Consider the following 57671-nt stretch of genomic DNA (forward strand, 5'->3'; position numbering starts at 1 on the left):
GGATTTTTAACGTTATCTTCAGGCAGCAACAAGGCTGCCAGCCGCTTTATCATGAAAATATCAGTCAGATTAGATAAATCCAATCCTTGGGAAAAATTCCAGTTTTAATGTATTTTCCTGAAAAATTGGCAGGTGCCCGCTTTTTGTGTATCATGCCAAAAAACATTACATCTGAGGACGTTATGAAACGTGACTATGGCGATGTGCTGGAGACAGCCAAGCGAGCGCACAGTTTATTGCAGGGACTGAGCAATCACATTGAACAGCAACGGGCTGAATTCAACCAAACCGGGTATTACCAGACCTGGTCACGTAACGCGGTGGCGAACTTCCCATTATTAAGTAAACATGCGGTGGTAGCCGCCATCGGTGATATGGAAGAGGCAGGATACGAGTTCGGTAAAAAGCAGACCGGCAGCACCGCGCAATATGCGTTGACGCTGCAAAACGTCATTGATATCTACCAGCACCGCAACGTCCCAAAATACCGCGACAAACATAAAGGCCCGTTTGTGGTGTTTGTGGTTAACCTCAAAGGCGGTGTATCTAAAACCGTCAGCACCGTGACGCTGGCGCACGGCATGCGTGCTCATCCAGCCATGCTGCATAATGATTTACGCATTCTTGTGATCGATCTTGACCCGCAGGCATCCAGCACCATGTTTTTAAGCCATAAAGACAGCATCGGTTCGAAGGCAGAAACCGCTGCTCAGGCGATGCTCAATGACCTCGGACGTGACCAGTTACGCAGTGAATTTATTCAGCCGACGGTAATGCCAGGTGTGGATGTGATGCCCGCATCGATCGATGACGGTTTCGTTGCCAGTGACTGGGATGCGCTGGTTCAGCAATATCTGCCGGGTGTTGCGCCCTCGGAGGTGCTGCGCCGCAATGTGATTGACCGTCTGGCTGACGACTATGATTTTATCTTTGTAGATACCGGGCCACATCTGGACTCCTTCATGTTGAACGCCATCGCTGCCAGCGACATTCTGCTGACACCGACGCCACCGGCGCAGGTCGATTTCCACTCCACGATGAAGTATCTCACTCGTCTGCCGGAAATGCTGGAGCGGATTGAGAAAGAGGGCGTTGAGCCTCGTCTGAAAGCAAATATTGGTTTTATGTCGAAGATGACCACCAAGCATGACCATCTCACGTCGCAAAGTTATGCGCGCGAGGTATTTACCAAATCGATGCTCGATGCATCACTGCCGCGTCTTGACGGTTTCGAGCGTTGTGGCGAGTCGTTTGACACGGTAATCAGCGCCAACCCGCTCTCCTATCCGGGCAGTGCCGATGCGCTGAGAAAGGCCAAGTATGAAGCAGAACAGTTCTCCCGTGCTGTTTTCGATCGCATTGAATACATCAGGAGTACGCTGTGAGTATGCATAAACCCGTTCAACGTATTGGTCGTACCATGGGCCAGACGGCTATCGCTAACTTTATCGACAGCAACAATGCCTCACGCACCTTCACCCTGAAATCAGGCAAGAGCGCCACCTTTACCCGACAGCTGATCCCACATGGCGACATTACATCTCGCACCTATGTCGATACCCAGATTAACGGGCGCGATCAGGCAACGCTGACTGAGGAGTCGGTGCGGGACATCACGCGTACCATTGGTCTGCAACAATTCTTCCCGGCAATTGGTCGGCAGAAAGATAATCGTATCGAGATCATGGATGGCTCGCGCCGCCGTGCAGCCTGTCTGTTCGCCGGAGCCAGCCTTGAAGTGTTGGTTACCAACGACGAGCTGGATATCAGCGATGCCCGCCAGTTGGCGGCCGACATTCAGACCGCGAAAGAGCATAACCTGCGTGAACTGGGCTTGCGCTTTGCCCTGATGAATCAGAACGGCATGAGCAAAAGCGACATCGCTAAAGTGGAAGGGATCTCTAACGCCAAAGTGACGCGCGCCTTTCAGGCCGCTTCAGTTCCGGCAGAGCTGATCGCGTTGTTCCCGGTGGTGTCGGAACTGACGTTACCAGACTATCAGTTACTGCTGGATGTGACCGACAATGCCAGAGCAGAAAGCGTGGCGATCGGTGACGTGGCGGAACAGGTACGCAAGCTTATCGGTGAGCATCCGCAGCAGATTAACAGCGCGGATGAACAAAAAAATCAGATCCTTGGCCATTTCCGTGCGGCTAAGCGCAGCCTGATACCGCCTAAAGCAAAAGCATTGGTAACGGAAAAGCTGGCAGATTTTGACGATCGTAATATGCAGGCCCGTCGTAAGGTGAATGCGGAAAAGCGCGCGATCAGTTATGAATTTGTACGCTTACCTAAAGACGCTGTGGAGCAGATTGAAGCCGCTATCAAGCAGGTATTGGCGGGAGTAAAAGGAGTAAAGATAAAAGAGTAAGTCTCCCGATGCGGGGTCACTCCAGATAAGCAGCAGGCGGTGCCACCAAATGGATAAAAGCATTCGCGGTTGATCCATTGTCCGGCTTCATTCACCACGCCGGTTATGCTGCCAAGACTAAAATGGGAAAAAGTCTGATTTGTACGGTAAAGGTGGCTGTGCCCCGCGGCAATGACATGTAATCGCGAAGATTGCGGAGTAGGGGAGGTGCAGATGCGTATTTCCAGACCCGGTAAATAACGCACCTGCTGCCTCCGCTGCGCAGAGGGGGCGTATTTCTCGCTGCGCTGACCGGGAGCGCAATAACGATAAAGTTCATGGTGTTGTGCCATAGTGGTTTTCCTCAATTTACGGAAAACGACTATCGCTTATCAGTTATCCATTAAAAATATTCAGAGAGTGTTATCGACCAACCCTCTTACTCTACCGTTACCGTAATATCGCTGTAATGCGTTTCACCCTGCTTATTTTTCACCTCCAGACGATAAGTGACCTTACCGGTCTTCCCGCCCGGAATCAGCGCTCGCGCGGTGGGTTGGTAAACGTTACTCACCCAAACTGCACGGTCCTGCACCTGTAACCAAAAGTCGTCTTTGCCTGAGACGATACTCCAGCGATATTCATCGGCATTTTGGCTTGCCAGGCCATTGAGGTCATAACCTCTGCTTTCTGGGTTAGATTTCACCGTGAAGTCTTTTCCGGCGATCGCCACCGGGGCGGTATTCTCCTCCTCCGCTTTCACTTCGTAGCGGTAAAGTCCACGTCCGACGCCAAAGTAAAGCGCATGCTCCGTGACCAGCGATGAAGTTACGCCAAATTCTCCTTTCGGTACCGGCAGGGTGAAAAGGGGATTAAATGCTGAGTTGTCTGCCGTGGTGGTAATGGCGCCCACTTCTTTGTTATTGGAGATAAACATTTGATAAAGGTGCTGGCCGCGCGGATCACTCACCATTTTTTTGCATACTGCGCGTTGTTTTCTGTCGGGATACTAATTTCAGACAGCAACTGACCGGTTTGGGCATTCAGGGCATACAGTTGCGTCGCGTTACCGGCATAAACCACCGGTGCGTTATCGCTCTCATTCAATAAGGTGTCATCGGAATATAAGAGCGGGCATGACCACTCTTATGTGCTGGCCAGTGTCGGCTTTGCTTTCTGATTCGGGGTCATGTCTGGCCTGGTGCACGATTGGTTGTGCACCGGGACGGTGACGCAATACACGCATTTATTTTGCCATGCGCTTCCGCTGTCATTACCCCGTGTAAGTCAGCTAAGCGGCATAGGTGGCGGCGGTTTTTAACCCGCCATCAGGATTAGTCAGAACATCCTCATCTATTCCTCTGATATTCTCTGCCAGCTGTAGGGTTTTCGCATCGTGGTTGCTTGAATAATAACGTATTTTTCCCGGTCGAAATTTATGTTTAATTATTGAGGCCCGCTACTTTGAAAAGAAAGCTTAATGTACTGACTCTGGCATTGCTGCTGTGTGGTGCAGGAAACCTGGCACACGCTGCCACGCAGGACGCGGCATCACAGATGCCAGATATCAGTAATAAAAAAGTGTTGCTGGGGTATTGGCACAACTGGCCCGGCACCCGCGATAATCTGGGCTATCTCGGCGGTCTGCCATCCAGCATATCGCTGCGCGAAGTGCCTGCGGAATTTAACGTTGTCAGCGTCGCCTTTATGAAAGTTTTCGACGGACAAGACGGCAATATTCCCACCTTTAAACCTTATAACGCCACTGATGAAGAGTTTCGCGCGCAGGTAGCTGAACTCAATGCGCAAGGCCGTCCTGTACTTATCTCTCTTGGCGGCGCTGAAGCGCATATTCTGCTGCATAAAGGGCAGGAGCAGGCACTGGCGGATGAGATCATTCGTCTGGTTGAGGTTTACGGTTTTGACGGGCTGGATATTGATCTTGAGCAGAGTGCCATTACGGCTGGCGATAACAGCTCGGTAATCCCGGCAGCGCTGAAAATGGTGCGTGCGCATTATCAGCAGCAGGGTAAACATTTTATTATCAGCATGGCACCGGAATTCCCCTATCTGACCACCGAAGGTGCCTATAAACCTTATCTCCAGAACCTGGAAGGGGTTTACGACTTTATCGCGCCGCAATATTACAACCAGAATGGTGCGGGTGTGGATATGAATACTGAAGAACATGCGCAAGTGGGTGTCTGGTATTTGACACAGAACGACGATGCCCGCAAGGAGCACTTCCTGTTTTATCTGACCGATAGCCTGGCTAACGGTACTCGCGGCTTTACCAAAATCCCCGCCAATAAGCTGGTTATTGGTCTGCCGACCAATAACGATGCGGCTGCTAACGGTTATGTGAAAGATCCGCAGGCGGTATATAACGCGCTGGCCCGTCTGACGACGGCTGGAGAACCGATCAAGGGTCTGATGACCTGGTCCGTTAACTGGGACAACGGGAAAAACAAAGCAGGGCAGAGTTACGGTTACGAATTCGCTAATCGCTACAGAAACACCCTCGACACGTTGCCGGATGTGGAAGCGCCGTCCATTGTGACTGGCATCACCCACAATCAGCAGAATAACAGCGTCATTCTTAACTGGCAGCCTTCCAGCGACAACGTGGGTGTAGTGGGTTACACCATCTGGCGTGATGGCATGCAGGTGGGGACTTCAATGACAACTGCCTGGGTTGATAACAATATTCAACATCATCAGCCGAACGATGTGGTGTATCAGTATTGGATTACGGCGAAAGACGCGGCGGGTAATGAGTCCCCTGCCAGTCAGAGTGTTGCGGTGGTGGTGAAACCTAACGGTCCGGCAAACCAGGCACCAATCGCCCACGCGGGTGTGGATCAGACCGTGCAGAGCAACGCCAGCGTAACGCTGGACGCGTCCGGTTCTACCGACCCGGATAACGATGTGCTGAGCTATGAGTGGAAACAAACCTCTGGACCGACAGTAAACTTTGTTGTTAATCGCGTGACGACCACCTTTGTGGCACCACAGGTGAATAGCGACACCACCCTGACGTTCTCAGTTACGGTGAAGGACAAGGAATTTAGCGCCACAGCGAGTACCCGTGTGCTGGTGAAAGCCAAAGTCGAAGAGCCGGGCAATGGTGGTGACACTGGCGCTACAACCGCGTTTAAAGCCGGTACAGCTTACGGTAAAGGCGATAAAGTCAGCTATAATGGAAAAGTGTATCGCTGTTTGCAGTCGCATGTGGGTGCCAATCATTGGGCCCCTGATGCTGCTGTCAGCTTATGGGTAGCTGAGTAACGCATACCCCGGTGATACTTAATGTAAAGCGGCTTCGTTTTTACCGAAGCCGCTTTTTCATTTCTGCGCGTTTATTTTTTATTGCCACCAAAAAACCGTAAAAATATCTTTTCCACCGTAAAATCCTTCACCCGATGCAGGAATTTCTTTTTTGACAGCGGAAAAATAACGAATGCGGTGACGAAGGCGAAAATTTCAGGCTCGTCGATATCCGCCAGACGAGCAAAGGCCGGGGAAATCGCCAGGCAATTTTTTGAAATGCGGTGAACGGAAATATGAAGGTGTGCTGCATTTACATTGCGTGGGATGATCTCCACGCTGTCGTCCCTGATTCAGTGCCATTACATCTTCCCTGTGGCGTTATCTCGCAGGGAGAGTAACGCATCTTATCAACGTCTGGAAAGGGCGATGTGAATTGCTGCGATCGACCTCTGTTTTATTTGTGAGAGATGACGCACAAGCGGTAAATCAGGGCGACAGATCACAGCAAAACGTTTCTTCTTCTGCTTCTGCCTATATTGTTGCAGGAGCGTTAAGATCGAAAAGAATACTCAGTTTCCTGTCAAGACCTGTTATTAATGCTTCCGCTTCCTGACTGAAGCCAGCGATAGCGAATGCGGAAGAAAATTGAGCTTTACTTTGCGGTGTCATTTGAGGAACGCGAAGTGTTTTTTTTATGCCTTGCCATTCTGTAACCTCGACATGCGTGACGAAATCAGAATAGTTATACGCGATAAATTTATGGTCAGGGACAACGGTGATGAGGCCTTTTTCATTTTTATTATCACCGGTGTTTGTGAAGCTAATTATTTTTTTGTAAAGGGTGCTTACGGTGGCTAACAGGGTTGCCATCATGTTTGCATTTCTTGTCATAAAATGTCCAGAACGTGTTTTGTCTTTCATTAATGACGCTGCGACGATGCCAAAATAAATATTTGATATGACCAGAGAAAGGATTTCAATGGCCGGGGTGACGAATTTTCCAGAGTTATTTAATGAGAAGTCAATCTGTAAAATATCCATTTCTAATTGATTGCATAAATATTCAGTTCGTTGTAAATCAGCAATGGGTGATGTGTCTTGTGTGACAGCGGGAACGTGGTCTGTTTGACAGCGCCTGCCTTGTTGGATTAAGCCTGTTAGTTGATGAAAATTATCTTTATACACCGCCAGATTATGTAGGAATTCAACAGTTTTCCAATCTTCTGTCGTTGTGTTCGTTAATGATCTGAATAACAAAAAAAGCTCATGTTGAAACCAGGTTGAAGCACAACGTGATTTCTCGTCCTGCAATGCATAGAGGGGATTGAGAATAGTATTAAATAGCGTGATGACGTGTTCTCGAGGCGTAAAGATGTAGAGCATCTTTTTGCCAATGTTCTGAATTAATGCCTTTAGTATTTCAGTGTCGATCTTCTTCAGGTTCAGGATTTTATCAAGTGGTAACTCGCTAGTTAACAGGTAATTCAGTAGCGCCTCTGCTTTTTCAACGGGAGATGATTTTTCCTTTAGCAACGTTTCAATAGTTTTCTGTGCGCTGCGTACGTTTTTTTCTGGCGTACCTGGAATGATGCGATTGAACAACCTCCCGAGGTTATTTCTTCGCCTTGCAGGGGGCTGAGTTAGTGTCTGTTGAGCATTTTCAATGCATTCAATGTGAGCTGACATTTCATATTGGCTGTGGGTTACATCTTGATCAACAACAACCCAACCTTCCAGATTCGTGATGTTATCATGAATTCTATTCATATTATCCTCTTGCGAAATATTGAAAACTTTCGTTAATGATATCTGGAGTCATATTCAATCACTGAGATAAGTAATCAAGAACGCCTGAATGTTAATGTAAACTCAGGATTTTCAGTCTGATTATTATCCTGAAAATCAGGTGTGCTGTCTGATTTCCCCCCTACACTCTGCGCTCAATATCACTTTCGTGAGTGTATTTGCATGAATAAGCTTTTACTCGCTACGTTGCTATTTATTATTGCTTTTTCCACCTCTGCCATTCGCTTACAGCATGGGGCGGAGAGTTTTATGATTGATCCAGCCACGCTTCAAATTCAGGTGGGTGATACGCAGGTCAACGGCCCGCAGTCTGTTCAGACCGTAACCGCGTTGCAAACCACCGCTACTGCGGCCAGTTGGTACTGGCCTGCAAAGCGCCTGCATATCAACGCCGATGTGGAGGGGGCCGATCTGCGGATGACATTTCGCAGTGATCAACCTCAGGTACTGAACTGGTTTGATTTGCCGAATGACACCCGCGTGTTGCTGTTGCCTTTGGGGGAGGGGAGCCGCATTCCACTTGATAACCCGGAATGGCAGACCTACCTGGCACATGAACAGGAATCGATTGATACCAATTACGATCTGAAACTGCCGCTCTGGAGCCAACAACAGGATAAAACGTACAGTTGGCTACTGCTGACGCCATTTCACAATCGCATCACCTTTCGCCAGCACGGCAACCAGTTAGCGATGCACAGCCAACACGAATTTAACCAATTTAATCAACAGCAACCGTTTGAAGTGTTGTTGCATGTTGGGGATTCTCTCTTATCGGGTGCATTGCGTTATCGCACATGGCTGAAACAAACCGGGCAGTTCAGCACCTTGCGTGAAAAGCTGGCAGCAGAGCCGGAAGGGCGGAAACTGATTGGCGCAACCTTTCTGTACCTGTGGGGCAGCCAGTTGCTGGCACCGGAAGATATCAGAAACTGGTCTGGGTTGTTCTCCTCCCTGAAATCGCCTGCGGGGGCGACAGTGAAACGCAACATGGGTGCCGAAGCGCAGAAGATCCTGCAACAATCGCGACCGCAGGACTGGCAGAAAAGCGCACTTATTACCGCACTCAACCGCGCGTTGGTGGCGCAGGTGCCTCTTAACGCCACACCCGACGATCCAGATTATCTCAGGGCGCAACAACACCAGGCGGCCAGGGTTCGTCAACTGGCGCAACAGCAATTAGGGGGCTACCTGACGGCCCCTCATCTGTGGGGGCAGGGGTTGTCTGAAGCGGTGATCGACAGTTTACATCGTGCGGGTCTGGCACGGTTATGGTTGGGGACCGATACCTGGACCGCCGCGTTTCTTCACCCCAATGCGGTGGCTCGCGCCAAAGCTGCGGGTTATCTGGTCGCGAGTTACGATTCTTACGACACCGCCTTAGCGCCGGGTCGCAACGATAGCTGGGTTACTGCACAGCTACCTGCTGAAATACGTGAACGTTGCGCCATCGTTCGTGCTGATGGCAGCAAAAAGCCCGGCTTTGGCGGTGAAGGGTATTATATGAATCCGGGTTGTGTACTGCCTTACTCACAACAAAGAATACGCGCGTTAATGCAACTGGCCGGCTTAAACAGCCTGTTTCTTGATGTAGATGGCACTGGTATGGTGGATGATGATTACCAGCCTGCACATTTGACCAGCGCGACACAGATGGCCGCAGCGCGTAATACGCGTATGGCGTGGTTCAGTGAGCAGATCGGGCTGCCTTTAGGCTCTGAAGATGGAAACGCCGTGGCGGCGCGTTACCTGATGTTTGCCCACGGCGCGGAAAGCTGGGGTTTTGGCTGGCGAGATAAAGAGATGCGGCATGACAAAACGTCACCTTATTACCTTGGCGCGTGGTGGCCGGATGCCGAGCCAGCGACCTTTTTCCGTGCGGCTCAGCTCAAGCCTCTCTATCGTACTGTCGTGTTCGATCCGCGCTACCGCGTTCCCTTGTATCAGGCGGTCTTTCACGACGCGGTGATCAATACCCATCACTGGACGCTGGATAACCTGAAATTCCCTGAAGTCACCCGGACGCGTGACTTGCTAAGCCAGCTGTATAATACGCCGCCACTCTTTAATGTCAGCCGTGCCACGCTGCGGGAGCGTCTTCCGGAGATCATCAAGGCTGATGCGCAGTTTCGCCCGCTGCATCAGGTGCTGTGGGACAAAGCGTTGATTGATTTCCGCTGGCTCGATAAGGAAGGATGGGTGCAGCAGACAACCTTTAGCGATGGTTCAGTGCTGATAGCGAATTTTTCCAACGAGAAACTTGAGGGCATAGCACCACAGAGTCTCAATGCGCGGCTGGCAAGCAGACCCGTCCCTTCTCTTAACTGACAGGCATTTTCAGGTTTCGTGATGGGTATTATGTGGTTATTTCCAAATTTTCCAGAGAAAATTCTTAATTTTTACCCGATAACATCTGATATCAGCGTTTCATTACTTCGCATTAAATGTTTCTGAAATTATCTGAAACATTTTGAGAGAGTTATGAAACAATTCAAATTTGGATGTCTGGCTTTAGCCATCAGCAGTTTGTGGGTGCCAGTGCATCTCAGTGCATCACCTGTATCTGACGCAGCGAGCAGTATGTTCACGCTGCATCAGGTGAATGACGGCATTATTCCGGCACGTCAGTTTACCCTTGCGCAACCCGGCACACCGCATGAATTACGTATCAGTCAGCAACGCGGCTATGACCAGACACCGTTGCAATCAACCGGATTTTGGGTAAAACAAGGCGATGTACTGAACATCAACATCACTTATCCGGCGAATGTGGCAGCACCTGCGCTGGAATCTTTTGTTAGCGTTCCGCACGATCGCACCTGGAAATACACCCACGCGATGCGTCAGAGCCTGAAACGGGGCAACAACACCCTACAAGTTGACCGGGATGGCATCTTGTATATCGCCAATCACAGTAACCCGATTGCGGGTGATATTCAGGTCGATATTCAGGGTGGGCAACCTTTTCCACGTTTTATTCTGAAGCAAAATACAGCAGATGACTGGCAACGCATGCTGGCCGACCCGGAAATGCAGGCGTCACCTTATGTTGAACTGCTGAGTGACCGCATGATGATCACGCTGCGTCGCAGCATTGCCGAGAAGTCAATCGCGCCGGCAGATGTCAATGACATGCTGGCCACCTGGGACAACATCGTCACCTGGACAGAGGACCAGTACGGACTGATCGAAAGCGCTGCGGACAGCAAGCATCGCCGAATCCCGCATCGCTTCCACTTTGTGGACGGCATACCGCCGCAAGGCGTGGCGAATAATGATACCTGTTATGGCGAGTTAAACTCCTGGACATGGCGCTTGCAAGCCTGCTCCGACGCTGCGATGCGCACGGTGGTTCACGGACCCGGTATGGTGCAAAACGGCTGGGGTCCATGGCATGAACTTGGCCACCAATTTCAGATGGAGGGGCAAAAATGGAATGACATGGGTGAGGTCAGCGTCAACCTTACGTCTTTATATGTTCAGCGCGAACTCGGTGCGCGCTCACGTCTGGAAACCGCCGGTGATTGGGCTAAAGCGTTTACCTATTTTCAACAACCACAACGCAATTACCATACGCAGGATTTGTTTGTGAAGGTGGCGATGTTGTGGCAACTCGACCTGACCTTTGGCAAGGATTTTTACGCGAAGCTGGGACGTATTTATCGTGATATGACCGACGTGCCCGTTACCCACGACAGTAAAATCCAGCGCTTCATTCTGGAGACCAGCCGCCTGGCGGGCTACAACCTGGTGCCTTTCTACGATCAATGGGGATTACAGGCTTCCGATGCGACACGGCAGAAATTGACACAGCTGGCGCTGCCGATGATGAGCGATCCTATCTGGGAGAACCGCGACGAGAATATCAAATATGACTATTCTCAGCCTCAGGATGTGCTACCGGTGGCCGTGGCTGGGGCAAATTTTACCGTCACAGGTACCAGCGATGCCTCACGCGCTTATGCTCTCGATGGCAGTGCCAGTAAAAATGCCGTCAAGTACAAATGGGATATGGTGAAAGGCGGTGGCGACTTCTATCTGCAAAATGCGGAGGGTGGACAATGGCAATGGGTGGTCAATACCGCTAAAGCGCGAGCCCTGATCCCGATGAATAAGAGCGGTGAAGTGACATACCGGCTGACGGTATGGGACAAAAATGAGCGGGAAGCCTCGAGTCTGATCACCGTAACGGTAGAAAAACCGCAGCAGGTGAACCAGGATGCGGCCTTTGTGAGTGGCGCAGCGTTACGCGTTACGACGCAAGACAACGGCAATACTATGACGTTTAACGGAGAGGTGACAGCCACCACTGCGCCGACCAACTCAGCATCTTATGACTGGACGATCCCGCAGGGTAACAGCAACGGCAGGGCACAGCAGAGTTTTACCGTCAGTAAACAGGCGCAGATACAGAATCTGAACGTGTCGGTGGTGGTGAAGGCCGGGACACATTCACGCACCCTCAGTCAAAAAATTGTGGTGCCCGCGAAAGAACAGCCAGCCAGCGGGGCAGCGGCATGGGATGCGGGCAAAGTCTACACCTTATGCGATAAGGTCAGTTATAACGGGAAGGTGTGGGTCAGTGGCTGGTGGACGCGCGGTGATAACCCCGAGAACAGCGGGCGATGGGGTGTGTGGCGCCCATTGGGAGGGGATAATATGCATGCAGGTTGTCAATAAGTGAGGCGCGCCAGGCCGGTGATTAACCGGTCTGGCTTGATATCAGTTGGCATTTTTGCCGGTCACAGTCTTCATAATTTCCCCTGCAAAAAAGTGAGCGACCAGAGGTTCTCCTTTTAACATTACCAGTACGTCATAATTATTTTTGTATTCTCCGAGATGAGTGATATTGGGCGAATTGACGGATTCTGTCGCACCCAGGATATATCTATGATGCGTATCAGCCGGGTCTAAGTCCTGAATAAGTTTATCACCTTCCGGATCGTAACCTGTCAGAAAATTATTATCTGTATCTTTAATAATCCAGTAACTGTTGGTGATTTTTGCCAGTGCCTGTAAAAACTCAGGTTGAGTCAATTGGTTGACCGAGCGATTAATGAGCGGTGGGGTGTTTACCGCGGGAGCATCATTCTCACTTTGCTCGATCGATATACGAACCTCATTACAAAAGTCATTAACTATTTTAGCAGGCACTCCGGCATTGTCGGTCTTTTCTCTGGCGATTTTATGAATCTCAGCCCATTTTTGGCAACATTCATAAGCGTTGCCTAAAAGTTCAGTGAGTAACTTGATGTTGCCTGAAAAAGAGATTTTGCCATCAATATACATAACTGTGAAATTAAAGCGTAAGTAATTGTTGGTTTGCACGGAAATACTAACGCTCTGGCACAGATGCCAGGTTATTGCCGCATTGATATCAACAGGGCCGTTGCCAAAATTTAACCAAAATACTTTGTTAGTATCGTTACTTTTAATTCCGTTGATGAACATATTGGCGATGGCTTCAGCCAAAAATACAGTAATATTCTGGTTTGCTTCAGTCGTTCGGAGGGGGGCAATCGTCGTGTTGTTGGCAGGCACAGGCGATGGTTCAGACTCGTCTGCGTCGCTGCCATAACAATAGTCAGACAATCGGTCCAGTCCAAACTCACATATCGCCGTTGGCAGGCGACACAAGGTGTCATACAGCATGTTTTTAGTTGGGTTTTCGGGGTAAATGGTGGTCATTCCGCTCTCAACAAAGAAATTACACTGTACTGAACCCTGATATGCGCCAGAGCCAAATTTGGCGTAGGGGATGGCTTTATCGAGGTGTTCGAGTTTTTCATAGGTGAATTCACATTTCCATTTTTTAGGATTGAAACTGCCATTATAGGTAAACTTCATTCCCCATTGATGGACAGAAAGTAAATAGAAACCTGCCTGTTCCTTACCCACTTCTAAATGCAAAGGATAAACCGACAAAGCATCTCTTGTTATGACCGCCGTCGCTGTACCTTTGAGGTCAATATTAAATACACGAATTTGCGGTCCAAATTGCATTATGTTCATGGTGCTGGTTTTGGCGAGTTCAGTAGAGATTTTCCTTGCTGATGATATCGTGTGACAGACCTTGTTGCTTATTTCTTTGATGTGTTGAGCGAATGAGGAAGCAAAGTTGCCAGATGTTCCAGGGGCAACGCTGTTTTGCCACGGTGATATCGCAATAGAGTGTGCAGTTATCATAGATGATACTTCTCTCTTATTTTTGGTAATGATAATTTACCGGATTGCAGGCATGGTTTAGCAACTGATATCAGTTAAACATCAGCATATTTGTTTTTTGTAATCATCATTATCCGGCACGTTCATAATTCTTTGCCTGATTAAGATGGCGTGAAGTCTAATATAAGAACCTTCATGTGTTGTCTTTGGCGTCTTCATTTTTTGCGCTGGATCAAAATTTATTATTCGTTCTCGTGAAACCATTGCAAAAAGTTATCATCACTCACGTTATACTTAAATATCCAGGAAATTTCTATATGAGAAAAATTCAACTTTCTTTGGCCGCGTTGTTAATTTCTGTTCCGGTACTGGTAATGGCTAATCAGACGCACAGTGACGAACACGCGCATCAGATGAGCAGCGAAACCACAACCTCAGCAGCTTCTCAGGAATATATGCAAGGCATGCAGGGGATGCATGAGGGGATGATGCAGGGATTAAACGAATCCAACCCGGACCGCGCTTTTGCAAAAGGGATGATCGAGCACCATAAAGGTGCCATCGCGATGGCCGAGACGGAATTGAAATACGGTAAAGATCCGGTGATGCGTGAACTGGCGGAAGATGTGATAAAAGCCCAGACCGCGGAAATCGATCATATGGAAGCCTGGCTGTCAAAATAATCCCTTTCTCGTCGCGGCGCGATTTATCGCACCGCGACGAACCCTGTTATCGCTTCGGTGGGGTAAGGCGTGATCTCTCCAGCTTACTGATTGCCTCTTCAGCCATATTATTCTCCGCTATCTCCGCCACAGTGATTCAGCTGATGCAGCAATTGGTCAGTGTTGATGGTGCACACCGGATCGCTAAAGCGTGCAACGTCTGTTTCGCCATTCTCAAGGGCGACCTAGTTTTTAACGAATCGTTTATAGTCAGCCAAATCCACCGTCATCCTGTTTTCGTCTTCTGCACTCAATTGAATATGTTTTCCTGGGTTAAACCGGTTCAGATCCCGCTTCATCTGACGCAGTTGTTTGGTGAAACGCTGAATAAAACCCTCGTCTTCACGAGCAAAAAAGAGTTGCAGCAGACGATTAACCAATGGACGTTGATGGGCAGCAGTTAAGGTTTTGATGGCGCGTTCCAGCGCCTTAAGGATTTTCGAGGTTTGATTTTTAGCCAGCATGCCGGGATAGAGATCGGGAGTACGTGTCGCGAGTCCGTTGAAGTCAAAGGCGGTTCCAATCACGATATCGATCGGCAAAGGGGGATTTTGCGCTGACGCCAATTTTGCCAGCGTATAAGCTACATCTCTCTCTGGCGCATTGCTGACCAACTCGCTGATGGCGGTCAGTGAACGGGTGACGCAGCTCAGCGGTTGTCCATCAAATTCCACTAAGTGAAGGACGGGACGCGAATCTGTGCACTGAAGTAGTTCAGTCAGCTGTTTTCGTTCGATATGATCGCTGCTACTTAGCGGACGGCGATCGTTAAGCGTCTGAAGATAGTTGGCGAAACGGAAAGGTATTAATCGGCGTTGCCGTTCGGCAACGGCGGCATAGCAGGTGGTGTTATTTTGGCAGCGGTCACTGTTTCCCTGCATTCTACAGGGATCCAGGGCGGTAGCCAGGGTTTCACACACCTGATAATTGATGGCCAGAGGTTCGGCAACAAAACCGCTAAGTAGCGTGCGAAATAATGTTCCCAGCGCTTGCGGCGTGTTTTGACAGGATGTATCACCATCAATAAGGTACAAACAAGACAGCAGCTGTCGATTTTGCGCAATTTTCTCGTCTGCTGCGGTGACATTGAGAATATCGTCAAAGCAGGGTGGCGTATGCAATAAACCAGCGCAGCGGGTTATTTGCCGATTGATGAAATCAACGCCTTTGTTGATACCTGGCAGGGTGACGCGAATAGCGTTACTCAATAAAGGCATTGGCAGGTTCCGAATCCTGATCACCATCTGTACCCACTGCCGGATATTTTCCGGCGTTTACAGTGACAAAATAATGAAATTGGACTTAACTCAGAGGATTGCTGAGAGTAACTGGTTAAGATGATCATTTACGGTACGGAGTTTTTATATCAACTCGCCACTGTCCTGGGGGATGCCGCAAGTGAAGCGGTGAATAAAGGGAGTAATTATGCCACAAGCGATTTCGCCAATAAATTCGGCAACAATATCAAATATTGATTGTGAAAGTCAGAAGAGTAAACCCTCTATTTTGAAAAGGTTGGTGTCATTTTTCAATTGTGCTGCTTTTCCGAAGAGTTTTCACAGCAATCGAGATTATTACAATGAAAAAACACATGCCAGTCTTGCTGATAAAATAGCGCGCAGTCGTGATAAGAAATTTTATCATGCTCTGCAAGGGAGTAGTGATTCGATTTCAAAGTACTTTGATATTGACATTGAAGTCAAAAAGAATTTTTCTGGTCTGGTGAAAGAGTTTTCTCAGGCGTATGAAAGATATTATACCAAAGTGAATAATATAAACGAACTACGTCGAAAGATGTCTAATCTGGGTTATGATATAGACCCCATTAAACAAGTCGTCAGTGTCAACATTAATCTTTACCGCTACGAAAATGTTACGCATAGTATAGAGCCATATAATGCTTCAAACAGAGGTGATCGTAGGTTTTCGGAAACGGTTCGTGATGAGATCTGCCGACTATACTTCAAAAAGTCCAGTATGGAGCAAATGGTATCTGAACTCAGAGAGAAGTTTTTCAACTATGAAATTACCATTATGCACCAGAGGGGGGCTGCCAACACTAAATCCGCAAGTGACGCGGTTTGTGTTTTTCAATTTTCGATAAAAACCAACAAGGATGTCTTTCGGATTGTGGCTGAGAATATCTCTTTTTCAAAGGTCGAGGCTGAAAAAAAGTTGACTTCTGAAGAGAAGGCAGAGGCAGAAGAGTTTATTTCAAAAAGAAATCAGTTAGATCATGACATAGATTCTTTTAAAGAACAGTTGATGAAGTGTGAGTTACAATCTAATACATCATTTGAAGCGGATTTAAAAAGCAAAGTTGCAGAACGTGATTCTTTATTGAATTTTTTTGCAAACACTCTGGAAGTTATGGTTAATAAAATTTACACAAGGCGATAGTAATCATCCGTACAGGAAACATATGAAGAGCTCTGCTATATCTTCAATCTCGTTTGGCTAAAACGTTATTCCGTAGCGGCGTGATTTATCACGCGAAGGTAAAATAGCGCAATAGATCGCGCCGCTACGTCAGACCTGTTCTGTCCTCAGCGCCACATCCAGCCGCGTAAGGCTTCGTTGCATCACCTCTGAGAAATTTATCACTAAAGTCTGAATATCTGCTCGCGCCACGCGCCCGCTGTCCAGATATTCCGGGAGCGACTCCAGCACCAGGCAGGCGCGCAGTGCCGCAGCCATCCCCAGCAGGCTCCATGATGCTTTCAGCCGGTGTGCAATGCGGCTGAGTTCCTCCGGCTCAGGGAAGGGCGATGTCAACAACGCCAGGTCGCTGCGAATGGCGTCATGCATCTGCTGCCGCATCTGCTCGATAACGTCAGGTTGATGATTTGCCAACGCATAGAGTGCTTCAAGGTTGGGCTCCTGTCGCGTCTCAGGGTTATGCTGTGCCAGCGCGTGATGCAAACGTGAAGCGGTCAGGGGTTTGCGTAGCAGGTCGTCCATACCAGCATGCCGCGCGCGCTCCTCTTCGCGTGGCAAGGCATTGGCGGTGCAGCCCAGCATTATCGCCGGGGCGCTACCCTGTCCCAGCAGCTCACGGATCAGCAGGGTTTGTACCAGTTCATATCCATCCATCTGTGGCATCTGGCAGTCGGTAATCAGAATATTGACGGGCTGGCGAGCGATAAAATCCAACGCCTCATCCGCACTGCCACAGCAGCTGGCCTGCATACCAAATTTCTCCAGTTGCAAACGTAGCACCGTCAGATTGGGGGGGAAATCATCCACCACCAACACATGCTGGCGCGACAACTGGGTGGGCGTGATGGGGGTATCGACAGGTTGTTCCTCGGTTCTTTCCAGCGGTATATGGACCTCGACCTCAGTGCCTTGTCCCTCCTGACTGGTTACACGCAGCGTACCCGACATCAGTCTCACCAACTGGTGGCAAATGGCCAGCCCGAGGCCGCTGCTTTGCGGCGTGGCCTGGTCGACCTGAAACCAGGCCTGTCCCAACTGGGACTGCGCTTCTGCCGACATCCCGATGCCGCTATCGCGTACGGTGAGGATCAACTTGCCCGGCAGCTCACGCGCGATAAAACTTACGCCCCCTTCTCGGGTGTATTTGATGGCGTTGCTGAGCAGGTTGGAGACTACCTGACTCAGGCGAGTTTTATCAAACAGGTAATGGTTGTTGTGAGACAGCGCCAGCTCGCTATGCCATCTCAGTCCCTTAGCCTGCGCACTGCGGCAGAATATTTCGCCGCTGACACTTAACGCCTGATAAAGATTATGTGGCGCAAGATCCAGCTGTAATTCCCCGGCTTCGATGCGCGAAAGGTCAAGAATGTCGCCAATCAGATCGCGCAGCGTGACGGCTGATTGCCAGGCAATATCCAGATTTTGATTGTTATCGCGCTCCAGCTCCAGCAGCCCGAGGACCGCGTTGAGCGGAGTGCGGATATCGTGGCTCATGCGTGCCAGAAACGCCGATTTTTCCTCGCTGGCTTGTTTCGCCTGCGACAGTGCATGATTCAGTGCCTCGGTCAGCGCGGCTTTTTCGCTGATATTGACCCAACCGCCGACCATTCCGTGCGGCCGACCACGGTTGTCACTAAAGCTGCACAACCACCAGAACAGGGTTGTGATGCCGTCATCCAGCGTGGTTTCGCCGGTGATCGGTAGCGGAGAATTCAGCAAGGTCAGACGCTGCGGCAACGCGAGTTGTCGGGCGATAGCGCCCAACGGCAGGTCAGCCAGAATGGCACCTTCCTGTAATGTTGGGGGCAGAAAGGGCGCGCTACGGAAGGCGTCATTGAAACGCGTCAGGGTGCCGGATGGATCACAGACAAACAGCGGCACCGGTGCGTTGTTCATCAGGGTTTGCCACAACGTCAGGGCATTATGTAACGCGACGGTATCGCGCTCACGCTGCCGACGCTGTATTTGCGCCAGACTGAAGGCCACCAACGCCAGCAACACTGCGCACAGCGCCACGATCCCCAAAGCAATAAGCCACAGGTTATTGCCCGTCAAACGGTTACTTTGCAATGCCACCAGACTTCTGGCGCGACTATTATCGACTTCAGTCTGGCTGACGGGCGCCAGTACCTGTCGTACCCGCTGTGTATCGGCATTATCAGCGGCGCTGATCGTAAACCAGAGCGGCGTTTCAGCCAGATCAAGTGGGGTCAGTCGTAGCTGCTGTTCATTTTGTTGTTTTAATACATAATCCAGGCTGAAGATCTCCCCCGCCAGGCCGTCTGCTCCTCCGGCATGCAGTAAGGCCAACCCTTGTTCCAGGGTATCCACGATCACCAGATTATCGGCAGGCAGTCGGTCTTGCAGTTGGCTTAACAAGGGCGAATAACGCAGTACGGCAATCCGTCTATCTTTTAGCCTGGTGAAAGAACCGGAGAGCTGACTCTTTGCGGCGCTGACGATCCCCCAGTTAAGGGCGTCAAACGGCACCGCCAACGGGTCAGGTGACGTTGCAGCGGCAATGATTTGCAGATTAATAGGGACGTCAGGGCTGCCCTGGACAGGGGTTTGCAGGGCGAATGTCAGGCTAAAGCGGCTTTCAGGGAACATCGCCGTCAGCAGGTTATACCAGACACCGCGTACCTCACCCATTTTATTGATTTGCACCCACGGCGGGGGAGCATCCGGCACCACGACCTGTACGGCAATGGGCGGGGCCAGTTCCGCGTTGGGGGGATAACGTGCACTGAAAACGCTGCCGGTGGGAAGTAACCATTTTTTTTCCAGCTGTCCGGCATCCGCCTGGTTGAGCGTGGCAATACGCTGGTTAACTTCGACTATCAGATTATGTCGTGATGGCAGCGACCAGGCGTAGAAATGCAATGAAGGTAACTTGCTGTCACTGCTCAGGACCAGGTCGGTATTGGGAGCATGTGACAGATAGCGATTGAGCAAAAACGCCGGGGCGATCAATTGATTGGCTTCACCGCGTATCAGTCGTTGAATATTCTCATGCAGATCACTGTCGCCAGGCTGGTTATCCGGCAGCGAGGGACTGGCCGGGATCGCGGGAAAGCGTAACGTGGCTCCCTCGCCAGGGGGGCTGGTTTTCAATATGTTGAGTGGAAAGGCCAGCAGCGGGTCGCTTCCCGCCAAAGAGGGCAGCGGTGGGGTTGTGGCAATCAATAAATCAATCTGTCTGAGATTCAGCGCTTTCAACGCGTCTTCCCGACTATTCAGACGGACCAACTGTGGCGCGGTAAATAAGATGCTGGCTTCATCGGCCAGAATGGCGTCAAAAGGGGGGGCTTCGTTGAGGAGTCCAATACGCAACGGAGCGGCGTGCGCGGCGGGTGCGCACAGCGTGAATAACAGAAGGAAAACGTTAGCTGCCCAGCCCCAGGCTTTGCGCGCACTGAAAAAGTTCATAATCGTTGGTGGCCCCGAGCTTGCGCATGGCACTGTTTTTTTGCGTACTGATGGTTTGTTTGGTGCGGTTGAGCTGCTCGCCAATCTGGTTGACCGTCATGCCGCGCAACAGCAGGCGTAGTATTTCAATTTCACGTTGAGTGAGATGGGCTTCGGGTTTGCTGGTGTCGCTTTGCTGCTGACGCGGACGGCGTAGGGTCCTGATAAGCTCAGTCGACAGACTGTTTTTGCTCAGTACTGCATGCACGCCATGACGGCGCAGGGCAGCCAGGAGTTCCGGGTTGCTGATCATGGTGATCACCACCACCATACTTTGTGGATAGCGACGTGTCAGACTCTGCACCATCGCCAGGCCATCTGGAGCCTTTTCTCCAGGCATACTCAGATCGGTGATAATAATGTCTACCGGTCGTTGCGCCAGTTGCGTCATCAGTTGGTCAGCGCTGGTGGCTTCATGGGCGATCTCATACAGATCGTGGCGTGTTTGTAGCAGGGTACGTAACCCCAGCAGATAAACCGGGTGATCATCCGCAATCAGGACTGTTTTTTTCATAGGCACGAAGTCTCAAAAAGGGGCTGTCGCTTCTACTATATAGCAGAGATCGCGGGGAGACTGCTTCCCCCCCACACGAGATGTGACTGGCTCTGCAAGATATTTATACTGCCATCAGCACAGGAAATGAGTCAGCAGGTGATGCTTAGCAGAGTAGCCCGGGCTGATGGCCGGTTCGCTATCTGTTAATGAGAACCAATAGACCTAATCTAAATGATAAATCTGCTTTGCAAATTTATTATAAAGAGAGAGCTTGAAAAATTTGTAGTTTGGAACGTTCTGCCAATATCTGTCCGAGGTAAAATCAACGACATAACCCTGGTTTTGCGCAAGCGAAATAGCTGTATTTGATGGGTGTTTGTGGTGGTCATTAAAGCCGAAGCTAAAAACAAATTTTGCCTTTTTGTTTGCGGGTAAGGGGAGTCTTGCTGGTGTCAGCTTTAATGACGGTAAATGCTTTGAACCATGATGGGAGGCTATAACTGAGGTATAGCTCACTTTAAGCCAGGCCTCTTTTATTTGATAGTCAGCATCTCCAGGTATGAATACATGCATCTTGTAACCGGTCTGCTGTGTGCTGAGGATATACACAACTCCCCTGTTGTTCGAATTTTCGTTCTTTTTGCCACAAGCGTACAAAACTTCTTTATTCACACCTAGCGATATCTTTCCTTCAGTTTCATGATCAATAACCATAAATTTATTATTTTTAACAATCTTTAAGATTGTTTCCCAGACCAATAATCTCGGCTCGTAATCAAATGCTTTACCTATACTACCCTCTTCAATTATGTCTATCGAAAACGGGAAATACCAATAACAGTCCAGTAAAAAATTAAATTTCACATGCGTTGCAAGTTGAAAATGGTCTTCATCCCAATGAGAAAGGAAAACGACTTGTGTGGAATCCAGTTTATCGTTGAACTTGTACTTTCCATTGCTAATGACACCCTTATTGATAGGGGTACCATGCCCTACATCAAACAAGCCCATTGTAACGCCTTCACGCGTGATTAATCGTGATAACGCGCCTTGTCCTATCGGCTCCGTAACTAAGTTTATGTTGCGGGATTTGACATATTGTGCATGTTTGATTTTAGATTTGTAACGAGAGGATAATATCTTTTTTGCCACGTTGTAATACAAATAGCACTCTCTGCGCCACATTAAATACAAATCCCTGACGCCTGAGAAGTTCAGGTTAATTAGTCTGATGTATCGGTAGTCTTCCTAGATGTTTTGGAAGTAAGCAAATATTCCGCCCTGCGCCTCTTCCTTACTGGAAAAAGTAAGTGTCAATATAACAGGCCCCGTTCTTGCTGGAGCGATCTGGCGGAGCCGCGCCAGTTCTCTTTGCTGGAATGGTGTTTCTTCATAAAAAAATTCGGCTCTGTATAGCTGGATACCAACAGGGTTTCTCTGGCGTAAATCCTCTGCCAGATAGCCATCAATGGTCAACGCCAGACGTGAAAACTCAACTTCATTCTCCGGTTCTTCAGTGTCACGGAATTCATGCGAAACATAACCTATAAATTTGACTTCTTCCATCTGAAAACGCCTTGTCATCAGGACATAAAATCATACGCTACAATATGTTAACCGCAAATGCTTAAGATTTAGTAAACCCATCAGCATTTCCAGGACCTGTCATGCAGTGAAGATGACGTGTTTTCAGATATCAAATAGCAATATCAAACATCTGGGTTTTCGCCATCAGGCAGTAAAGCTGGCAGTCGCTTTTCACCCCCAGTTTCTCCATCGCCCGCAGTTTGTGGGCGCTGACGGTTTTGTTGCTGAGGTTCATCTGTACCGAGATATCGGTCAGTGACAACCCTTTGCACAGCATACGCAGCACATCAATCTCGCGCGGTGAGAGTTCCTGACCGGTGAGAGAGTAGTTATCACGACGGAACATCGAGTCCATCAACTCACGTTCGATATACACTTCACCGTTAAGCACCGAGCTGAGGGTGCGCAGCAGGGTTTTTTCACAGGTGTCACGGCTGATGTAGCCTTTGGCACCGGCTTCAAGCGCCAGGCGGATCAGCAGGGTGTTTTTAAACGGTGACATCACCACGATTTTCATCGCCGGATATTTGCGGCTAATCCACTTGATCAGGGAGACGCCGTCCATCCCGCTGATGGGATTCTGGGTCTGGGTGGTGGAAAGCGAGAAACCGAGGAACAGGATATCGACCTGATTGTGCGACAGCAGCGCCATCAGTTCCTGGGGTGAGGCGGTGTCGCCCAGCACGGTAAATTCGGGTTTATCAAAGCTGTCATTGGCAGCAGGTGGCATATTGGTGATCATCGACATCACGCCACGACGAATAATGGTATGTTCATCAGCAATAACGATACGGGCTTTCATGTTGCATCTCCGGGAAGTGTAAAGGTGATACGGAAGCGCTCACCTGATGCGGAGAAATATATCCGCCTGATAAAGAGGTTTCTTTAGTACGGGTAAGAAAACCATAGCCGGGATGTCGGGAGACTCCGCTGACAAGACGATTTTCTTTGCTATCAGGGGGGAGGTCGTGTCCCCCTGCTGCTGATTGCTTATTGAACAATGTCATTCTCGTGTAACGCCAGGTACGGAACCCTCTGTTGCCCATTAAACACCGTTCGTTGCTTGTCTGAGAGTTGCTCAGGCGCGTGTGCCGGAATGAGATCGCTGCTGATGCCCGTAATCCATGAAAAAAGCGCAATAAATTGGCTGGCGCTGATGGGGGTGTCGTCGGTCAGATGTTGGTGGTCATTGCTGGTAAGGATAAACAGTGGGACATGGTAGTTTTGTCGGGCGTCGCTACCGTGGCGTACCGGCCTGTCGCTGTTGTCGATGGTCATCCCGTGGTCAGAAAAATAGAACAGCGCAAACGGCTCGCCTTTCTGTACCAGAATCTGGTGTGCCTCCTGCAAAAACGCATCGAGTTTCTGAACGGTGGCGAGATAGCAATTGACGCTTTCATGCGGAGACACGCGGAAATTTATCGGGAAGCCATTTAAGCGTGAGCAGCTATCCGGATGAGAACCAATCATATGAAGAAAAATCGCATTAGGCGTGTCGCTGTGTTCTGACACAATGCTGCGTAATGGCGACAGCAGGGCCATATCGTCCGAATGATTGCTATTGTAATCACCTTTTTTAAAGAAGCTTCTGTGGTTAGCCCTGCTGGAGATGATCGTGGCGGGTGTATCGGTATCACTGAGAAAACCCTGATTAGATAGCCAAAACGTATTAAAGCCGGCCTTATTTGCCAACGCCACGATACTGTTGTTTTCCTGGGCGTTGACACCATCGGTTAGTGCGAGCGTACGGGGTAATGACAGCCAGGTGTTTGGTGCGGCTGAGATATAATCAGTGAAGAAGGTTCCGGGAACAGTATTTAACCACGGCGTGGTGTTATGTTTGTAACCGTAAACAGAGAGATAATCTCGGGTGACACTCTCACCAATCACCACCACGACGTTTTTATATCTTATCTTGCCGCTGATGGTGTGAAAATCATCAGGTGTCATAAGCGATTGTGTGAGTTTATCCAGTTCTGCGCTGACCTGCTGTACGTAAGTGATGGTGGAAAAGATGAATCGCTTGGGCCAGGAGTTGATGTTGATTAATATAAACGCAATGAAATATACCGCGCGATATTGGGTGTTGAAATCTTTGCCATACTTGAAAAATAAACCAACTGAACAAACGGCGAAAAATAGAAGAAACCATGCTGTGACGCTGACACCCCTTGCAAACTCCAGACATTCCAGCTGGTTAGTCTGGAAGACTGAGGCAACGTAACTGTAGTCAATTTTGCCAAAGCTGTAACCGACAGGTATGTAAAGGGAAATGGCTAACAAGACCAGGCAGGCCAGGATGAGGGTAAGTAGATTCTTTCTGGCAAGCAGTAGTAGGGTGAAAGTTAATAGAGTATTAGCATTGCCTGGATATCCTGTGACGGCAGGGATAATGACAGAGGCAGTCGTGGCCGGGATAACCCATTTTAATTGTTTTATGTATTTCGATGTCTGACTCGCAGCATTAACTGTCTTCCCTGACATGATCATCTTACCTGGCGTAATTAAATAAAAGTTGTCTTGCTAAACGATAAAAACTACGCGGAGTTATTTAAGAATTAAATGATCGAGGTGGGAATTATTTCTGATAATGAAATGAGAAGATAAAGCTGACTCAAGGTCGGTTTTTAAACCGACCTGAATAAAGCGGGTTAAATTACATCATCGAAAATCTGTGCGACCGTCATCAGACAATACAGCTGACAGTCGCTTTGCACGCCCAGCTTTTCCATGGCATGAATCTTGTGTGCACTGACGGTTTTATTGCTTAGCCCCATCCGACTGGAGATCTCGGGTTGTTCCAGCCCTTCATACAAGCTGCGTAATACGTCGACTTCACGAGGCGATAAAGGTTGGCCAGCCAGAGAGCCGGTTTTATGCAGCAATACCGCGTTCATCAGGCCGCGCTGAACGAAGACTTTGTTGTTCAGCAGTGAACGCAGCGTGTTTTGTACCGTTTTCTCACAGCAGTCGCGAACAATGTAGCCCATTGCTCCGGCTTCCAGCGCCATCCGTACCAGCAGGGCATTTTTATAGGGTGAGATCACCACCACCTTCAGCGTGGGATAGTGCTCCCGCAGCCATTCGAGCAGGGTGCCGCTGCCATTGCCCACTTTTACCAGCGAAAAACCAAGAAAAAGAATATCGACCGGATGCTCGGCCAGCAGCGTCAGTAGCTGCGACAGTGAGTCTGCATGACCCTGAAGGGTAAAAACCGGTCGGGAAAAAAAGTCTCCGCCCTGCGGTGGCAGTTGATGGATCATTGCCATCAACCCGCGGCGGACCAGAATGTGCTCATCAGCAACAACAATACGTGCTTGCATAACTATCAAATCGCAATATCAAACATCTGGGTTTTCGCCATCAGGCAGTAAAGCTGGCAGTCGCTTTTCACCCCCAGTTTCTCCATTGCCCGCAGTTTGTGGGCGCTGACGGTTTTGTTGCTGAGGTTCATCTGTACCGAGATATCGGTCAGTGACAACCCTTTGCACAGCATACGTAGCACATCAATCTCGCGCGGTGAGAGTTCCTGGCCGGTGAGGGAGTCGTTATCGCGACGGAACATCGAATCCATCAACTCGCGTTCGATATACACTTCACCGTTAAGTACCGAGCTGAGGGTGCGCAGCAGGGTTTTCTCGCAGGTATCACGGCTGATGTAGCCTTTGGCACCAGCTTCAAGCGCCAGGCGGATCAGCAGGGTGTTTTTAAACGGTGATATCACCACGATTTTCATCGCCGGATATTTGCGGCTGATCCACTTGATCAGGGAGACGCCGTCCATTCCGCTGATGGGGTTCTGGGTCTGGGTAGTGGAAAGCGAGAAACCGAGGAACAGGATATCGACCTGATTGTGCGACAGCAGCGCCATCAGCTCCTGTGGCGAGGCGGTGTCGCCCAGCACGGTGAAGTCGGGTTTATCAAAGCTGTCATTGGCAGCAGGTGGCATATTGGTGATCATCGACATCACGCCACGACGAATAATGGTATGTTCATCAGCAATAACGATACGGGCTTTCATGTTGCATCTCCGGGAAGTGTAAGGGTGATGCGGAAGCACTCACCTGATGCGGAGAAAGATAACCGCCTGATAAAGAGGATTCTTTAGTACAGGTCAGAAAAAGGAGTGGGGCGCTCCGGTATCTTATTTTTTTGGAGGAGAATATGTGGGTGCTTTTATTTGCCGTGCTGGGCGCGGTGATAGGCAGTTTTTGTAATGTGGTGATCTATCGGCTGCCACGCATCATGCTGGGGCAGACGCTAACGCTCTCGTGGCCAGCGTCGCATTGTCCCCATTGCCAACAGCCAGTGAAACCCTGGCACAATATTCCGTTATTTAGCTGGCTGCTGCTGCGTGGTCGTTGTGCTCATTGCCAGCAAGCGATCTCCTGGCAATATCCACTGGTGGAAGCGCTGATGGCGCTGCTTTATGCGTTGGTGGTGTGGCAACAGGGGGTGACCAGTCAAAGCCTGTTTGACCTGCTGATGATTTCGTTACTGGTGCCGCTCTTGTTTATCGATCTGCAAACCCAGCTGTTGCCAGATCGTCTGACGTTACCGCTGTTAGTGCTGGCGCTGTTATTTGCCGTCAGTGGGAAGGGCGTGACGGATTTTACCGCTGCGGCTCTCGGCGCAGGGATAGGATTTGGGCTGCCCTGGTGCCTTTCGCTGGTGTTTCGCTGGTTGCGTGGCTACGACGGCATGGGGATGGGAGATATGAAGCTGTTTGCCGGATTGGGGGCATGGCTTGGGGTGCAGCCGCTATTAACGTTGTTCACTGTCTCTTCACTGCTGGCGATTGCCTCAGCGGTATTATTCCTGCGAATTAAAACCGACCAACCATTTGCCTTTGGACCTTATCCGATCATTGCTGCGATAGGCTGGGTGCTGATTTATCGGTAATGGTTTCTGTTTTCCGTATCCGCCTGTTGTGCGTTTACCCGCATCGAAAGCGGCTGATTAAAATTAAGATACTCACCGTTATCTGCTTTAACGTTTTTCAGATTGGTATTGCTGACATAACCGGTAAAACTGGCTGTGCGGCCATAGGAGAGGTTGTTCCAGTCGGAAAGCATGACCGAAAGGCCAGGATTTGCCTGGACATACACATCCAGGCCTTTAATCCATTCAGGCAATGCATAACCTGCACTCTCCCCGGCTGGCAGGCAGCCATTCACCGCAGTAGATTCGAGTAAACCGCGTCTGGAATTACCTATGCCGTTGTACTGAACCGGGCCAGCATCGAGCACGACAACTTTGGAAAAGTTCTTACAATCATCAACAACGCCGATGTCGTCGATCTCGCCTTGCCAACTTTGGCTTCCGTGGCATGCCAGACAGAGAATAAGAAAAGCCGTTCTTTTATATCAATATTGTTACTCTGCATACCGAAATAACCATATTCGAAATTAGTATTAAAACCGAACTGATTTGCCCAAAACACATTGGAGGTACTACCCGGGTCTTTGTTAGGATGCAGCGTAATATTGAACGCATCAAATCCGACGGGGGGATTGGGGTACTTAAAACTTGAATGAGATCCGGGAGTATGACCGACAGCCAGCAAGCAGGACGAGTAAAAAAATAAAGCCGGACAGGATAAGGCGAACAGTTTTTTAATAAAGGTTATAAAAGTCAGATTATATTCTGTTGTTTCTGAATGTTACGTTATGGCTGTTTATTATCAATGTTGTCATAAAAAATCAGTTAATATCATTCTTGATAAAAATCCGATCGTTACCTGCTCAGATCTCCATTTTTCCTGAATAAAAAAAGAAAATTCTCCAGGTTGCCTTTGTTATATTGCGTGCGTTTTATTTAATATACAATTCAGAGGATATTTTGAAAAAACTAACCCTTCCTTTACTTATCGGCACCGCATTATTGGCACTGGGTGCGCAGGCTGCAGATCAACAACGTGCAATCAGCTACTTCACCTCCTGGGGAGCCAGCGACTTCACGGCTGAACACTTAAAGCAGAGCAAAATGGATACCCTCATGCTGTCGTTTGGTCGTTGGGATACTGCGGGTAATATCTCCACGTCTGATGCACTGCTGAAAAATGATTATTCGCGTGACTATATGGAACCCACTTACATCGCATGGACGCAGACAAAACTGGCGAATCCCAATATGAAGATGCTGCTGGCGTTCGGTGGTGAAACGTTTGAATATATGTGGTCTGACCTTGCCAGCGCTGCGAACCGTGAAACCATTGCTCAGGGACTGGTGAAATTGTTGAACACCGGTTTCCCGGTGTACAAAAAGAATCTGAAACCTGAAGAAATGGTGGGTGACTGTCTGGCGCATGATTACAGTGGCTCCGGTGCCTGCGATATGAAAAGCTACCAGCGTGCGGGCACGGTTTATCTGGACGGTATCGACTTCGATTACGAAAAAAGTGCTCGTCTGACCCCGGAAGAGAATGATCATCTGCTGAAACTGGCGCAGCGTGTTAAAACTTTGCTGGGTACCAACAGCAATAAGATCCTTAGCCTGACGACATATCATGTGGGTGCAGACCCGGTTAGCTGCCTGGAAAACAAAACTTCGGATTGTTCATTTAGCGGCGGTTCCATCCACTTCGGTGAAGTATTGAACCTGCTCCAGCAGAGTAAAGGCGTATTCGATTTCTATAACGTCATGGCGTATGACGCCGGTCAGAATTTCAAATACGATGTCGCGATGCGTAACTATGCCAACGCTGTGGGTGACGCCTCTAAAATTGTACTCGGCCAGACCATTAACGATCAGTGGGGTGAGGGTGATATCCGTTGGGTGGAAAGTCGCGAGAAAAATGTTGCCCGTGCTGAATGGCAGGCGGCCAACAATTATGGCGGTTTCTTCGTCTGGACTCTGGGGAGTAATAACCAGCAGTTAAGCGTTAAGGATCAGGTTGCTTACGTTGCAGAGATGAAAGATGCTGCTGATCGTGGCAATGGCGGTGCGATTAACCAGGCACCTGTCGCGCAAGCCAGCTATCCCGCTGTCGTCATCGGCGCGTCTGACCATGTTGAGTTGGATGGCTCTGCTTCCTACGATCATGAAGGTAGCCCATTGACTTATAAATGGGAGCAGGTATCCGGCCCGGAAGTGACATTGATGAACAGCGACCAGGCCAAAGCTTTCTTCTCCCTGAACAGCCCGATGCAAGATCAGACGCTGCGTTTCCGTTTGACCGTTAACGATGGTTCAAGAGATTCCGCCCCACTTGAATTCAACATTCAACATAAAGCGGAGCAAGTTGTGCCAAATCAGCCACCAGTTGCCGTGGTTAACGCTCCGAAAGAAGCCATCGTCGGCCGGGTTGATCTGAATGGCGAAGGTTCTTATGACGCCGAGGGTGCCACACTCAGCTACCACTGGGAACAGACGGCGGGCACCCCGGTAACGTTAATGGATGCTAACAAAGCGCACGCTTACTTCACGCTGAACAAATCCAATGCGGATGAAGTATTACAGTTTACCCTGACAGTGAATGATGGTGAACTGGATTCCGTACCGGCGGCCTTTAGCATTAAACACAAAGCGCAGAATGACCTGGCACCAACGGCCAGCATCACTGCAACGCCGAAAGAGCTGAAAGAAGGGCGTGTTACCCTTAATGGCTCTGCTTCATCCGGTCCGGAAGGCGCGAAACTGACTTACAAATGGGAACAGATTGCAGGCACACCGGTTCAGCTGAATAACGCGGATAGAGTGCAGGCAAGCTTTGACCTGGGTAAGACGGCTGAACCGGAAATTTTGCAGTTCCGGCTGACGGTTAATGATGGCAAACAGGATTCTGCACCGAGTGTTGTGATCATCCTGCATCATGCTACCAGTGGACCAGGTCAGAACGCGGACTGGGAATTGGGTAAAGCCTACAAAGCTGGCGACAAGGTACAAGGCCGTGATGGCAACACCTATGAATGCCGTGCTGACAATGGGCGTAATGGCTGGTGTGGTCTGGCAAGTGCCTACGAACCAGGCGTGGGCTGGGCATGGCAGGAAGCCTGGACTATCGCTAAATAAATCTGTCGCGGTGCGATGTATCGCACACTATTGAAATTAACCCCGCCAACCGGATATCCAGTGAGCGGGGTTTTTTTGTGGTGAAGCAGGGGAAAGTGGCTATGCCGGGAAAATATACACGTCATACTTCAAGTTGCAGGTGCGTTGACTGCACTTGCTCACCCCTGTCACTTACTGGAGTAAGCTCCTGGGGGTTCACAAGTTTGTCGCCTTCCTGCAACTTGAATTATTTAGTGTATAAAACTCGCCTGAAATACAGGCGGGCTTGGGTTTAAAACATATTTGGATGCAGCTGATAATGCAAAACGTAGTAACTGGCATAGGCGAATAATATCAAAAATACCAGTGTAGCAATAAATGCAGCGGTACTGCCCAATGCTGAAGCAATGGGTAACGTGCGTCGAGGGGTAAACGTGATGGCAAGCAACGGGACGATAAACAGGAAGTGACCGACAAAATCTATCAACCCAAAGGGGATCAGTGCCGCCACCACAAAGAAGGCCATCAAACCGATAGCGGCATATCCGGCAAGTTTTCCGGTCAGAATATGCCACGCACAGCAAAATTCGACAAAACCACAGCCTCGAACGAAGAATTCCCAGTCCATACCCATCGCCAGCCAGGGGTGTTCTTTTAACAGCTGGAAGAACAGGTCGGGCTGCATAAACTTCTCAATCGCTCCCCATAAAAATGAGTAGCACAGCACCAGTCGCAGCAGTTCAATCTCCTGTCCACTCTCTCCTTTTTGCCGCACGCTTTGCATAATCAAATAGAACGCAGTGCCGATAAACACCAGGTAATCCAGCATATGGAAGGTGCCATACAGCTGCACGGCATAGCTATACAGGAACAGGATGCCCAGCCCGGCGATAAAGCTGCTGCGGCGGTGAAAGGCGGTCACGCCGATAATAATATGGATGTAACGCAGCATCGGGTTATCCGTCACCAGTTCCGGCGTCAGCATGATGTAGGGAAAGCCAGCCGACAGCCCGAGAAAAAACAAACCGGTGCCATAGCGCATGATATCGGGCACAAAACTTTGCAGGATGGAGAGTTTATCCTGCCACTCTGGCTGGTCGACCGGCGAGGTCCATTCACGATCCAGCCATGAGGTGATATAGATAACCACCACCGATAACGCCGTTAACCACCAGATTTGCGGTTCGCGGATAATGGCATATAGCGACTCCGGTTCTTTGGTGGTGTCAAATTCGACAAACCATTTAACATGGGCATAGGAAATAAGCGGAACGGCAAGAAGAAGGGTTACGGCTGCGAGCAAGCGATTTTTCATGATTATGACCTTTACGCAACGTAGGGGAGAAATTTAATTATAGTGACCACCCTGTTTTCTGATATTTTTTTGTCAGGCTAAAGTTAGCTTGCTAATGAATTTGTGTCTGATAAACGCAGCGCAGCCTGCTGGTGGATTTATAACATCGGATATTCAGATTTATATCAGATGATGAGATCATTACCTTGTGTTTTTTTCTATATTGCGATGAGTGATTTTTAAAGAGATCTTCATTTAAAAGGAGAGCAATGATGCAGGTTACAGATGTGATGTTTGTGTCGTCAGTTAGATCAATGTTGACCGCGGTAGGTCGGTTTTTTCTTTAGTGAAAAATATTGTTAAGGTAGAAAATAGCAATGTTCAACTCGTCTCTCAGTAACATAAAGAAAATAATGTTAAATTGGCAGTGCACCGAGATATTTCCGAAATAATAAATAGGAGTGAGGGGGAGGGGCAATCAGCATTAATTGAGACGGTTGAAAGGCTGAAGTTGGTTTGCGGTAAGGTCGTTTTGCTCTCAGATGAACAGAAAAATGATTTTGTAGAGAAAGGGTTTCCTGGATCAAAAATTAAAAGATTAATCTCCGACATGAAGACCAGATGGATGAGGTTGGACAATATTTTTGAGTGAGATTAAAAATTCTGGCAGAGTATTTTGCGCGAAAATGAAATAAGAATGCAACTGGCTCCTTATGTTAGTGTTGAAAATCTGAAGGAATACCAGTCTGAATACGAAAATCTAAAGCGCCCGCCGCAAATTCTTATCGAATTACAGAAGTTCGCTACAGGAAACAAAACCCAGTTTGATGTTCTTCTGGGTGATGGGACCTCGATCTTTGCGTATTTTAACATGCCAAATAATCGGACTTAATCTGAGCATGGCAAATATTGCCTGCGGCAATTTCACTTGTCACAGGCCGCAGGAAGTGGTGCCGTTAAATCACTTTTCACCACAAACTTCCAGTCTTCATAGGTCTTCGCTTCGGCAAAGTCGGTCGCGTCTTTCGCAAAGCCGGTTTTCCGCAGTGGAATGCCTTCATCCTGAGTGGTGACACCCAACCATCTGCCATCGGCATCCAGGATCATTTTCCAGTCTGATTTTTGTGTCAGAGGATCGCGGTAATGCTGGCGCAGATGATGTACCGGTTTTGACCCGCGCCGGTCCTCAAGCAGTTGCTCGAACCGGGTGGGATAGCAACCATTCCCAACTGCGCGGTAAGCCGTGATGGCCGCACGGATCTGCTCGCCGCGAAACAGCAACTCGGTTTCCTGCTGTTGACGATGGCGCGTGGTCACTTCATCGGTACTTTTTAGCAGCGACAGCGCAAGCACTGACAAGCCAATCAGCAGCAACAGGTAGGAAAATCCCCCTTGCTGCTGGTGTAAATCAGTTGTTAAAGGCTTCATCATCATGCTGCTGCTCCTGGTTGCCCAGCGATGGCGAGTTGACATCGATCACCTGACCGGCTTCATCGGTGACGGCTTCCCAATTGTCACGTCGGTTGGTTACCGGATCGAGTGGCATCTGCCGCAGATAACCAGCCTCAACCAGCTCATCCAGGACGTACGGCCCAATCACCCGGTCGCGGCGGAAATTATCAATCGCGCTGCGCAACGTGTTCAGGTTGTGCTCCAGCACCACCTGTTTTGAGCGGTCGATCTGCGAAAAGAAACGCGGTGCGACTAGCGTCATCAGAGTGGCGATAATGGTCATCACCACCAGCAGCTCAATCAGCGTAAAACCTTTTTCACCATTGCGCATAGGGCACCCCGTTACGTCCCGTGGCTCCACTGCTGGAGCTGATATCATAAACATCTTTACCGCCGCTAAACTCTCCAGGCGGTTGATCGGCGGCGCGCAGGCGCCAGGTTTCTTCATCCTTGCGACCTTCGCATTCGCACATCGGGTCGCGTGGGATGCGGCGTAAAAAATAGATTTTTGTGCCGTTGGGCGATTGTTTATCGACCACCCCCTCCACCAGCACGCTAAGCGTGGGTGGATAGCCGGATGCATCGGATTTTTTTTCAATGCGATCGTCAGTGGTGGCCTGTTTGTAACTGTCAATGGCGGTGCGGATCTCGCGCAGTGCGATGCGTAACGCGTCTTCCTGGCGTTGCTGATGATAATGTTGCACCAGTGGGGTCGCGGCCGCAGCCAACGTCCCCATCAGCGCGAGGGTTACCATCATCTCAATCAGAGTAAACCCACGTTGCCGTTGCATTACTCCTCCCCGGCAGCAGCCTGCTGGCCCTTAACCGCAGGTGAAGGTAAACCGGCAGAATGGTCAGGGAACTGTGCTGGCGGTGCCAGACGCGGCGCATCAAAATGTGGTGTGACCTCTGCGGGCATCGAACCGCGTAATTGCAGGCTCTCACCCGGCAATTCGTCGGTACCCATTTCGATGGTGCTGACGTGGCTGCCCGGCAGATCGAGGTTGCGGTCGATGGTTGGGGTAATCAGCAGAATAATTTCGGTACGTTTTTTATCGTCTGATTTGCTCTTAAACAGACGACCAACGCCCGAATTTTACTCAGGTAAGGCACGCCATTATCGGTATCGACATTATTCTGTTTAACCAGGCCAGCCAGCATCTGCGTTTCACCATTGTTGCTACTCAGCACAGTATTGGCCTCGCGGCTGTTGGTGCTGTAGTAAGTCGCGCCATTTTTGGTCAGCGGCGCACCCAATGTGCTCAGGACGAACTTCACATCCATCGAGATGTTGTCATCCATGCTGATGTCTGGCGTCACCTCCAGCTTCATACCCACATCCTGATATTCCACTTTCTCTTGCATGATGCCGTCAGAGACGGTGGAGGTGAGGACAGGCATTTTTTGGCCGATATCCACCATCGCTTTTTTGTTGTTTTTCACGCGGATACGTGGGCTGGCCAGCACTTTGGCATGGCTGAGCAGGGATTGCATATCCACCGACATGCCGCTCATGCTGACCATCAGGTTGTTGACGTTGATGGCGCTAATCGGTACGCCGCTGTCGTTGCTTGCCCGACTGGCATCGCTGCCTTTACCGAATGAGAGGCCGATAGTTTGCGGGAAATTCACACCGAGTTTTTGCATGTCATCGGAGCTGACTTCCAGCACTTCCACTGCCAGAGTCACTTCTGCTTCCGGGCGATCCAGCGTTACCAACAGACGTTCTGCTTTCTCCACGCTCTCTTCAGAACCGCGCATGGTAATGGAGTTGGTGCGTTCATCGACATGAATATCTTTCAGTTTCACCAGGTTACGCAGTGCCACGTTTACCTCTTTGGCTTTGGCATAAGCCAGGAACACGGTTTTCACCACTACATCGCGGTAAATCTTCTCTTTTTGCGCGGTGGCCGGATAGATCAGCAGCGTATTGGTGCTGAGAGCCTTTTTGCGCAGGTTGTTGGACATCAGCAGCACATCAATCGCATCTTCAGCGGTGGTGTCTTTGGCGATCATACTGGCGGTCGCGCTGGTGGAGACATCTTTATCAAAAATAATATTGATGCCGGTTAACTGGCTGATGCTATTGAAGATCGCCACCAGGTTGTGCTGACGGTAGTTGAGTGAAATCGGCTTTTGCAGCTCACGGCTCAGACGTTTTGACGGCTGATTCATGGTCGAAATTTCACGCAGCAGATGGTCACGCAGCGCGCGCGCCTGCGGCCAGTTAGGATCTTCTTCCAGCACCTGTTTCACTTTACGCAGCGCCAGTTCCGGGTCTCTGGTGCTGACCTTCACGGCTTCACGATAGGTTTTATCCACCGCACGCCAGGCGTTGATTTTGGCAAGTCCCTGCTGGGCACGCAGGTTACCTGGCTGGTACAGCAGCGCGCTGTGCCAGTTTTCAGCTGCCTGTTCATAGTTATTTTTACGCACGGCAATTTCAGCGCGTTTAATATAGGTGCTCACCAGTTGGCTGTTGAGATCCGACTGTTCGGCGCGCAAGGCGATATCGTTCGGATGCGCGACGCGCTCGCGATCGATTTCCAGCAAACGGGCGGCCATGGTTTCTGGCGTTTGTGGCGTAGCCACTTCAGCGTGAGTGGTTGGTTTCTGTTGTGCACAACCGGTCAGCAGTGCGGTTAAAATGGCGAGTGTTAATGTTGCTTTTTTCATGATTACTTAACGTGTTGGTTTATCCTGCAAATCACCCAGTTCCAGGCGTTTGCGCGTGTGAGTGGCCTGCCACTCGAATAAGAGGTGGTCATCAGCCACTTCCACTAAACTCCATCCTTCAATCGGCGAACTGCCAATCCAGATCTTCCCTTCGGCATTACATTTGTTGCACACCGGCCAGGTTTGCTGACCGTCTGTCACAATGACGACGCGCTGTTTCTTGCTCCACCACGCCCCCATCGCTTTTAACGGCAACGGCGGCGCTGACGGTGCTGGCGGCGGTGGAGCCAGGCTCTCGCTGCCATTACTGGCTACCGGCTTCGCCGGACCAGGGAATAAATTCACCCACTCTTTGATGACGGGGGCTGCAGGGGTACTGGTTGCGGCAGCAGGGCGCGTGCGTTGCGCGGTGGTGCGTGATGACGGGGTACTTTCCGTCGGTTCATCCGCAGAAAACTGACTCCATAGCACCAGACCAGCTGTCACGACGATCGCCACCTGTAAATAGCGTGGAAGTTTCATGACGCCTCCTTTTGCAACCGCAAACGCAGGGTGATTTTTAGCTGGTCAGTAGCCGGGCTGGCGCGCTGCAACGACAGTTGGTCGATATGCAGTGGCAGCGTGCGGCTCAGGTTATCCAGCGTCTGCACCAGCGGCAGGTATTCCCCTTTCATCGGGATATCCAGACGTAATACTTTGCGTTCACCCTGTTGTTCCAACTGGTAACGGCTTGATTCCACGACCAGGTTATTTTTTTTCAGCTGTTCAAAAATGAGCTGTACCTGCTGATATTCATTCAAACTGATTTGCTGCTGGAGTGCAGGTTGCCACTGATCCAGTGGCAGCGCATCACGCAATGCGTGCTGCAACTCGTCGAGCTGTGTCTGTAGTTGCGCGCTGTGCGGCAGACTCATACCCAACCACACTACCAGCAGGCAAACAGGCAGCGCGCTGAGCGCCAGTGGAACTTTGCCGATGCGATCCGTCAGCTGCGCCAACCGCCAGTACCAGAGATCGCGATCAACGGATAGCTTCATCACTCCCCTCCTCAAAACTGACATCCAGCACTGCTGTGACGGGCCACTCCGGGCTCTTTTCAGCGACATCGCGATGATTTTCCAACACCACTTTGGCGGGAATTTTCTGTAGGGCCTGACTGAACTCCAGCAGCGGCGCGAGCGATTTCGCGTTCACCTCCAGCCGGATGTTGTGTCTGGACGGATTGACATCCGCGGTGCGCAGCGCCACACCCGGATGCAATACGCTGCCGATATTTTCCAGCAGTACCAGAGCCTGAGCCGTGGTTTGCTGTTTCTGTTGCTGACGCAGGATTTTTTGCTGTGCTTCGCGCAGCTTGCGCAATGCCTGCTGCTGAGTCTGCAATGTCTGTTGCGCCTCGGTGGTTTCCTCTACCAACTGATGCTGTATGCCTCGTTCATGGAGGATCAAACCGCTCAGAGTCAGGCTAACTAATGTGGTCGCCACTAACACATAACGTGCCCAGGGCGGAGTCAGGGAGAAACGTGGTGTCATGCTACGGTCTCCTTTCCGTCCGCGACGGGCTGCCAGTCGGTGGTGTTGATCACATAACGCGGGCTATCGGGCATGCCTGCCAGACGGCCAATAATGTGCAATTGCTCACTGGGTTGTTGTTCGGGTAAATCAAGTGCGTAGACATCGCGCCATTGATCTTCCTGACGGCAGGCGACGCGGCAGCGCTGGGCACCCATGACGATGAATACACCTTCCTGCGGTAAATGGCGGCCGTAACGATTCAGCAACAGCTGAAATGGCGTCACCACGCCCTGGAAACGGAGCCGATGCAGGCGAGCCTGCTGGGCCAGCAATTGCCAGCACTGTTGTTGCAGACAAGCGATCAAGGCGGGTTGTCCCCAGTTCACCTCTTCAAAACGCGCCTGCCAGTGCGGATGTGAGAAGCGTTTGCTGGCCTCGCGTTGGGCTAATTTCAGCAGTTCCTGCGGGGTTTTGATCCCCGACGGCCAGGACATAACCAGAAAATCCAGTTCGTCGCTGTCGAGGTAAAATTCGATAGCATCCAGCCAGGCCACTGCTTTCGGGCGCGCGCTTAACACCGTTGTCAGCGCGGTTTCCAGCGTCTCATCGGGTGTGCGGTCATGCATGACCACGACCTGCGTACCGTGGCGCAGACGCAGCGCATGTGGCCAGATATCGCACTGCCAGGTTTTAGTGAGCGATAACACGGTTAACTTCCTCCCAGGTGGTTTTTCCTTCCAGCACGGCACGCAGCGCGATGGTTGGCAGCGGCACAAAGCCGTCCTGCAACGCCACCTCGCGTAGCTTGCGTTGTGATGCGCGTGCCAGCATGGCTTCCTTGATGCCGTCGCTAAAATTCAGTACCTCAGCCAGCGCCAGTCGGCCGCGATAACCGGTCTGGCGACACGACTCGCAACCGCGCCCTTTACGCCAGTTGGGTTTCAGGTTCTGCAATGGGCTGTTATGCCACGCTTGCTGCGCCTCGGTACTGGGTTGACTTGCTTCACCGCAATCCGGGCAAATCTGGCGAACCAGACGTTGTGCCACCACGCCATTGAGCGCGGTAATCAGGCTGGCCGGTTCCACCTGCATATACAGAAAACGTTCCAGCACGCTGAACACATCGTTGGCGTGCACGGAAGAGAGGACGACGTGACCGGTCAGCGCGGCCTGTACGGCGATACCGGCGGTTTCGCCATCACGGATTTCACCCACCAGAATGATGTCCGGGTCGTGACGCAGGATGGCGCGCAGACCGCGGGCAAAGGTCAGCCCTTTTTTGTCGTTTACCGGGATCTGCAACACGCCGTTTAACTGATACTCCACGGGATCTTCGATGGTGATGATTTTGCTTTCACCGCTGTTCAGCTCACTCAACGCCGAGTAGAGCGAGGTGGATTTCCCGCTGCCGGTCGGCCCGGTAACCAACACCATGCCGTGCGGCAGGTGTGTCAGTTGGCGGATGGCGCGCAACGTGTGGTCGTCAAAACCCAGGGTTTCCAGGCGTAAATTTTGGTCGTGTGATTTATCCAGCACACGCAGTACGCCGTCTTCGCCGTAGATACTGGGCATGATTGACACACGGAAATCGACCGGGCGCTGCTGAATCATGGCCTTGAAGCGCCCGTCCTGCGGGATACGACGCTCAGAGATATCCATGCAGCCCAGCACTTTGATTCGCGAAATCACCTGCTCAGCATGTTGCAGCCCGGCGCAGTGACGGATGTTGTGCAACACGCCGTCGATGCGATATTTCACCATCAGGCCATCGGCCACGGCGGAAAGATGAATATCGCTGGCGCGACTTTGCAACGCGTCATACAGCGTGGCGTTAACCAGTTTGATCACCGCATGGGGTTCGCTGGCGATAGCCGCCGGGGTGATCTCAAGACAGCCGTTTTCGGTGCTTTCTTCGCTTTGTTGTTCCAGCTGGTCCAGCGTACGCTGCTGCTTGCCGAGCGCGTCCAGACGCGTGTTAAGCCACGTCAGCGAGGTCAGGACCGGCAGTGCATTGAAGCGTCGTGCCCACTGGCGCAGTGGCAGCGAGAAGGGATCGGCGAGTGCCACCAGCGGCTGATCGTTCAAGCGTAACGGCAATACACGTTGCGCCAGGGCCTCAGTCAGTGGGATCTGGCTGAAATCCTCGATCGCCTGGCGACATTCTGACTGCATCAGCGGGGTTAATCCGAGTGCGGTGGCGGCGGCAGTCAGCGCATGCGGGAAGCTTTGCAGCAATTCGCTTAATGCAACACAACGCTGCTCCTCTGGCAGTTGAACCAGACTATCGATGCAGACACCGCCAAGATGTGAATGGGACATTTATTGTAATCCTCCTGCCAGCTCGAAAATGGGCATGTACAGCAGAAACACCACCGCACCGACAATGCCGCCGACGATCATCATCAGGATCGGTTCAAAAATTTTGCTGAATTTCTCAATGGCGCGTTCCAGCGACTCGTCGTAAAAAGCGGCGATGCGTTCACACATGGCCGGCAGTTCGCCGCTGCGTTCGCCGACCTGCAATAAACGCGTGGCGACCGGAGTGGTCATCTGCTGTTTATCGAGCATGGCCGACAGCGACTGGCCGGCTTCCACGTCGCGGATCACCTGCTCGATACGGACACGGTGGTCGTCTGGCAGGATTTCACTGCCGAGTTTCAGGGCTTCAGGCGCGGGGATACCGCCCTGTAGCAACAAACCAAGGGTGCGATAAAAACGAACCAGTACGGAGAGCTGATGCTGTTGCTGGAGCTGTGGCACTTTAAGCAGCAAGCGGGTAACAACCCGGCGCGTAATGGGTTGACGCAGGGTCATCACCAGTGCGGCAATACCTGCTATGGTGCCGGCCAGTAGCAACGAGCCGTTGTCCTGCACCAGACGCCCCCACCAGACGATAAACTGCGCGCTGCTGCTGAGGTTTTTCATGCCATCGAACACCGCAGCGAAGCGCGGAATAATAAATCCAAGCAGGAAAAACATGATGGCCCCACCAGCCGATATCACAATCGTCGGATAGAGCAGGGTGGATTTTATACGCTTGCGCAACACATCCATGCGTTGTTCATAGTGCTGGAAGCGCCCCAGCGCCACCGGTAAATGCCCGGTCTGCTCAGATGACGCGACGGTGTTGATCAGCAGTGGCGGAAATACATCCGGCAAGCTGGCCATCGCCTGGGAAAGCTGGGCGCCTTCGTACAAACGCTTGATCAGCGTATCCAGCACCAGCGTGGACTCGCCTTCGCGGCTGCTCTCACGCAGCGCTTCGACGGCTTCGACCACCACCAGTCCGGCTTCGAGCAGAGCGATCAGTTCCTGTAAAAACAGGTTAAGAGGAAAATGTTTATCACGCCGAGCCTGGCGTTCTGCCACCCTGATGACAATGCCACCTTCGGCTTCAATACGCAGGCTGGCGTTGTCGGCTGATTCAGCCATAACAGACAGGGTGACGCGTTTACCCTGTTCCAGGGTGGTTACGTCGTAATGTTTCATGATAGCGAGTGTTTAGATTTATGTTTGGGCCCTTTTTTTAATTGCGCGTATTGCAGGGCCACCTTCTTAATATATTTCTGCCGTAAGGCTTGATGCTTATGCGTTTTACCCGTGCCCGCGTTATAGGCGCCGACAGCTTCCCATGAATAACCAAACTGGCGAATATTGCCGGCAAGGATCCATGCGCCAGTCATGACACTCTGACAGGGGTCATTAATCAGATCTTTTTGACTAATACTAAATTTGCGCAACGTCTGAAAATGACGGCTATTAATTTGCATCAGGCCAACATCGATAGTGCCATCGGTATTTTTATTCACCGCTTTGGGATCCATATTGGATTCCACAATCGCGATCGCCTGAAGGAGTTCAGGCTCAATACCGTAACGGTCGCCAGCTTGTTTCCAGCAGGTTGCCATGCTGGAAAAGGCGGGTACGAGCAGCAATACAGCCAATATTCTGCCTTTCATGGTTAGAACCCATAGGTAAGCGCTTTTCCATCTTTGCCAGTGGACATGATGTCAACTTCATTAATGGAATTTTTCTCGCGGGTTGGGTTATGCCATTTATAGGCATTGCCCCACGGGTCCAGCGGCACATTCTGGCTCAGGTACGGGCCATGCCAGTTCTCAACACCGGCCGGTTTTTCCGTCAACGCTTTCAGCCCCTGAGCTTCAGTAGGATAGTGACCGACATCAAGGCGATATTGACCCAGAGTATCCGCCAGCGAGCGCATCTGGCGCATGGCAGTTTTATCCTTGGCGCCATCAACCTGAGAGAAAACCTTCGGACCGACAAAACCCGCCAATAGGGCGATAATCATTAACACCACCAGCAGCTCCAGTAAGGTGAAGCCGCCTTGTTTTTTCAGCAGAGAATGTACTTTGTTCATAATAAGTGCGTGCCTTATGGTTATATCTGAAATTGTTGGCGTGAATTTTTCATGAAGTTGCTCTGATGGAGTAGCTGACGGCTCTTTGTTCATTACCGAATCGTCGTGTAACGTCCAGGAATTATCTTGCTCAGGGGGTCAGCCACTGCGCTCGCGCTTCATTGAAGCCTCCCGTTGTTTATCGTGTAGTAACAGGTAGCCGAGGATTATTGAAGGGCAGAACGGGGATGATTCGGACAATAACGATCGTATTTGTTTGTGATTTTTTTATATTTTCCTGAAAATATAATAGGTAGTTGTGATAATTGGGCTTTGTTTGCTGATTGTTGAGGGAAGGAAGACTTCAACATGTTGGGCCGTCTGCGTATTGATCATGCTGACGGACTGGTGAGATAAGAATTTTTCCGCTCTTTCTGGCAGTATCAGGACATAATACGCATACCGGAAGAACGTCATGGTTTATGCAGTGTTCTTGACCTGCGAGGGGTTGAACTTTTTATTTAAACGGAATTTAAGTCCGCGAATAATTTTTTCTGATCAGGATGCTCGACTAATCGCCTTTGCGACAATACTGGCTGGTGGCTAATTCTGTCCATATCATTGTTTCCTTAATATCGAATTTATTCACTGATAAAAATCAGATCTCGATAATGATAGTCGTCACCGCACGATTTATCGTGCGGTGACGAACATATGCCGATTGGCGCATTTAACAGTCAGGCAGAATTTATCTGAGCGGGGTAACTTTCTGAGGGGACGTGACGGGATGTTTTCCCGAGCACAATGCAATTCCGGCGGTAATGAGCACCGCGCTGACCAGATGGAAAATATGCAACGGGACGTGCAAAAACAGGATGCTCAATATCCCCCCGCTGAGCGGGATAAGATGCGAAAACACTTCGCCGCGCGTAGCGCCGATGGCCAGAATACCTTTGTTCCACAGAAGATAGGAGAGCCAGGAAGGGAAGATAACCAGATAGGCAAGGCCGAGTAGAAAATCGCCACGCAGAAACACATTCAGTTCAGCTGTGCCCGGTTCCAGCGTGCGGAAAAGCAACACCGGCACTAACATTACTGCGCCAATCAGCGCGCTGATGGCGACAAAGGCATTACCGCCAATATCGCGCGGTTTGATGCGCAAAAAGGCACAATACAAGGCCCAACTGATGGCAGAGCCCATGGTCCAGAGATCACCACGATTGAGGTTTTTCAGGGTTTCGACATGCAGCAGATCGCCTTCCAGCACCAGGTAAACGACTCCCAGCGAACTTAATATCACGCCAGCGATATTGCGCGTCGTGATTTTCTCTTTGAACACCAGTTTATTTATTAACAACACCAGCGCGGGTGTAGTAGAAAGATAAATGGCGGCATTAAGCGACGAGGTATATTGCAAGCCGATATACAGAGTGACTGGAAACAGTACCTGGCCACAGGTAGCAAGAAACAGCAATGTCCATTTTGCGCGCTTCATGGCAGCCCATTGCTGCCTGACCAACCGGTGATAGAGCGCCATCAGCAGCAGCGCGGTCAGTAGCCAACGAGCCTCGGATAACAGAATAGGGTCGGCATGAGCGACCAGAAGATGGCCCACCACATAATTGCCGCCCCAGAAACAGGCGGCGAGGCTCAGGAAAAGATAAGGCATGGCAATGTCCCTGTAATGATACTGTTCTACTGGCTAATATCCTGCCACGGATATCACCGGGTTTTTATGAGAAAGGTCACATGTTTTACGGCCAAAGCGCGTGTTTTCGTCGGATATTTCTGTGAGTAGGGCGAGCATTTTCTAACAATATCTGACCAGGCTATACCAGCTAATAGAATTAATTGATATCAATCAATAAAAGTCGTAAAAATTAGTGGCACTAATTTGTGGAGCTATAATCACTTTACCAAAGCAAAGGAGAAAATCATGGTTGCGGTAGCTTTCCAGTCATTGTCACTTAATTCACCTCCAAAAGATGAATATACAGAAAAATCAACATCGCCATTATTGGTTAATAATGTTTATAATCAGACTACAGAACCTGCCTCTTCGGAAAATCATACCTCTTATTTTTCATATAAAATGATTTCATATATTGCCGGAGGAGCTGCGACTTTAGGTCTGGTGGCTGCGGGAATCACGAGTTTTATGTGTCGTGAAGGTGAGTGCAATCTACAAACTACGGCTACGACATTAGCAAAAAATAACATGCCTGAGTTAAATAAAGGATTGAACGTAAAACCAACTCAAGGCGTGATAATGGATGTCGGAACCACGTTATCAGGTATTGTTGAGCATTCACTGATGTTCGGGGATGTGAAGGGCGCGGCTGAGTTAGTCGCGACCAACGTCGCAGCCGACCCCTATCTTGATATTTTTTTGAATGAGCTTTACAGCTTTATTTTAGTATGTTCCAGAAGACCGAAACGTACCTTAAAAAATGAGCAGCGGAGAACCAGCGATCATGAAAAACTGGACGAGATCGCGCAGAGACTCAAACATCCCGACAACCAGAAAATGGTAAAGGCGTTATTTGATCATGATTTTATAAACAGAATCGATGTGGGAATCCTACGAGGACACTCTGGTAAAATGGAAGCCAAAGGGCGTATCGGGAAATATCATCTTGCCAGCAGGTTAAATGCAATGCCAAAAGCGAAATTACCCACAACAAGGCAATCGCCAGGTAATCCAGCTGCCACGGCAATCTTTCTGTCTTACCTTTCACAACACAAAGCGACTGGTGGTTAAGAGGGATCGCTCAGGCAACGTTGTGAAGTCTTGTCAGCCCGCAACATCCTGTTGCGGCGCTATGTATCACGTAGCTACGCAGGGGTTAATGCTTTAAGTCAAACAGCTGCGGTGTGGTAGCCTTGCCCTCTCGTGAAAGAGGAATAACCATCACCTGACTCTGATGTTTCAGATGCTTAGCGTAATTACCGTTAACGCTCAGCGTTTCACCCGGTAGCACATACGTTTTCATCAACGAGATTGAAACCTTTCCGGGCATCAGCAGCGCCTGTTGTTCCAGACGAACCACCTGCAAGCCAGTGTTAGTCACCGTTAGTGCCCCGTTTTTTGCCGACCAAATCAGGTCATTAATTGGCTGCGGCCGCGCTTTCATATCTTTCGGAACAATCAGCATCGGCAGAACCTGGCGACTCACCAGCACCAGGTCATGGGTGTTACGACTGGTGGGGATGCCTTCAAACGACACCCGCTTCAGGTGTTCACGATCCAGTTTGTCATGGCTGGTAAGGATAAAACGCACTTGCTGTGTCTGACCAGGTTCAAGACGTGCCACGGGCTGTGCAGCGACCACATGAGGGCCGGGGTCGTCGGTTAAATCTGTTACCGTACTGTAAAGAAGCAGCGGAGCTTCATTGGTGTTTTTGATGTTAATGCTCCCACCATGCGTGCCTTCGTTGATAATCACAACCGGGTTGTCCGCTATGACGCCGGAGGCATAGAGAAGTGGAGAAGCGAGCAGGGTAATCAGGCCAGCCAGCCTTAACGTTATTTTCATGTTTTGATGATTCTCATTAGTGAGTGTTTTACCCGCCTGTCGCGGGAAAAATCCATGACAGCATTTCCCAAAGCAAAGATTTCCATGGGACAGGGTTTTATTAATATGCAGACAGGGTAGTGTAATAACGATTCTGCTAATGTTTAATATGATAATTCCATGATAATGGAAATCAACACCCGTCCATTGCTTACATTTTCTCTTTTACAATTAATTAAAGTGGGGGTGTTTACTAAGCCATTATTTTGTTGTGTTTTTTTCTTTCATTGTGATTTGTTTGTTGTTTTTCAATTACGGAAACGAGCCGTGGCTTGGTATATTAAAGAATAATCTTCATTTAAGGTAAGGCGTTTCCTGGAAAAAATTCGCAAATAAAAAAAGCCTTTCAGAATAATCATTCTGAAAGGCGGGGAAACCCATTCCCAAAGGGCACTCACTAACTCAATTTGAAGTGAGGGATTGCGCAAAATATCCGCTACTGTCCGATTTGCAGCTCGGGCAATTGCAGTTATTCACCACGCATATCCATTTTTAAAAATGATAATTTCCGGAAAACCACCAGGTACGTTCATGCTCCGCAGCCTGTTCCCGGTCGCTCTCGTTCCAACGAGGTGTAACATCCGCAGATGCCCCAATGTTGAAGCTGGCGTTCCTTTGGTGCCACAGGCTGATCTGACGGCCATCATTACTCTCTATCGCGGTCTGGAGGGTATGGTTGACAGAGGTGACCACATCAGATTTCGCCGTTGAAGACGGAATGTTTTGCTCATTTACGGCATAAGCTGAGGTCACTGCAGTACAGCACCATGCCAGCAAAAGTGCCCGGCAGAGCATTGTCCCGTCGCGGCGACTATCAATGAGAAAAATCATAACCGTACTTCCGATTTTATTTTTTAATGGCTGATGTCATTTTGATGTGGCTATTCTGACCTTATTCGGTGGCGGAAAAAAGTCATGCGGGATGAGAAGTCGAGTTGTAGTAAATAAGAAAATTCTTTACGCGATCGCGTAATTAACTTCTGTGGTTGAGGCAAAAAAAAGGTTGATCAATTATCGATCAACCTTAAGACCCTGGTAGAGGCACAGCGTGTATCTTCTATAGTCTGGTTCAGAGGAAGGTATCGAGATACTGCGCTGCCCAGTCAATTTGCCATTTCAGTGCTAAAATGCAATCACAGCAGGTTAAATATCACAGGATATTCCTGTTTTCATATTTGTTATTCATAACTTCAGACGTTGAATTGGGAAAATTACCGGGTAAAGTTGATGGTCAGCTCCGCACCCAGCCGTAAGATATAATCCGGTGGTGCCGAGGGACCAAATAACGTTTTGGGCGGTTGGGTGAGTTTGATCGTCATACGTCGCCCTTTGAGCTCGATCGGCACCTCAATATTGATGTTCAAGTAATTATTAAACAGCTCGGCTCGCTGGTTGGCAGGGTTGACGTTGATGAAGGTGGTACTGCGTGCTGCGCTGTGCTGGTGGGTTACGCGATCATAGACGTCGATAACCGTTTCACCAATGCGGATAGCAATATTACCCTTCTTATCCGTTTTGCTGCTACAGGCGGAGGCGCTGACCACCCTCAGTGTCGCTTTGTTAATCGGATAACCATGTGGTTCACGATCGACGACAAAATTATGAAAACGAACCTGACAGGGTTGGGCCGCAAAGGTACATACGGGGGTGGCAAGCATGATTAATAATATCACTTTGGATTTAAACATATGGCAGTCTCAGTGATCTTGACCAGATGATTATAGTTTGATTGCCGGGAATAATCTCACCGGAACGTAGAAAAATTCCAAATAAAAATCGTTATTTCTTATTGTCAGCTGAAAAGAAAAATTATCTGGCGTCACAGGGTTATATCCTTCCTGTTAATTAAGTTGATTAAATAACCTGAATTTATGAGAGCGGCCGATAAATTTATGATTTCGGATCGCACTCAAGTATCTATTATTCAACTTGTTGTCATACTTTATCAGGCTAATTACCCCATGTGTTTTAAAAAGATTTCCAGACAACCAGCGTGTCGCCTTCCCGTAATGCTTTCAGGCAGTTCATCAGCCCGGGGCGGTCTTCAATTTTGCCGAAAGCATAGTCTTCATAAAGATGCATCGGACTGACACCGGCAGCAAGCAATCCTGGAGTAAGATGGTGCACTCGTCTTCTGAAAATGACATTGGCGGGTGAATACGCGCTGAACACCATACCCTGCGCGGTAAATGCTGTGTTAGCTTCAGCCTCCGTAGCGCTGATCGCGTTTTGAATGGTTGAGGTGAGTTGCTCAATATAACGTGACAGTTGTGTCATTAGAAACTGCTGCTGTTCAGGTGAAAATTGTTGTTCCATGTTGACCCTTTTATCTTATGACCGGCGCGGATACGCAGGGAATTGTCTGGCTGGTTTATTTATTGTGCTGCTGCCTGAATGTTTTAATAAAATAGAATTGTTGTCGCAAGGTACTCGGATATTTAAAGCTGATAATGCGGATGTTTTACCCCCCCCACCAGGAATCCAGAGGTGATAATATCTGGGGTTCTTGTGAAGACTATTATGAAATCATTAATCAGGGAAGGGGAGTGGGCGTTCGGATAGTGCTGATTTTTTCGTGATATCAGCGAGATGTCAGCGTAATGAACCAGGATTCAGTTAATATAAAAAAGAGAATTCTGAAGTAGATGTCCTGTATTCCTGAAGAAGGATAATAAAAAATAAGTAGAATGGTTAATTTATCTCTCCCAATAATGCAAAAATTTAAAAAGGATACGTGTTGATGTCTTTACAACAGCGTACAGCTAAATTCTGTAGCAATCCCTGGCGGCTGGTGTTCTTCGGTTGTCTGATCTTTTGGGCGGTTATTGCATCGTGGGGATTCTATTTGATTTAACCATCATTATGGTTTGCCTTACATAGTTACAACATACTAAAGGCCACTGTAAACCACCCATCATCCAGCTTTCAAACGGGAGTATGCCGCACAGGCAGGGGAGGTATTTTTCTACAGGTAGATAGAGTGAAAAAAATACAGGTTTTTTGGGTCGGGTTGCTGGCCTTATGTCCGGCACTGTTTGTACTTAATCAGAAGTCAGGGACAGTGATAAAAGTTTATTTGACGACTGTACTTCTTTTCCTGATTTCTGCCTGGTTTTTCAAGCGGAAATCAACAGTTTTACTTTCGCTGGCGTTATGTTTTGTTTTATCACTTTCGGTAGTGACATCATTATATTTCCATTTCGAGTTCGACACCGCTTTTTCGACGGTGATGGCCACAACGTTCATTAATACCAGCCAGAAAGAAAGTATTGATATGCTGTACTATAACTATCGCTACGTTTTCTGGTTTGCCATAATTTTCTTGCTTTATGTGTCGCTCTCTTATTATTTGTCCCGGCGTGTTACTGAGAGAAAACTTGTACTGTCTGGCATCATATTATTGCTCTACACAGGCATCTCGATTTTTTTGTATACAGTTTCCGGTAAGACCCGATCCGAGGATTTCCTGATCTCAGAACGATTATTGGTCAATTCGCCGTTATATAATTTTTCCCCCATCGTACGTGCCTACAACGATGCGAAGCTGACCGACATCGTCATGCAGGCGAAAAACACTTATGACTACAGTTGGCAAGATAAAGGTATCGATAATTATGTGATTGTGATTGGCGAGTCTGCGCGCAGGAAAGATCATGGGATCTATGGTTCCGACTACCCCACCACGCCATTTATTGATGCGCAGCATGGCAGTATGCTGCTGTTTAATCAGGCCATTGCCCCTGCGCCGCTAACCATTCTTTCCGTACCGGCCTCTCTGGCAAAAGTGCATCATGCCGATGACGTACCTTTGACTGCCTGGGCTGACAATGTGATCTCATTGGCCAACGATTTAAAACTCGATACCTATTGGTTCAGCAATCAGGCTAGTGTAGGGCAGAGTAATAGCTTAATCACAGCGATGGCAAAACGCGCCAGGCATCATAAATGGAACGAAACGATAGGGTTTGATAGTAGCCTGGTGGATGAACTGGCGCAGGTGATTCCTGAGCCGGGGAAAAAACTGATCGTGCTGCATTTTTACGGCAGCCATGAACCTGCCTGTGAGCGCTTTCCGCGTAGTGAAACCATTCCCTTCACAGGCGATGTTAACGACAATTGTTATCTGAACTCGATTGCTTATACGGATAAGCAACTGGGGCGTCTGTTTTCATTACTTGCCGGTACGCGGTCTTCATTAATCTATTTCTCTGATCACGGGCTGGTACGCGATCCGCAAAAATACGCGAATTATTACCATCATGATATCAGCAATCCGACCAAACAAGCTTTTGATATCCCGATGTTTATCTGGTACAGCCACACAGTGGCGGCCTCTAATACCCGTGGAAGGGTGTTTCCAGACAAATATTCAACCAGTAATAACTATTGGCTGCTTAGTGACTGGTTGGGCGTCACACATCACGATAACCGACGTTGCAGTTCGCCACTCAGTGATTGTTATCAGACGCCACAGGTTATCCAGATCATGGACGGCAATAAAAAGCGACTTGATTACGATGGGCTACCGGTTGAAGGGCGGTTATCTCTACCATTGTTATCGCGCGAACCGGGAGAGGTTCGCGCCACCAGCTCAGACTTACTTCTCTTCAGACATCTGCAAAAGTGTTGCCTGGAATGACGCCGTGAACATCGCGCCATGTGTCAGTCCTGGGAACAGCGAATAGGTTGCGGCAACGCCATTGCTGCGCAGCGTCTCTACTGCCTGACGCAAGGCCCGCAGCCTGTCTGGCGCGGCACTGGCCTGCGGTCTTTTCTCATCGCCGTCGCCTTCCATTATATCCAGCCTCTTATGACTGAACGCCTCCCCGGATGTAGCGGTGATTTGCGCGAGCATCTCGTTGTTATCACGATCCAGCGAGGGGCTGGCCGTGTAATATGAACGGAAGAAATTCGAAGATAACCAGGAATCCAGCACAAATAACCCGCCATACGAGTGCCCCCACAGCCCGCGCTGCGCAGGATTAATTTTCAGATTTTTTTCACTGGTAGGGGCAATCGTCTCTTCGACGAGATGACGAAAAGCGGTGCTGCCCCCGACTGATCGTCCATGCCTGTCCCACCTGCTGATAAAATGTGTTGGTGTATAATCATACGTTCGGGCTTGTAGATCAAAAGGCAGCGTCGTCTGATAGCCAATAACGACCAAAACCGGAGGTGACCCTTCTGATAATTTTTTCAGGAAAGAATCAGATAGCCTGTCCATCACGGCATTGCCATCGAGCATATAGAGAACGGGAAAACCTGCTTTGGGAGGGTGCTTGTCCGGCACGCCTGTCCATACTTTGTAATGGCGTTTACCGTCAGCGGAATCAAATGTCCGGGTGGAGAAGTGGTAAAAGGTGGATCCTTTGTCAGCAATGTTAGGGCCTAACGGTGTCATATCCGGTCTGGCATAGCAATTTCCGGCACAGACAAACACAAAAGTTAACGCTGAGATTCCCTGAATTCCTTTCCTGTATAAGCTCTGATTCATTTGATGTTCATCCCCCATCCCTTTGATGACATTCGTTGATGATCGGTGACCCGATCGTTAAAAGCGGCGAATATGTGGGGGAATAACCTAATGATAATAACAATCATTTGCAAGTCGTTAAGACTCATCGCACCGATTGTTAGTCTTGGTAGCGGCGCGATTTATCGCGCCGATAGAGAATGTTAGATGAAAATATTACCACTAACGGTCCAGCGTCACCTTTTCAACGTCCTTAACCTCTACCGCGACGGCCAGCCCACCTTGTGACGTTTCGCGGTAGTTCGCATGCATATCTTTGCCTGTCTGATACATTGCCGCGATCACCTTATCCAGACTGACACTCGGTGCAGAACTGCGGCGCAATGCCATCCTGGCGGCATTGACTGCTTTAACGGCGGCAATAGCATTGCGCTCAATGCAGGGAACCTGAACCTGGCCCGCCAGAGGATCACAGGTCAATCCGAGGTTATGTTCCATCGCAATCTCTGCTGCAATGCAAACTTGCTGCGCACTGCCACCCCATACCGCTGCCAGTGCGGCGGCGGCCATCGAACACGCTACTCCCACTTCTCCCTGACAACCCACTTCAGCGCCAGAAATTGAGGCATTCATTTTATACAGTGAACCGATAGCGCTGGCGGTGAGATACCAGTTGCTTAAAATGTTGTCATCGACCGGGCTGACGAATTTATCATACCAGGCCAGTACCGCCGGGATGATGCCACAGGCACCATTGGTGGGGGCTGTCACCACCCGACCGCCAGAAGCATTTTCTTCACTGATCGCGAGTGCAAACAAGTTAAGCCAGTCTAACGTCAGCAAAGGATCGTTCTTTTGACTCTCGCTACCCTGCAACAAACGATGTAGCGCCGGCGCGCGCCGTGGTACGCGGAAGCGTCCCGGCAAAACGCCATCCTGAGCCAGACCGCGCTCGATACCTTGTTGTGCCACGGACCAGACGTTACGTAAATGCGACGTCAGGGCACTGGCATGATGCAGGGCCAGTTCGTTCTGCATCATGACTTCAGCAATGGTGAGATGGTGGCTGTGGCAGATGTCCAGTAAATCGGCTGCGCTGGTGTAAGGGAACGGGACATAGGGCGCATCAGTCTGCGTTTGCCGCATCTCCGACTCGTCCAGCACAAATCCACCGCCGATGGAGAAATACGTTTTCTCCGCCACCACGCAGGTATCTTGTCGGGCCTGAAGCCGTAAGCCATTTTCATGTAGCGGCAACGCTTCAGAGTGGAATTGGATATTGTCCTGTGCGGTAAATGAAATCGAGTGCGCTGTTTCAGCCAGCGGTAATTTTCCAGTCTTCATCAGTTGCGTCAGAAATACCGGGATAGCATCAATATCAACATTATCCGGGGAGAAACCCGCCAGCCCCAAAATAACAGCGTTATCAGTTTGATGGCCTTTTCCCGTCAGTGCCAGTGAACCATAAAGATGTACATCAATATGGGTCACTGCGGTAAGTTGCCCATCCTGTTGCAACTGTGTCACAAAGCGTTTTGCCGCTGCCATCGGCCCAATGGTGTGGGAGCTGGAAGGGCCAATGCCTATTTTAAACATATCAAGAATCGAGATCATGCGATTACCTTACTCACTGCATGGCCGATCAGGCGAACAGGGAAAAACAGATACCTGTCAGTGCCACCAGACCAATAACCGTGACAAAAACATTGCTTAACGCGCCGCGATATTTGTGCATCGCCGGGATTTTACGGATCGCATACATCGGCAGTAAAAACAGCAGCATGGCGATGACCGGGCCACCCAGGGTTTCAATCATGCCAAGGATGCTCGGATTCAGTGTGGCGACGGCCCAGGTGGTGATCAGCATAAACAGCGATGTCACCCAGCCGAATTTTTGGCTGTTGATGTTAAGCAGCGCGTTGAAGCCCTCAGCGGCACCAAGGTAATGACCAAAGAAGGATTTAGTAATCGCGACGATGGCAATGATCGGCCCCATCCAGACGACAAATGGCAGAGAGAAGTGGTTAGCCAGATAGGAAAGGATTGAGATGTTTTGCGCTTTCGCTTCGGCCAGATTTTCTGGTTGCAGGCTCAACACACAGCTGAAAACAAAAAACATCACCGTGACAACCATCATGATGTGCGCGTAAGCCAGGATACGGGAACATTTTTGCTCGGCTTCTTCGCCATATTCTGCGCGCTTTGCCACGGCAAATGAGGAAATGATGGGGGAATGGTTAAATGAGAACACCATTACCGGAATGGCCAGCCAGAGGTAAGTCACGACGCTGCCAGAAGATGCGAATGACAAGGTTTCCAGTGCGGCGCCATTCCATTGAGGGATCAAATACATTGCCATCAGCAGCAGAGACAACACGAACGGATAGACCAGGATGCTCATCGCCTTAACCATAATATTCTGGCCAAACTGGACGATGGTCATCATGCCGAGGATTAACAACAACGCCAACAATGCGCGGGGAGGCGCAGTCACCCCCAGTTGATTAACCAGCAGGCTTTCAACGGTGTTAGTGATGGCGACGCTATACATCAACAAAATGGGATAAATGGCGAAAAAGTAGAGCAGCGCGATAATTTTGCCTGCGCGAGGACCAAAATGTTCCTGCACCACTTCCGTGATATTTGCGCCGGGTTTGCTACCAGAGAGAACAAAGCGCGTCATGCCACGATGCGCGTAAAAAGTCATTGGGAAGGCGAACAATGCCATCAGGATCAAGGGTATCAGGCCGCCAAGACCGGCATTGATTGGTAAAAATAGCACGCCAGCACCAATCGCAGTGCCGTATAAACTTAACATCCAGACGGTGTCCGTTTTACGCCAACGATTCAGGCTCACCGCCGTCACTTTTTCAGTGGTGTCGAGACTCATGGTTTTTTCCTTATTTTCCAGGGCGAAATTTGTGTGAATTCAATGTAAGGCAATGGGGGCTGTTTTTCTGCTGATAAGTTTGTAGTTATTAATATGAGGGTTTACATTAACGATGTTTATTCGATAATTATATTGACTATTTTTCTGTTAAAAATAAGTTTGCTTACCGGTTGTATTGGAAATTTCTCAGGTCAACCAGGAGAATTCAAATAAATATTTCAGGGTTTAATCATGGCAATGAAATAACCTGGGGCAGGTTTAAATAGTCCATTTCGGCAAGAAAACTGGCGTTCCTTATCCGTCACTCCGTGGGACAGGGTAACGCCAGGCTGCGATTTACGGGTTACTTTGCTTCAACATCCAGGCTTCGGAGCCAGTCTCGGGTACAGCACTCTTTGCAGTAACGTACATTTTTGCTACGTTGCTTTGCAATCGACATCGCCTGAACGTTGCTGTACGCAGAACCGAGGAATAGGCTGATGCCTTTATGAACATAAGGACATTCTTTGCTGTGCAGGATCTGATTATCCAGATAATAGAAAGTTGATTTATGCATACTTATTGTCCCGGTTATGAACTGAAAGCCCAGGCTTCTCGGTGCTGACCAAAAGTGAAAAGCAACCGGGTGGAATCGTGGAAATTCCTCGCCGTATTTGCCAGGGATAGCGTTTTTTGTTCAGGAAGAGACAGCGGTATCCCATGTTTTTGCCCGGTAGGGGACGGGCAGATATTTCTGGTTAACTTGTGATCATCATCACTGTCTGTAGATATAAGGATGTAATAGGTTCTGGCGTTCATCTTCATCACCTTTCACGACAATTTACAGGGTGCTGGTAAGATGTCACACCAGTTGTCAATGCGAAAGTACCTCAAAAGGGTAATATCCCTATATACTTTTTGTCTGCCGTGAGATTCCCGTCTCGGAAGTGGAGAAGTGATTCCTCTTTTTCTCCGCATTAATTTTATGCATACCACTCTTAATCAGACTAAGGACAGCCGATGTGGATACTGCTGGCAATAGCGCTTCTGTTTTTGGAAACGCATAAAAAGTTCGCTTTAGGTATTTTGCTTATCACGGTGATTCTCGCGACATACACCCACGTTCTGGACTGGCAAGCATGGCTTTTTCTCGCTGGATTGTTGTTGGTGGCTCTGACGTCATTCCGTTTTGGTGAGAACAAACTGGTGCGATATGGCGCAGAGGTACTTATGCTCATCGCCGCGATCGCCCTGATGACCCATCAGATTCCCGGCTTTCATAATATCAAAGTCCTCGATCAGGTCATTGCCGGACCGCAAAGTGTGCCCTTCACGATGTATTACAACTTCGATAAGGCGTTGACTCCCTTCGTACTGTTGGTAGTGATGCGGTCGTTATTTGTCTCGCAGCCTCCTCGCCAGGCGCTGCGCTGGCAGTGGCTGGGCCTGGCACTGGCGGTCCCTGCGCTGTTATGGCTGGCGGTTTATTTTGGTGGATTAAAACCGGAGAGACACCTGCCACAGTGGCTTATTCAGTTTGCCTTTGCCAATGTGTTCTTTGTCTCTCTGGCGGAGGAGGCGCTGTTCCGGGGGTATCTGCAACAGCGACTGGCGGGATGGATATCGCCTTTCCTTGCCCTGGCGCTCGCTGCGCTGTTGTTTGGTTTGATGCATATCGCGGGGGGGATCCTGCTGGTCGTGTTTGCCAGCCTGGCTGGGCTAATCTACGGTCTGGCATGGATGTGGAGTGGCAGGTTATGGGTTGCCGTTTTATTCCATGTGGCGCTCAATATGCTTCATCTGCTGTTCTTTACTTATCCCATGTTGCGACATTAACGCTCAATCAGGCCGCTAATAAAAAAACGCCCCTACACACATATTCACTCCCGCAGGCGACGAGGTCGCCATTATCTTTTGGGAGAATGAATGATGAATCATCGATTTAATGAAGCATTTGAGATGTTAATGGGCCATGAGGGAGGATACGTTAATCACCCGAACGATCCCGGTGGCGCGACCTGTTATGGTATTACCGAACGGGTTGCACGGGAGAGCGGTTACGCCGGTGATATGCGTCATCTACCGTTGGAAACGGCGCGAAACATCGCCCGTCGTTTGTGGTGGGACTGTTATCTTTGTGATGATTTGCCATCATTCATCGCCTTACAGATTTTCGATATCGCGTTTAACGGTGGGCATCCGGTACGTTGGTTACAAATGGACGCAGTGAGCCTGGGCATGTCGTTAGCCAATGTTGTCCCTGCGGTGTTGCAATGGCTTGGTCATGAAAATGCGGCGGGTAATGCCGCGCAGATTCTCAATACTGTTCGGGACATTACCGGGGAAAAGCATGATGAAGCGGCGATTAAGATGTTGAGCAATAATCCGACAATGGTGCAGGCGCTGACAGCGGCACTTTATCGCCATCAGGAAGCACTGATGGAGATGGAAACGCGTGCAACCATCTCAAGGGAAAACAACGCCGCTGCAGTGAATCAAACCATGCAAGTGGAGAGCATTGCGCTGCACTGGCCGCTCCGGTGGTGGCAGAGCATAAACGCAGTGCCATTCCATTACAGGCCATCAGGCAGATTGCGCTGTTTATGTTGCTCAATCAAAAAACCGGGAGCAAGGAATCTCGGTGGAAGAGATGCTCATATCAACCTTCAATGATAATCGCCTGGTAATCAAAATAAAGACGAGAGAGGGGGAAACATTATACTGAATGCTCTGTGCCAGTGGCGCGTTTATCCCCTTTGAACCACAAATATTCGCTAATATCCCTTATCGCATGGGGCGAGGTATCGAAAATGATCCCAGTACTAACGAAAGTCCGATATTTCGTGGTCGTTATGCGTTAAGCCGAATTTACGATACGGTACGTAGCCGTGCCATACTGGAATTATATAATCTACGTAAGAAATTAGTGTCACTGTGAAGGTAGATATTATCTGCCTGGCCAATCAGGTGAATAAACTACCGGCACATCTGGCAATGCTCAAACATGCCGATTCACTGCCGGAAAGTGATATCACATTGCATGGTTTTCTCGAGCTGAGCCAAATGGTAGAAGAGATTGCCCGTGGTGTGCTGACCTCACAGCCCTGAATTGTCCCCAGACCAGGCATCCTGTAAAGAGTTTTTACGCAAAATTAAGGATGCAGGCAGAGGGATTAACAATATTATCAATGTATTCGGGCTTCCGGATAGCGATCATTCCCTCACGCAGCATGACATTGATAGTTATGCCACTATGGCAAAAAAGTTGGTGAATTTCGCCAGTGTGTTCAAATCAGAAATGACCTCGTCCGAAGTGGCAAACGCCGCATTCAGAACGAGGCAACTGGCCTACTTTGATGATTATGGCGATCAGATTTTTAAAGCGGATGATATCACCGAAGTCTTTCTGGCAACGGTTTCTGTCCCTGAGGAGTTAAGAGGGATCAGATATGTTGGTACTGGCTCAACGGTATGGAATAAATTCCCGTGGATGAGAAAGGAACTGGAGCAGATAGATAATGAATACCGGTTGAATATGGATAAAATTAGCGCGGCCATAAGCCAGAATGCTAATTTTATTGCACAGAGCTTGAAAAAAATCTTCCATGTGGCGGAAAGTGAGACGCTGGACGTCGGGTTGTTTGAGAAATTATTGCATCAATATCGGATAACGCTGGAGTCAGATACTGAATATCGAATCAAGGTATTTAAAGATGCAATAGGCTACAACCCCAAAACAAAACAGTATGCGTTGATTAAAATGAAAACCATGCCGGAAAGAGAGTTGTTTTCCTGGAACGGACTCAATGGTTTTGCGACGGGGCATAAAAAAAGAGATGAAATTGCCGTATCCTGCGCCAACCAGGGACATAAAAAATCTCTTGCCACCACGGTCAGGCATAACATCATCAGGAAATTCGTCCCCCATGCGAAAAAAATTATTGGCGAGCCCTATCTGGACTGGCCTGACCGGCAAAGATCGTTGGTACGTAGCGAACAGCGAGAATTACTCCATAAGCTGATGTCTGCGCCTGCGGTGTTTCGGGCTTATATCCAGGACCTGGAGGAGTTTACCCGGACTTATTTTCACGCCTGCGTCTATTCATCCAATGCAGAAATCGCCCGTCTCGCGAGTGAAATACGCGATAGTTGGGCCTATCCA

General features: G+C 49.5%; 52 protein-coding genes and 1 pseudogene (1 of these 53 running past the window's edge). 15 read left to right on the top strand and 38 right to left on the bottom strand.

Features of this window, described 5'->3' with window-relative positions; translation table 11 throughout:
• Positions 1-182: 182 nt before the first annotated feature.
• On the top strand, positions 183-1385 hold the full coding sequence (locus AC6I8N_RS25785; RefSeq protein ID WP_497831658.1) for an AAA family ATPase: 1203 nt from the start codon (positions 183-185) through the stop codon (positions 1383-1385).
• 2 nt (positions 1386-1387) lie between these two features.
• Positions 1388-2371, top strand: coding sequence for a ParB family protein (locus AC6I8N_RS25790; protein ID WP_497831659.1), 984 nt, complete (start codon positions 1388-1390; stop codon positions 2369-2371).
• Positions 2372-2789: 418 nt separating this feature from the next.
• Here AC6I8N_RS25790 and AC6I8N_RS25795 read toward each other — a convergent pair whose 3' ends face one another.
• Together AC6I8N_RS25795 and AC6I8N_RS25800 are read right to left on the bottom strand one after the other, a co-directional pair.
• Complete coding sequence (locus AC6I8N_RS25795; RefSeq protein WP_497831660.1) at positions 2790-3323, bottom strand: hypothetical protein; 534 nt, start codon at positions 3321-3323, stop codon at positions 2790-2792.
• A complete protein-coding gene (locus AC6I8N_RS25800; protein WP_497831661.1) occupies positions 3317-3457 on the bottom strand; it encodes a hypothetical protein in 141 nt (46 codons plus the stop codon). Before AC6I8N_RS25800 ends, AC6I8N_RS25795 begins: the two co-directional genes overlap by 7 nt.
• A gap of 357 nt (positions 3458-3814) precedes the next feature.
• Here AC6I8N_RS25800 and AC6I8N_RS25805 point away from each other — a divergent pair, with 357 nt between their 5' ends.
• Complete coding sequence (locus AC6I8N_RS25805) at positions 3815-5638, top strand: glycosyl hydrolase family 18 protein (protein WP_497831662.1); 1824 nt, start codon at positions 3815-3817, stop codon at positions 5636-5638.
• 71 nt (positions 5639-5709) lie between these two features.
• Here the strand turns inward: AC6I8N_RS25805 and AC6I8N_RS25810 are convergent, their stop codons facing one another.
• Positions 5710-5955 carry a hypothetical protein gene (locus AC6I8N_RS25810; protein WP_497831663.1) on the bottom strand — a complete coding sequence of 82 codons (246 nt, stop codon included), beginning with the start codon at positions 5953-5955 and terminating at the stop codon, positions 5710-5712.
• Between the two features lie 196 nt (positions 5956-6151).
• Positions 6152-7387: a hypothetical protein gene (locus AC6I8N_RS25815; RefSeq protein ID WP_497831664.1), complete on the bottom strand. Its 1236-nt coding sequence runs from the start codon at positions 7385-7387 to the stop codon at positions 6152-6154.
• A gap of 201 nt (positions 7388-7588) precedes the next feature.
• On the opposite strand from AC6I8N_RS25815, the gene AC6I8N_RS25820 reads away from it, so the two are divergent.
• Together AC6I8N_RS25820 and AC6I8N_RS25825 are read left to right on the top strand one after the other, a co-directional pair.
• Complete coding sequence (locus AC6I8N_RS25820) at positions 7589-9754, top strand: glycoside hydrolase (protein WP_497831665.1); 2166 nt, start codon at positions 7589-7591, stop codon at positions 9752-9754.
• 252 nt (positions 9755-10006) lie between these two features.
• Positions 10007-12106, top strand: a complete 2100-nt coding sequence (locus AC6I8N_RS25825) for a M60 family metallopeptidase (protein ID WP_497831666.1) — start codon at positions 10007-10009, stop codon at positions 12104-12106.
• Between the two features lie 42 nt (positions 12107-12148).
• Here AC6I8N_RS25825 and AC6I8N_RS25830 read toward each other — a convergent pair whose 3' ends face one another.
• Positions 12149-13612 carry a hypothetical protein gene (locus tag AC6I8N_RS25830; RefSeq protein ID WP_497831667.1) on the bottom strand — a complete coding sequence of 488 codons (1464 nt, stop codon included), beginning with the start codon at positions 13610-13612 and terminating at the stop codon, positions 12149-12151.
• Positions 13613-13908: 296 nt separating this feature from the next.
• Between AC6I8N_RS25830 and copM the strand changes: the two genes are divergently transcribed.
• Positions 13909-14274 carry a CopM family metallochaperone gene (gene copM, locus AC6I8N_RS25835; protein ID WP_497831668.1) on the top strand — a complete coding sequence of 122 codons (366 nt, stop codon included), beginning with the start codon at positions 13909-13911 and terminating at the stop codon, positions 14272-14274.
• A 224-nt stretch (positions 14275-14498) separates the two neighbouring features.
• Here the strand turns inward: copM and AC6I8N_RS25840 are convergent, their stop codons facing one another.
• Entirely contained in the window at positions 14499-15557 is a 1059-nt protein-coding gene (locus AC6I8N_RS25840; RefSeq protein WP_497831669.1) for a hypothetical protein, read from the bottom strand.
• Positions 15558-15738: 181 nt separating this feature from the next.
• Between AC6I8N_RS25840 and AC6I8N_RS25845 the strand changes: the two genes are divergently transcribed.
• A complete protein-coding gene (locus AC6I8N_RS25845; RefSeq protein ID WP_497831670.1) occupies positions 15739-16713 on the top strand; it encodes a hypothetical protein in 975 nt (324 codons plus the stop codon).
• A gap of 129 nt (positions 16714-16842) precedes the next feature.
• On the opposite strand, the gene AC6I8N_RS25850 is transcribed toward AC6I8N_RS25845, so the two are convergent.
• The 8 genes from AC6I8N_RS25850 to AC6I8N_RS25885 form a co-directional block, all read right to left on the bottom strand.
• On the bottom strand, positions 16843-20181 hold the full coding sequence (locus AC6I8N_RS25850) for an ATP-binding protein (protein ID WP_497831671.1): 3339 nt from the start codon (positions 20179-20181) through the stop codon (positions 16843-16845).
• Positions 20138-20734, bottom strand: coding sequence for a response regulator (locus AC6I8N_RS25855; RefSeq protein WP_497831672.1), 597 nt, complete (start codon positions 20732-20734; stop codon positions 20138-20140). Before AC6I8N_RS25855 ends, AC6I8N_RS25850 begins: the two co-directional genes overlap by 44 nt.
• Before the next feature lie 204 nt (positions 20735-20938).
• The gene (locus AC6I8N_RS25860) at positions 20939-21901 is read right to left on the bottom strand and encodes a ComEC/Rec2 family competence protein (RefSeq protein ID WP_497831673.1); all 963 of its coding nucleotides are present in this window, start codon (positions 21899-21901) and stop codon (positions 20939-20941) included.
• A gap of 63 nt (positions 21902-21964) precedes the next feature.
• Entirely contained in the window at positions 21965-22282 is a 318-nt protein-coding gene (locus tag AC6I8N_RS25865) for a hypothetical protein (protein ID WP_497831674.1), read from the bottom strand.
• Between the two features lie 130 nt (positions 22283-22412).
• Entirely contained in the window at positions 22413-23105 is a 693-nt protein-coding gene (locus AC6I8N_RS25870; RefSeq protein ID WP_497831675.1) for a LuxR C-terminal-related transcriptional regulator, read from the bottom strand.
• 188 nt (positions 23106-23293) lie between these two features.
• On the bottom strand, positions 23294-24787 hold the full coding sequence (locus AC6I8N_RS25875; protein WP_497831676.1) for a phosphoethanolamine transferase: 1494 nt from the start codon (positions 24785-24787) through the stop codon (positions 23294-23296).
• A 167-nt stretch (positions 24788-24954) separates the two neighbouring features.
• Positions 24955-25626: a LuxR C-terminal-related transcriptional regulator gene (locus AC6I8N_RS25880; RefSeq protein ID WP_497831677.1), complete on the bottom strand. Its 672-nt coding sequence runs from the start codon at positions 25624-25626 to the stop codon at positions 24955-24957.
• 5 nt (positions 25627-25631) lie between these two features.
• Positions 25632-26324, bottom strand: a complete 693-nt coding sequence (locus tag AC6I8N_RS25885; RefSeq protein ID WP_497831678.1) for a response regulator transcription factor — start codon at positions 26322-26324, stop codon at positions 25632-25634.
• A 143-nt stretch (positions 26325-26467) separates the two neighbouring features.
• Between AC6I8N_RS25885 and AC6I8N_RS25890 the strand changes: the two genes are divergently transcribed.
• On the top strand, positions 26468-27205 hold the full coding sequence (locus AC6I8N_RS25890; RefSeq protein WP_497831679.1) for a prepilin peptidase: 738 nt from the start codon (positions 26468-26470) through the stop codon (positions 27203-27205).
• On the opposite strand, the gene AC6I8N_RS25895 is transcribed toward AC6I8N_RS25890, so the two are convergent.
• Both AC6I8N_RS25895 and AC6I8N_RS25900 read right to left on the bottom strand, forming a co-directional pair.
• Positions 27196-27552: a hypothetical protein gene (locus AC6I8N_RS25895; protein ID WP_497831680.1), complete on the bottom strand. Its 357-nt coding sequence runs from the start codon at positions 27550-27552 to the stop codon at positions 27196-27198. The genes AC6I8N_RS25890 and AC6I8N_RS25895 overlap by 10 nt on opposite strands.
• A complete protein-coding gene (locus AC6I8N_RS25900; protein WP_497831681.1) occupies positions 27516-27869 on the bottom strand; it encodes a DUF3472 domain-containing protein in 354 nt (117 codons plus the stop codon). The genes AC6I8N_RS25895 and AC6I8N_RS25900 overlap by 37 nt, the downstream gene beginning before the upstream one ends.
• Positions 27870-28144: 275 nt before the next feature.
• On the opposite strand from AC6I8N_RS25900, the gene AC6I8N_RS25905 reads away from it, so the two are divergent.
• Entirely contained in the window at positions 28145-30316 is a 2172-nt protein-coding gene (locus tag AC6I8N_RS25905; protein ID WP_497831682.1) for a glycoside hydrolase family 18 protein, read from the top strand.
• A gap of 271 nt (positions 30317-30587) precedes the next feature.
• Here the strand turns inward: AC6I8N_RS25905 and AC6I8N_RS25910 are convergent, their stop codons facing one another.
• The 15 genes from AC6I8N_RS25910 to AC6I8N_RS25980 form a co-directional block, all read right to left on the bottom strand.
• Complete coding sequence (locus tag AC6I8N_RS25910; protein ID WP_497831683.1) at positions 30588-31610, bottom strand: MauE/DoxX family redox-associated membrane protein; 1023 nt, start codon at positions 31608-31610, stop codon at positions 30588-30590.
• A 903-nt stretch (positions 31611-32513) separates the two neighbouring features.
• A complete protein-coding gene (locus AC6I8N_RS25915) occupies positions 32514-33023 on the bottom strand; it encodes a hypothetical protein (protein ID WP_497831684.1) in 510 nt (169 codons plus the stop codon).
• Positions 32998-33372, bottom strand: a complete 375-nt coding sequence (locus AC6I8N_RS25920) for a type II secretion system protein (RefSeq protein ID WP_497831685.1) — start codon at positions 33370-33372, stop codon at positions 32998-33000. Before AC6I8N_RS25920 ends, AC6I8N_RS25915 begins: the two co-directional genes overlap by 26 nt.
• Positions 33359-33832 carry a type II secretion system protein gene (locus AC6I8N_RS25925; RefSeq protein ID WP_497831686.1) on the bottom strand — a complete coding sequence of 158 codons (474 nt, stop codon included), beginning with the start codon at positions 33830-33832 and terminating at the stop codon, positions 33359-33361. The genes AC6I8N_RS25920 and AC6I8N_RS25925 overlap by 14 nt, the downstream gene beginning before the upstream one ends.
• Positions 33832-34008, bottom strand: coding sequence for a hypothetical protein (locus AC6I8N_RS25930; RefSeq protein ID WP_497831687.1), 177 nt, complete (start codon positions 34006-34008; stop codon positions 33832-33834). The genes AC6I8N_RS25925 and AC6I8N_RS25930 overlap by 1 nt, the downstream gene beginning before the upstream one ends.
• Before the next feature lie 59 nt (positions 34009-34067).
• On the bottom strand, positions 34068-35717 hold the full coding sequence (locus AC6I8N_RS25935) for a secretin GspD/PilQ domain-containing protein (RefSeq protein ID WP_497831688.1): 1650 nt from the start codon (positions 35715-35717) through the stop codon (positions 34068-34070).
• 6 nt (positions 35718-35723) lie between these two features.
• A complete protein-coding gene (locus tag AC6I8N_RS25940; protein ID WP_497831689.1) occupies positions 35724-36239 on the bottom strand; it encodes a hypothetical protein in 516 nt (171 codons plus the stop codon).
• Positions 36236-36754 (bottom strand): GspMb/PilO family protein, encoded by a 519-nt coding sequence (locus AC6I8N_RS25945; RefSeq protein WP_497831690.1) that lies wholly within the window; start codon positions 36752-36754, stop codon positions 36236-36238. Before AC6I8N_RS25945 ends, AC6I8N_RS25940 begins: the two co-directional genes overlap by 4 nt.
• A complete protein-coding gene (locus tag AC6I8N_RS25950) occupies positions 36738-37250 on the bottom strand; it encodes a hypothetical protein (RefSeq protein ID WP_497831691.1) in 513 nt (170 codons plus the stop codon). Before AC6I8N_RS25950 ends, AC6I8N_RS25945 begins: the two co-directional genes overlap by 17 nt.
• The gene (locus AC6I8N_RS25955; RefSeq protein ID WP_497831692.1) at positions 37247-37939 is read right to left on the bottom strand and encodes a hypothetical protein; all 693 of its coding nucleotides are present in this window, start codon (positions 37937-37939) and stop codon (positions 37247-37249) included. Before AC6I8N_RS25955 ends, AC6I8N_RS25950 begins: the two co-directional genes overlap by 4 nt.
• The gene (locus AC6I8N_RS25960; RefSeq protein ID WP_497831693.1) at positions 37923-39551 is read right to left on the bottom strand and encodes a GspE/PulE family protein; all 1629 of its coding nucleotides are present in this window, start codon (positions 39549-39551) and stop codon (positions 37923-37925) included. The genes AC6I8N_RS25955 and AC6I8N_RS25960 overlap by 17 nt, the downstream gene beginning before the upstream one ends.
• Positions 39552-40721, bottom strand: a complete 1170-nt coding sequence (locus tag AC6I8N_RS25965) for a type II secretion system F family protein (protein WP_497831694.1) — start codon at positions 40719-40721, stop codon at positions 39552-39554.
• Entirely contained in the window at positions 40718-41191 is a 474-nt protein-coding gene (locus AC6I8N_RS25970) for a lytic transglycosylase domain-containing protein (RefSeq protein WP_497831695.1), read from the bottom strand. Before AC6I8N_RS25970 ends, AC6I8N_RS25965 begins: the two co-directional genes overlap by 4 nt.
• Before the next feature lie 2 nt (positions 41192-41193).
• Positions 41194-41613 carry a type II secretion system major pseudopilin GspG gene (gene gspG, locus AC6I8N_RS25975; protein WP_497831696.1) on the bottom strand — a complete coding sequence of 140 codons (420 nt, stop codon included), beginning with the start codon at positions 41611-41613 and terminating at the stop codon, positions 41194-41196.
• A gap of 727 nt (positions 41614-42340) precedes the next feature.
• Positions 42341-43261, bottom strand: coding sequence for a DMT family transporter (locus AC6I8N_RS25980; protein WP_497831697.1), 921 nt, complete (start codon positions 43259-43261; stop codon positions 42341-42343).
• A 267-nt stretch (positions 43262-43528) separates the two neighbouring features.
• Here AC6I8N_RS25980 and AC6I8N_RS25985 point away from each other — a divergent pair, with 267 nt between their 5' ends.
• Positions 43529-44353, top strand: a complete 825-nt coding sequence (locus AC6I8N_RS25985) for a hypothetical protein (RefSeq protein WP_497831698.1) — start codon at positions 43529-43531, stop codon at positions 44351-44353.
• Between the two features lie 85 nt (positions 44354-44438).
• On the opposite strand, the gene AC6I8N_RS25990 is transcribed toward AC6I8N_RS25985, so the two are convergent.
• From AC6I8N_RS25990 to AC6I8N_RS26005, 4 genes and pseudogenes are all read right to left on the bottom strand, one after another.
• On the bottom strand, positions 44439-45128 hold the full coding sequence (locus tag AC6I8N_RS25990; protein WP_497831699.1) for a fimbria/pilus chaperone family protein: 690 nt from the start codon (positions 45126-45128) through the stop codon (positions 44439-44441).
• A gap of 531 nt (positions 45129-45659) precedes the next feature.
• Positions 45660-45998, bottom strand: coding sequence for a hypothetical protein (locus tag AC6I8N_RS25995; protein ID WP_497831700.1), 339 nt, complete (start codon positions 45996-45998; stop codon positions 45660-45662).
• A 380-nt stretch (positions 45999-46378) separates the two neighbouring features.
• Positions 46379-46855, bottom strand: a complete 477-nt coding sequence (locus AC6I8N_RS26000) for a hypothetical protein (RefSeq protein ID WP_497831701.1) — start codon at positions 46853-46855, stop codon at positions 46379-46381.
• Positions 46856-47144: 289 nt separating this feature from the next.
• Positions 47145-47309 (bottom strand): annotated as a pseudogene (locus AC6I8N_RS26005) (recombinase family protein); the annotation flags it as partial.
• An 838-nt stretch (positions 47310-48147) separates the two neighbouring features.
• Here AC6I8N_RS26005 and AC6I8N_RS26010 point away from each other — a divergent pair.
• Complete coding sequence (locus tag AC6I8N_RS26010; RefSeq protein ID WP_497831702.1) at positions 48148-49806, top strand: phosphoethanolamine transferase; 1659 nt, start codon at positions 48148-48150, stop codon at positions 49804-49806.
• Here the strand turns inward: AC6I8N_RS26010 and AC6I8N_RS26015 are convergent.
• The 3 genes from AC6I8N_RS26015 to AC6I8N_RS26025 all read right to left on the bottom strand — a co-directional run bounded on the left by AC6I8N_RS26015 (position 49765) and on the right by AC6I8N_RS26025 (position 53530).
• Positions 49765-50661 carry an alpha/beta hydrolase gene (locus AC6I8N_RS26015; protein WP_497831703.1) on the bottom strand — a complete coding sequence of 299 codons (897 nt, stop codon included), beginning with the start codon at positions 50659-50661 and terminating at the stop codon, positions 49765-49767. The genes AC6I8N_RS26010 and AC6I8N_RS26015 overlap by 42 nt on opposite strands.
• A 201-nt stretch (positions 50662-50862) precedes the next feature.
• A complete protein-coding gene (locus AC6I8N_RS26020; RefSeq protein WP_497831704.1) occupies positions 50863-52254 on the bottom strand; it encodes an L-serine ammonia-lyase in 1392 nt (463 codons plus the stop codon).
• Positions 52255-52282: 28 nt separating this feature from the next.
• Positions 52283-53530: a serine/threonine transporter gene (locus tag AC6I8N_RS26025; protein WP_497831705.1), complete on the bottom strand. Its 1248-nt coding sequence runs from the start codon at positions 53528-53530 to the stop codon at positions 52283-52285.
• Positions 53531-54529: 999 nt separating this feature from the next.
• Here AC6I8N_RS26025 and AC6I8N_RS26030 point away from each other — a divergent pair.
• The 4 genes from AC6I8N_RS26030 to AC6I8N_RS26045 all read left to right on the top strand — a co-directional run.
• Complete coding sequence (locus tag AC6I8N_RS26030) at positions 54530-55345, top strand: CPBP family intramembrane glutamic endopeptidase (RefSeq protein WP_497831706.1); 816 nt, start codon at positions 54530-54532, stop codon at positions 55343-55345.
• Between the two features lie 129 nt (positions 55346-55474).
• Positions 55475-56182, top strand: coding sequence for a glycosyl hydrolase 108 family protein (locus tag AC6I8N_RS26035; protein WP_497831753.1), 708 nt, complete (start codon positions 55475-55477; stop codon positions 56180-56182).
• Between the two features lie 261 nt (positions 56183-56443).
• On the top strand, positions 56444-56617 hold the full coding sequence (locus tag AC6I8N_RS26040) for a hypothetical protein (protein ID WP_497831707.1): 174 nt from the start codon (positions 56444-56446) through the stop codon (positions 56615-56617).
• Positions 56618-56762: 145 nt separating this feature from the next.
• A protein-coding gene (locus AC6I8N_RS26045) for a hypothetical protein (RefSeq protein ID WP_497831708.1) crosses the window boundary here: on the top strand, positions 56763-57671 show its 5' portion. The gene runs 198 nt beyond the window's last position; the window shows 909 of its 1107 coding nt (coding positions 1-909); the start codon lies at positions 56763-56765; the stop codon falls past the right edge of the window.

This window comes from Pantoea sp. X-Soil-TKNS-1279, from assembly GCF_059730565.1.

Bases quoted from the DNA above. Each gene is read 5' to 3' on its own strand.
- AC6I8N_RS25785 (WP_497831658.1), top strand. From the start codon at position 183: ATGAAACGTGACTATGGCGATGTGCTGGAGACAGCCAAGCGAGCGCAC.
- AC6I8N_RS25790 (WP_497831659.1), top strand. From the start codon at position 1,388: ATGCATAAACCCGTTCAACGTATTGGTCGTACCATGGGCCAGACGGCT.
- AC6I8N_RS25795 (WP_497831660.1), bottom strand. From the start codon at position 3,323: ATGGTGAGTGATCCGCGCGGCCAGCACCTTTATCAAATGTTTATCTCC.
- AC6I8N_RS25815 (WP_497831664.1), bottom strand. From the start codon at position 7,387: ATGAATAGAATTCATGATAACATCACGAATCTGGAAGGTTGGGTTGTT.
- AC6I8N_RS25820 (WP_497831665.1), top strand. From the start codon at position 7,589: ATGAATAAGCTTTTACTCGCTACGTTGCTATTTATTATTGCTTTTTCC.
- AC6I8N_RS25825 (WP_497831666.1), top strand. From the start codon at position 10,007: ATGTTCACGCTGCATCAGGTGAATGACGGCATTATTCCGGCACGTCAG.
- AC6I8N_RS25830 (WP_497831667.1), bottom strand. From the start codon at position 13,612: ATGATAACTGCACACTCTATTGCGATATCACCGTGGCAAAACAGCGTT.
- copM (WP_497831668.1), top strand. From the start codon at position 13,909: ATGAGAAAAATTCAACTTTCTTTGGCCGCGTTGTTAATTTCTGTTCCG.
- AC6I8N_RS25840 (WP_497831669.1), bottom strand. From the start codon at position 15,557: ATGGTGATCAGGATTCGGAACCTGCCAATGCCTTTATTGAGTAACGCT.
- AC6I8N_RS25845 (WP_497831670.1), top strand. From the start codon at position 15,739: ATGCCACAAGCGATTTCGCCAATAAATTCGGCAACAATATCAAATATT.
- AC6I8N_RS25850 (WP_497831671.1), bottom strand. From the start codon at position 20,181: ATGAACTTTTTCAGTGCGCGCAAAGCCTGGGGCTGGGCAGCTAACGTT.
- AC6I8N_RS25855 (WP_497831672.1), bottom strand. From the start codon at position 20,734: ATGAAAAAAACAGTCCTGATTGCGGATGATCACCCGGTTTATCTGCTG.
- AC6I8N_RS25860 (WP_497831673.1), bottom strand. From the start codon at position 21,901: ATGTGGCGCAGAGAGTGCTATTTGTATTACAACGTGGCAAAAAAGATA.
- AC6I8N_RS25865 (WP_497831674.1), bottom strand. From the start codon at position 22,282: ATGGAAGAAGTCAAATTTATAGGTTATGTTTCGCATGAATTCCGTGAC.
- AC6I8N_RS25870 (WP_497831675.1), bottom strand. From the start codon at position 23,105: ATGAAAGCCCGTATCGTTATTGCTGATGAACATACCATTATTCGTCGT.
- AC6I8N_RS25875 (WP_497831676.1), bottom strand. From the start codon at position 24,787: ATGTCAGGGAAGACAGTTAATGCTGCGAGTCAGACATCGAAATACATA.
- AC6I8N_RS25880 (WP_497831677.1), bottom strand. From the start codon at position 25,626: ATGCAAGCACGTATTGTTGTTGCTGATGAGCACATTCTGGTCCGCCGC.
- AC6I8N_RS25885 (WP_497831678.1), bottom strand. From the start codon at position 26,324: ATGAAAGCCCGTATCGTTATTGCTGATGAACATACCATTATTCGTCGT.
- AC6I8N_RS25890 (WP_497831679.1), top strand. From the start codon at position 26,468: ATGTGGGTGCTTTTATTTGCCGTGCTGGGCGCGGTGATAGGCAGTTTT.
- AC6I8N_RS25910 (WP_497831683.1), bottom strand. From the start codon at position 31,610: ATGAAAAATCGCTTGCTCGCAGCCGTAACCCTTCTTCTTGCCGTTCCG.
- AC6I8N_RS25915 (WP_497831684.1), bottom strand. From the start codon at position 33,023: ATGATGATGAAGCCTTTAACAACTGATTTACACCAGCAGCAAGGGGGA.
- AC6I8N_RS25920 (WP_497831685.1), bottom strand. From the start codon at position 33,372: ATGCGCAATGGTGAAAAAGGTTTTACGCTGATTGAGCTGCTGGTGGTG.
- AC6I8N_RS25925 (WP_497831686.1), bottom strand. From the start codon at position 33,832: ATGCAACGGCAACGTGGGTTTACTCTGATTGAGATGATGGTAACCCTC.
- AC6I8N_RS25930 (WP_497831687.1), bottom strand. From the start codon at position 34,008: ATGGGTACCGACGAATTGCCGGGTGAGAGCCTGCAATTACGCGGTTCG.
- AC6I8N_RS25935 (WP_497831688.1), bottom strand. From the start codon at position 35,717: ATGAAAAAAGCAACATTAACACTCGCCATTTTAACCGCACTGCTGACC.
- AC6I8N_RS25940 (WP_497831689.1), bottom strand. From the start codon at position 36,239: ATGAAACTTCCACGCTATTTACAGGTGGCGATCGTCGTGACAGCTGGT.
- AC6I8N_RS25945 (WP_497831690.1), bottom strand. From the start codon at position 36,754: ATGAAGCTATCCGTTGATCGCGATCTCTGGTACTGGCGGTTGGCGCAG.
- AC6I8N_RS25950 (WP_497831691.1), bottom strand. From the start codon at position 37,250: ATGACACCACGTTTCTCCCTGACTCCGCCCTGGGCACGTTATGTGTTA.
- AC6I8N_RS25960 (WP_497831693.1), bottom strand. From the start codon at position 39,551: ATGTCCCATTCACATCTTGGCGGTGTCTGCATCGATAGTCTGGTTCAA.
- AC6I8N_RS25965 (WP_497831694.1), bottom strand. From the start codon at position 40,721: ATGAAACATTACGACGTAACCACCCTGGAACAGGGTAAACGCGTCACC.
- AC6I8N_RS25970 (WP_497831695.1), bottom strand. From the start codon at position 41,191: ATGAAAGGCAGAATATTGGCTGTATTGCTGCTCGTACCCGCCTTTTCC.
- gspG (WP_497831696.1), bottom strand. From the start codon at position 41,613: ATGAACAAAGTACATTCTCTGCTGAAAAAACAAGGCGGCTTCACCTTA.
- AC6I8N_RS25980 (WP_497831697.1), bottom strand. From the start codon at position 43,261: ATGCCTTATCTTTTCCTGAGCCTCGCCGCCTGTTTCTGGGGCGGCAAT.
- AC6I8N_RS25985 (WP_497831698.1), top strand. From the start codon at position 43,529: ATGGTTGCGGTAGCTTTCCAGTCATTGTCACTTAATTCACCTCCAAAA.
- AC6I8N_RS25990 (WP_497831699.1), bottom strand. From the start codon at position 45,128: ATGAAAATAACGTTAAGGCTGGCTGGCCTGATTACCCTGCTCGCTTCT.
- AC6I8N_RS25995 (WP_497831700.1), bottom strand. From the start codon at position 45,998: ATGATTTTTCTCATTGATAGTCGCCGCGACGGGACAATGCTCTGCCGG.
- AC6I8N_RS26000 (WP_497831701.1), bottom strand. From the start codon at position 46,855: ATGTTTAAATCCAAAGTGATATTATTAATCATGCTTGCCACCCCCGTA.
- AC6I8N_RS26015 (WP_497831703.1), bottom strand. From the start codon at position 50,661: ATGAATCAGAGCTTATACAGGAAAGGAATTCAGGGAATCTCAGCGTTA.
- AC6I8N_RS26020 (WP_497831704.1), bottom strand. From the start codon at position 52,254: ATGATCTCGATTCTTGATATGTTTAAAATAGGCATTGGCCCTTCCAGC.
- AC6I8N_RS26025 (WP_497831705.1), bottom strand. From the start codon at position 53,530: ATGAGTCTCGACACCACTGAAAAAGTGACGGCGGTGAGCCTGAATCGT.
- AC6I8N_RS26030 (WP_497831706.1), top strand. From the start codon at position 54,530: ATGTGGATACTGCTGGCAATAGCGCTTCTGTTTTTGGAAACGCATAAA.
- AC6I8N_RS26035 (WP_497831753.1), top strand. From the start codon at position 55,475: ATGGGCCATGAGGGAGGATACGTTAATCACCCGAACGATCCCGGTGGC.